General features: G+C 65.7%; 54 protein-coding genes (1 of these 54 running past the window's edge). 29 read left to right on the top strand and 25 right to left on the bottom strand.

Annotated elements, in window-relative coordinates:
- On the bottom strand, nt 1-840 hold the 5' portion of the coding sequence (gene fliG / locus AVME950_RS24000; RefSeq protein ID WP_272565391.1) for a flagellar motor switch protein FliG. Its footprint begins 156 nt before the window's first position; the window shows 840 of its 996 coding nt (coding positions 1-840); the start codon lies at nt 838-840; its stop codon lies beyond the left edge, outside the window.
- Nucleotides 841-891: 51 nt separating this feature from the next.
- Nucleotides 892-2,574, bottom strand: a complete 1,683-nt coding sequence (gene fliF / locus AVME950_RS23995) for a flagellar basal-body MS-ring/collar protein FliF (RefSeq protein ID WP_284402654.1) — start codon at nt 2,572-2,574, stop codon at nt 892-894.
- Nucleotides 2,575-2,745: 171 nt separating this feature from the next.
- Here fliF and fliE point away from each other — a divergent pair, with 171 nt between their 5' ends.
- Nucleotides 2,746-3,054 carry a flagellar hook-basal body complex protein FliE gene (gene fliE / locus AVME950_RS23990; RefSeq protein ID WP_272565395.1) on the top strand — a complete coding sequence of 103 codons (309 nt, stop codon included), beginning with the start codon at nt 2,746-2,748 and terminating at the stop codon, nt 3,052-3,054.
- A 318-nt stretch (nt 3,055-3,372) separates the two neighbouring features.
- Here fliE and AVME950_RS23985 read toward each other — a convergent pair whose 3' ends face one another.
- The 4 genes from AVME950_RS23985 to AVME950_RS23970 all read right to left on the bottom strand — a co-directional run bounded on the left by AVME950_RS23985 (nt 3,373) and on the right by AVME950_RS23970 (nt 7,064).
- Nucleotides 3,373-3,672 (bottom strand): flagellar protein FliT, encoded by a 300-nt coding sequence (locus AVME950_RS23985; RefSeq protein WP_092745692.1) that lies wholly within the window; start codon nt 3,670-3,672, stop codon nt 3,373-3,375.
- Between the two features lie 2 nt (nt 3,673-3,674).
- Entirely contained in the window at nt 3,675-4,100 is a 426-nt protein-coding gene (gene fliS / locus AVME950_RS23980) for a flagellar export chaperone FliS (RefSeq protein ID WP_284431706.1), read from the bottom strand.
- Between the two features lie 159 nt (nt 4,101-4,259).
- Nucleotides 4,260-5,684: a flagellar filament capping protein FliD gene (fliD, locus tag AVME950_RS23975; RefSeq protein WP_284407482.1), complete on the bottom strand. Its 1,425-nt coding sequence runs from the start codon at nt 5,682-5,684 to the stop codon at nt 4,260-4,262.
- Nucleotides 5,685-5,840: 156 nt separating this feature from the next.
- Nucleotides 5,841-7,064: a flagellin gene (locus tag AVME950_RS23970; RefSeq protein WP_284431705.1), complete on the bottom strand. Its 1,224-nt coding sequence runs from the start codon at nt 7,062-7,064 to the stop codon at nt 5,841-5,843.
- Nucleotides 7,065-7,449: 385 nt separating this feature from the next.
- Between AVME950_RS23970 and AVME950_RS23965 the strand changes: the two genes are divergently transcribed.
- From AVME950_RS23965 to AVME950_RS23935, 7 genes are all read left to right on the top strand, one after another.
- Entirely contained in the window at nt 7,450-8,679 is a 1,230-nt protein-coding gene (locus tag AVME950_RS23965) for a flagellin (protein ID WP_284431704.1), read from the top strand.
- 82 nt (nt 8,680-8,761) lie between these two features.
- Nucleotides 8,762-8,992 (top strand): acyl carrier protein, encoded by a 231-nt coding sequence (locus AVME950_RS23960; RefSeq protein WP_284431703.1) that lies wholly within the window; start codon nt 8,762-8,764, stop codon nt 8,990-8,992.
- Nucleotides 8,993-8,998: 6 nt separating this feature from the next.
- A complete protein-coding gene (locus AVME950_RS23955) occupies nt 8,999-10,036 on the top strand; it encodes a ketoacyl-ACP synthase III (RefSeq protein ID WP_284431702.1) in 1,038 nt (345 codons plus the stop codon).
- Nucleotides 10,037-10,040: 4 nt separating this feature from the next.
- Nucleotides 10,041-10,808 carry an SDR family NAD(P)-dependent oxidoreductase gene (locus AVME950_RS23950; RefSeq protein WP_284431701.1) on the top strand — a complete coding sequence of 256 codons (768 nt, stop codon included), beginning with the start codon at nt 10,041-10,043 and terminating at the stop codon, nt 10,806-10,808.
- A 9-nt stretch (nt 10,809-10,817) separates the two neighbouring features.
- On the top strand, nt 10,818-11,483 hold the full coding sequence (locus AVME950_RS23945) for a NeuD/PglB/VioB family sugar acetyltransferase (protein ID WP_284431700.1): 666 nt from the start codon (nt 10,818-10,820) through the stop codon (nt 11,481-11,483).
- A gap of 52 nt (nt 11,484-11,535) precedes the next feature.
- On the top strand, nt 11,536-12,765 hold the full coding sequence (locus tag AVME950_RS23940) for an FkbM family methyltransferase (protein ID WP_284431699.1): 1,230 nt from the start codon (nt 11,536-11,538) through the stop codon (nt 12,763-12,765).
- 48 nt (nt 12,766-12,813) lie between these two features.
- Nucleotides 12,814-14,061 (top strand): WavE lipopolysaccharide synthesis family protein, encoded by a 1,248-nt coding sequence (locus tag AVME950_RS23935; protein ID WP_284431698.1) that lies wholly within the window; start codon nt 12,814-12,816, stop codon nt 14,059-14,061.
- 16 nt (nt 14,062-14,077) lie between these two features.
- Here AVME950_RS23935 and AVME950_RS23930 read toward each other — a convergent pair whose 3' ends face one another.
- The 10 genes from AVME950_RS23930 to AVME950_RS23885 all read right to left on the bottom strand — a co-directional run bounded on the left by AVME950_RS23930 (nt 14,078) and on the right by AVME950_RS23885 (nt 24,750).
- Nucleotides 14,078-15,124, bottom strand: a complete 1,047-nt coding sequence (locus AVME950_RS23930; RefSeq protein ID WP_284431697.1) for an oxidoreductase — start codon at nt 15,122-15,124, stop codon at nt 14,078-14,080.
- Entirely contained in the window at nt 15,121-16,062 is a 942-nt protein-coding gene (locus AVME950_RS23925; RefSeq protein WP_284431696.1) for an SDR family oxidoreductase, read from the bottom strand. Before AVME950_RS23925 ends, AVME950_RS23930 begins: the two co-directional genes overlap by 4 nt.
- The gene (locus AVME950_RS23920; RefSeq protein ID WP_284431695.1) at nt 16,040-16,930 is read right to left on the bottom strand and encodes an NAD-dependent epimerase/dehydratase family protein; all 891 of its coding nucleotides are present in this window, start codon (nt 16,928-16,930) and stop codon (nt 16,040-16,042) included. Before AVME950_RS23920 ends, AVME950_RS23925 begins: the two co-directional genes overlap by 23 nt.
- On the bottom strand, nt 16,920-17,486 hold the full coding sequence (locus tag AVME950_RS23915) for a dTDP-4-dehydrorhamnose 3,5-epimerase family protein (protein ID WP_284431694.1): 567 nt from the start codon (nt 17,484-17,486) through the stop codon (nt 16,920-16,922). The genes AVME950_RS23920 and AVME950_RS23915 overlap by 11 nt, the downstream gene beginning before the upstream one ends.
- Nucleotides 17,487-17,494: 8 nt before the next feature.
- Complete coding sequence (gene rfbH, locus AVME950_RS23910) at nt 17,495-18,811, bottom strand: lipopolysaccharide biosynthesis protein RfbH (RefSeq protein WP_284431693.1); 1,317 nt, start codon at nt 18,809-18,811, stop codon at nt 17,495-17,497.
- A gap of 6 nt (nt 18,812-18,817) precedes the next feature.
- Nucleotides 18,818-19,906, bottom strand: a complete 1,089-nt coding sequence (gene rfbG / locus AVME950_RS23905) for a CDP-glucose 4,6-dehydratase (RefSeq protein WP_284431692.1) — start codon at nt 19,904-19,906, stop codon at nt 18,818-18,820.
- Complete coding sequence (gene rfbF, locus AVME950_RS23900) at nt 19,900-20,670, bottom strand: glucose-1-phosphate cytidylyltransferase (protein ID WP_284407495.1); 771 nt, start codon at nt 20,668-20,670, stop codon at nt 19,900-19,902. Before rfbF ends, rfbG begins: the two co-directional genes overlap by 7 nt.
- A complete protein-coding gene (locus tag AVME950_RS23895) occupies nt 20,667-21,797 on the bottom strand; it encodes an aromatic ring-hydroxylating oxygenase subunit alpha (RefSeq protein ID WP_284431691.1) in 1,131 nt (376 codons plus the stop codon). The genes rfbF and AVME950_RS23895 overlap by 4 nt, the downstream gene beginning before the upstream one ends.
- 128 nt (nt 21,798-21,925) lie before the next feature.
- Nucleotides 21,926-23,077 carry a DegT/DnrJ/EryC1/StrS family aminotransferase gene (locus tag AVME950_RS23890; RefSeq protein WP_284431690.1) on the bottom strand — a complete coding sequence of 384 codons (1,152 nt, stop codon included), beginning with the start codon at nt 23,075-23,077 and terminating at the stop codon, nt 21,926-21,928.
- Nucleotides 23,074-24,750 (bottom strand): O-linked N-acetylglucosamine transferase, SPINDLY family protein, encoded by a 1,677-nt coding sequence (locus AVME950_RS23885; protein WP_284431689.1) that lies wholly within the window; start codon nt 24,748-24,750, stop codon nt 23,074-23,076. Before AVME950_RS23885 ends, AVME950_RS23890 begins: the two co-directional genes overlap by 4 nt.
- A gap of 249 nt (nt 24,751-24,999) precedes the next feature.
- On the opposite strand from AVME950_RS23885, the gene motA reads away from it, so the two are divergent.
- The 9 genes from motA to AVME950_RS23840 all read left to right on the top strand — a co-directional run bounded on the left by motA (nt 25,000) and on the right by AVME950_RS23840 (nt 34,429).
- Nucleotides 25,000-25,860: a flagellar motor stator protein MotA gene (gene motA / locus AVME950_RS23880; protein ID WP_284431688.1), complete on the top strand. Its 861-nt coding sequence runs from the start codon at nt 25,000-25,002 to the stop codon at nt 25,858-25,860.
- Between the two features lie 15 nt (nt 25,861-25,875).
- Nucleotides 25,876-26,814: a flagellar motor protein MotB gene (motB, locus tag AVME950_RS23875; RefSeq protein ID WP_272565427.1), complete on the top strand. Its 939-nt coding sequence runs from the start codon at nt 25,876-25,878 to the stop codon at nt 26,812-26,814.
- A gap of 66 nt (nt 26,815-26,880) precedes the next feature.
- A complete protein-coding gene (gene cheY / locus AVME950_RS23870; RefSeq protein ID WP_092745669.1) occupies nt 26,881-27,267 on the top strand; it encodes a chemotaxis response regulator CheY in 387 nt (128 codons plus the stop codon).
- A gap of 2 nt (nt 27,268-27,269) precedes the next feature.
- Nucleotides 27,270-27,899, top strand: a complete 630-nt coding sequence (locus AVME950_RS23865) for a protein phosphatase CheZ (protein ID WP_272565428.1) — start codon at nt 27,270-27,272, stop codon at nt 27,897-27,899.
- Nucleotides 27,900-28,162: 263 nt separating this feature from the next.
- A complete protein-coding gene (locus AVME950_RS23860) occupies nt 28,163-29,317 on the top strand; it encodes an EscU/YscU/HrcU family type III secretion system export apparatus switch protein (protein WP_272569821.1) in 1,155 nt (384 codons plus the stop codon).
- Entirely contained in the window at nt 29,314-31,395 is a 2,082-nt protein-coding gene (flhA, locus tag AVME950_RS23855) for a flagellar biosynthesis protein FlhA (protein ID WP_284402628.1), read from the top strand. Before AVME950_RS23860 ends, flhA begins: the two co-directional genes overlap by 4 nt.
- On the top strand, nt 31,392-32,918 hold the full coding sequence (gene flhF / locus AVME950_RS23850; protein WP_284431687.1) for a flagellar biosynthesis GTPase FlhF: 1,527 nt from the start codon (nt 31,392-31,394) through the stop codon (nt 32,916-32,918). The genes flhA and flhF overlap by 4 nt, the downstream gene beginning before the upstream one ends.
- The gene (locus AVME950_RS23845; RefSeq protein WP_284402626.1) at nt 32,911-33,708 is read left to right on the top strand and encodes a hypothetical protein; all 798 of its coding nucleotides are present in this window, start codon (nt 32,911-32,913) and stop codon (nt 33,706-33,708) included. Before flhF ends, AVME950_RS23845 begins: the two co-directional genes overlap by 8 nt.
- Before the next feature lie 4 nt (nt 33,709-33,712).
- On the top strand, nt 33,713-34,429 hold the full coding sequence (locus AVME950_RS23840; protein ID WP_284402625.1) for an RNA polymerase sigma factor FliA: 717 nt from the start codon (nt 33,713-33,715) through the stop codon (nt 34,427-34,429).
- Between the two features lie 120 nt (nt 34,430-34,549).
- On the opposite strand, the gene AVME950_RS23835 is transcribed toward AVME950_RS23840, so the two are convergent.
- From AVME950_RS23835 to flgA, 3 genes are all read right to left on the bottom strand, one after another.
- Nucleotides 34,550-34,912, bottom strand: coding sequence for a hypothetical protein (locus tag AVME950_RS23835; RefSeq protein WP_284402624.1), 363 nt, complete (start codon nt 34,910-34,912; stop codon nt 34,550-34,552).
- 42 nt (nt 34,913-34,954) lie between these two features.
- Nucleotides 34,955-35,290, bottom strand: coding sequence for a flagellar biosynthesis anti-sigma factor FlgM (gene flgM / locus AVME950_RS23830; RefSeq protein ID WP_284402623.1), 336 nt, complete (start codon nt 35,288-35,290; stop codon nt 34,955-34,957).
- 91 nt (nt 35,291-35,381) lie between these two features.
- Complete coding sequence (flgA, locus tag AVME950_RS23825) at nt 35,382-36,140, bottom strand: flagellar basal body P-ring formation chaperone FlgA (protein ID WP_502869451.1); 759 nt, start codon at nt 36,138-36,140, stop codon at nt 35,382-35,384.
- Nucleotides 36,141-36,353: 213 nt separating this feature from the next.
- On the opposite strand from flgA, the gene flgB reads away from it, so the two are divergent.
- The 12 genes from flgB (at nt 36,354) to AVME950_RS23765 (ending at nt 48,545) form a co-directional block, all read left to right on the top strand.
- Nucleotides 36,354-36,812: a flagellar basal body rod protein FlgB gene (gene flgB, locus AVME950_RS23820; protein ID WP_272565438.1), complete on the top strand. Its 459-nt coding sequence runs from the start codon at nt 36,354-36,356 to the stop codon at nt 36,810-36,812.
- A 39-nt stretch (nt 36,813-36,851) separates the two neighbouring features.
- Entirely contained in the window at nt 36,852-37,256 is a 405-nt protein-coding gene (flgC, locus tag AVME950_RS23815) for a flagellar basal body rod protein FlgC (protein ID WP_272565439.1), read from the top strand.
- A gap of 21 nt (nt 37,257-37,277) precedes the next feature.
- Nucleotides 37,278-37,928, top strand: coding sequence for a flagellar hook assembly protein FlgD (locus AVME950_RS23810; RefSeq protein WP_272565440.1), 651 nt, complete (start codon nt 37,278-37,280; stop codon nt 37,926-37,928).
- A 57-nt stretch (nt 37,929-37,985) separates the two neighbouring features.
- Nucleotides 37,986-39,263: a flagellar hook protein FlgE gene (gene flgE, locus AVME950_RS23805; protein WP_284407501.1), complete on the top strand. Its 1,278-nt coding sequence runs from the start codon at nt 37,986-37,988 to the stop codon at nt 39,261-39,263.
- A gap of 53 nt (nt 39,264-39,316) precedes the next feature.
- Nucleotides 39,317-40,057 carry a flagellar basal-body rod protein FlgF gene (flgF, locus tag AVME950_RS23800; RefSeq protein WP_272565443.1) on the top strand — a complete coding sequence of 247 codons (741 nt, stop codon included), beginning with the start codon at nt 39,317-39,319 and terminating at the stop codon, nt 40,055-40,057.
- Between the two features lie 45 nt (nt 40,058-40,102).
- Nucleotides 40,103-40,885, top strand: coding sequence for a flagellar basal-body rod protein FlgG (gene flgG, locus AVME950_RS23795; protein WP_284427267.1), 783 nt, complete (start codon nt 40,103-40,105; stop codon nt 40,883-40,885).
- 65 nt (nt 40,886-40,950) lie between these two features.
- On the top strand, nt 40,951-41,670 hold the full coding sequence (locus AVME950_RS23790) for a flagellar basal body L-ring protein FlgH (RefSeq protein ID WP_284431686.1): 720 nt from the start codon (nt 40,951-40,953) through the stop codon (nt 41,668-41,670).
- Between the two features lie 204 nt (nt 41,671-41,874).
- Nucleotides 41,875-43,020, top strand: coding sequence for a flagellar basal body P-ring protein FlgI (locus AVME950_RS23785; RefSeq protein ID WP_272565446.1), 1,146 nt, complete (start codon nt 41,875-41,877; stop codon nt 43,018-43,020).
- A 69-nt stretch (nt 43,021-43,089) separates the two neighbouring features.
- Complete coding sequence (gene flgJ, locus AVME950_RS23780) at nt 43,090-44,007, top strand: flagellar assembly peptidoglycan hydrolase FlgJ (RefSeq protein ID WP_284431685.1); 918 nt, start codon at nt 43,090-43,092, stop codon at nt 44,005-44,007.
- Between the two features lie 13 nt (nt 44,008-44,020).
- On the top strand, nt 44,021-45,952 hold the full coding sequence (gene flgK, locus AVME950_RS23775; RefSeq protein ID WP_284402618.1) for a flagellar hook-associated protein FlgK: 1,932 nt from the start codon (nt 44,021-44,023) through the stop codon (nt 45,950-45,952).
- Nucleotides 45,953-45,970: 18 nt separating this feature from the next.
- Nucleotides 45,971-47,257, top strand: a complete 1,287-nt coding sequence (gene flgL / locus AVME950_RS23770; protein WP_284431684.1) for a flagellar hook-associated protein FlgL — start codon at nt 45,971-45,973, stop codon at nt 47,255-47,257.
- Between the two features lie 31 nt (nt 47,258-47,288).
- Nucleotides 47,289-48,545, top strand: a complete 1,257-nt coding sequence (locus AVME950_RS23765; protein WP_284431683.1) for an HDOD domain-containing protein — start codon at nt 47,289-47,291, stop codon at nt 48,543-48,545.
- 337 nt (nt 48,546-48,882) lie between these two features.
- On the opposite strand, the gene AVME950_RS23760 is transcribed toward AVME950_RS23765, so the two are convergent.
- From AVME950_RS23760 to AVME950_RS23735, 6 genes are all read right to left on the bottom strand, one after another.
- Nucleotides 48,883-49,299 carry a hypothetical protein gene (locus tag AVME950_RS23760; protein WP_284431682.1) on the bottom strand — a complete coding sequence of 139 codons (417 nt, stop codon included), beginning with the start codon at nt 49,297-49,299 and terminating at the stop codon, nt 48,883-48,885.
- Between the two features lie 88 nt (nt 49,300-49,387).
- Nucleotides 49,388-49,714, bottom strand: a complete 327-nt coding sequence (locus tag AVME950_RS23755) for a hypothetical protein (RefSeq protein WP_284431681.1) — start codon at nt 49,712-49,714, stop codon at nt 49,388-49,390.
- Nucleotides 49,715-49,919: 205 nt separating this feature from the next.
- Nucleotides 49,920-50,423, bottom strand: coding sequence for a hypothetical protein (locus tag AVME950_RS23750; RefSeq protein WP_284431680.1), 504 nt, complete (start codon nt 50,421-50,423; stop codon nt 49,920-49,922).
- Entirely contained in the window at nt 50,420-55,369 is a 4,950-nt protein-coding gene (locus AVME950_RS23745) for an RHS repeat-associated core domain-containing protein (protein WP_284431679.1), read from the bottom strand. The genes AVME950_RS23750 and AVME950_RS23745 overlap by 4 nt, the downstream gene beginning before the upstream one ends.
- Nucleotides 55,370-55,459: 90 nt before the next feature.
- Nucleotides 55,460-55,927, bottom strand: a complete 468-nt coding sequence (locus tag AVME950_RS23740; RefSeq protein ID WP_284403008.1) for a DcrB-related protein — start codon at nt 55,925-55,927, stop codon at nt 55,460-55,462.
- Between the two features lie 38 nt (nt 55,928-55,965).
- Nucleotides 55,966-56,954, bottom strand: a 989-nt coding sequence (locus AVME950_RS23735) for a DUF2345 domain-containing protein (protein ID WP_284431678.1), incomplete at its 5' end; no start/stop codon positions are given.

Raw genomic sequence — 56,954 nt, 5'->3', positions numbered from 1 at the left:
GCGCGATGACATGTTGGCCAGGAATTTCTCGCGCAGCTCGGGCACGGCGCCCTTGAGCGCCACGATGAGCGTTTCGGACGCCACTTCCTTGAGCACGGTCTGAATCGCACGGTCGTCGAGCTTGGCCACGTCGTCGAAGACGAACATCTTGTCCATGATCTTCTGGGCCAGGTCGGGGTCGTAGCCCCGGATCGACTCCAGCACCACGCTGTCCATGTTGGAGCCCAGCAAGTTGATGATCTCGGCCGCTGCCTTGACGCCGCCCAGCGAACTCTTGCGGATCTTGTCGCCACCCGCCAGCACCTTGAACAGCACCTCGTTGAGGTCCTTGAGCGCAGTGGGCTGGATGCCCTCCAGTGTGGCCACGCGCAGCAGCACCTCGCTGCGCTGGCGGTCGGTGAGCTGCATCAGCACGGCAGCGGCCTGCTCGGAATCCAGGTGCACCAGGATGGCAGCGACGATCTGCGGGTGCTCGTTGCGCAGCAGTTCGGCCACCGACAGCGGGTCCATCCACTTCAGGCTTTCGATGCCGGAAACGTCGCCGCCCTGGAGAATCCGGTCGATCAGCAACGCGGCCTTGTCGTCGCCCAGCGCGCGCTTGAGCACCGAGCGCACGTAGTTGCTGGTGTCGGACACCAGCAGGCTCTGCGCCGCGGCATCGCCGGAGAAGCGGTTGATGACCGAATCGACCTTCTCGCGCGAAACCGAGCGCATGCGGGCGATGGTCTCGCCCAGTTTCTGCACTTCCTTCGGCGACAGATGCTTGAAGACCTCGGCGGCTTCCTCTTCGCCGAGGGACATCAGCAAAATCGCAGCATCGTTCAGGCCTTGGTCATCCATGGAAAGCTCGTGGTTTCATGCGTCGGTGGGAAATCATCGCACGGCGCCGCGTCACGACTCGCCGTTGACCCACGTCTTGAGGATATTCGCCACGGCCATCGGGTTCTCCTTGGCCAGCACACGGGCCTCCTCCAGGCGCAGCTGCTCGGGCGTCTGGGCGACCTCCTCGGGCTTGGACGGCGCGGCCAGCGCCGGGCGCTGCGGCTCTTCCGCCTCGATGGCGTCGAGTTGGCCGCCCTGGGCCACCGGAATCGCCCGGGGCTTGCCCATGCCCTTGATGGCGGGGCGCACCAGGCCGAGCAGTACCATGGCCGCGAACAGGGACATGCCCACGGGCCAGCCCAGGCTCTTGGCCAGCTCGATCATCTCGGGCTGCTTCCACAGCGGCAGGTCCACCACGGGCGTGGAATCGACCAGGAACGGCGTGTTCATGAGGTTCACCGAGTCGCCACGCTCCTTGTTGAAGCCGATGGTTTCGCGCACCAGTGCCGTCATCTGCTCCAGTTGCTCGGGCGACAGGGCCTTGTTGGTGGGCGCCTTGCCCGCGGCTTCCGCCACGGCCTGGTAATTCACCACCACCGCCGCGCTCACACGCTTGAGGGCGCCGCTGCCGCCGCGCGTCACGCGGACGGTCTTGTCCACTTCGTAGTTGGTGATGGATTCGCGCTTGCTGCCCGTGCCCTGCGCGCCCTGCTGACCGGCGGCCGTCGGTGCGGGGTTGGCGCCGTTGATGGGCGCGGTCGAAGGCTGGGGCGGCTGGTTGCTGGTGGCGCCGGGCACGCCGCTGGGCGGCTGGGCGCCCTGGGTGCCGGCGCTTTCCACGACCTGCTGGCTGCGCACGGCGCTGGCGTCGGGCGTCTGGTTGGGGCGGTGCTGCTCGGAGGTGGATTCGGTCTGGCTGAAATCGACCTCAGCCGTGACCTGCGCCTTGACGTTGTTCTTGCCCACCACCGGCTCCAGGATGTCCAGGATGCGGCGCGTGTACTGCTGCTCGATCTGCTGCACGTAGCTCAGCTGCTGTGCGTCCACGCCCGAACCGGCGGCCGTGTCGGGGGACTGCGACAGCAGCTTGCCGGTGTCGTCCAGCACGCTCACGGCGGAGGGCGACAGCTCCGGCACGCTGGAGGCCACCAGATGCACGATCCCGGCCAGTTGCGTGCGGTCCAGGAAACGGCCGGGGAACAGGCTCAGCAGCACCGACGCGGAAGGCTTTTGCTGCTCGCGGAAGAACCCGTTCTGGTTGGGCAGTGCCAGATGCACGCGTGCACTTTGCACCGAAGACAGCGCCTGGATCGAGCGGGTCAGCTCGCCCTCCAGGCCGCGCTGGAAGTTCAGCCGCTCCTGGAACTGGGTGACGCCGAACCGGTTCGTCTCCATCAGCTCGAAGCCCGTCACCGAGCCCTTGGGCAAGCCCTGGGTGGCCAGGCGCAGGCGCACGTCGTGCACGCGCTCGGCCGGAATCAGGATGGCGCCGCCGCCCTCGGCATATTTGTAGGGCACGTTCATCGTGGACAGCTGGGCCACGATGGCACCGCCATCCTTGTCGCTCAGGTTGGCGAACAGCACCCGGTAGTCCGGCTGGCGGCTGAAGACCACCGCGGCGACCACGGCAGCGATCAGCAAGACCATGCCTGCACCCAGGCGCATCCGCTGGCCCCGTTCGAGCGCGGAAAACCGCTGCATCCACGAGGGGTTGGCGGGACTGATGACAGGGACTTCAGCAACTGCGGACATGGTGCTTTCCAAAAGGTCCGACCCGGCAGAGGGTTGGCGTGGGGCGATTATTGGACGAGCCCCTTGCCGACGTAGCCGAGATAAGGCCGTCGTTTCACCATCTATTCCCCAGGATGGCGCGGCGCCGGCCCCCTAGGATTGCACCATCCCGCCATTCCTTCGGACACAGCCATGGACCTCCGCATATCAAGCCCCACCACGCCACTTGCAGGCGCCGGCCTTGCGCGCCGTGCCGCGGCACCGCAGGACTCGCAGGAAGTGGGGTTTTCCTCGGCGCTCAAGGGCGCGCTGCAGTCGGTCAGCGCCTCCCAGAACCGGGCGGCCGACCTGCAAAAGGAAGTGCAGATGGAAAATCCGGCCGTCAGCCTGGAAGAAACCATGGTGGCGATCCAGAAGGCCCAGATCGGCTTTCAGGCCACGCTGCACGTGCGCAACCGCATGGTTCAGGCCTACACCGACATCATGAACATGCAGGTTTGACGCCAGCCCGCAACATCCAACCCATCATTTGCTATTATTTTTATAGCTTAATGCCCTAGTGTTTATTGCACTGGAAGGCCATTTGACTGGTAATACCTTGCACCGCTGCGGCTGATACATCCGCGCCGCATGGGCTTTCGATTCCCTGCACCGCCCACATCAAACCCTCTCGGCGGCGGCGATCCTGAAAACAACACGGCCGAAGGCGCACTGCGCGTCAGGCATGCCGGCTTGCCGTTCGTTGCGCTGCGCTGCGCGGTGGCGCCGGGAGGCACTGGCCGGGCAGACAGCCCGGCGAAGCGCGGGCCCCACCCCTCCTCAATGCATCATCTGCGGCTGGCGCTCCAGCAAATGCTCGAACTGCGACAGCCAGGGTTCCGCCAGGCAGCGGATCTGGGCATCGTTGCTCAGGATGCGCTGCATGATGCGCGTCTTTTCCCGGCGGTGCTCCGGCAACAGATCGTGCTCCTGGGCCTTGAATCGCAGTTGCTCGATGAGCACCGCGCAGGCGCCTTCATAGCGAACCACGCCGTCCCAATCCTTGAGCTTGGCAGCCTCCAACATCTTGGCACTGCTGTCTTCGATGGCTTTGTAGTAATCGATGAGCATTTCAGACATTCTTAGTTTCTCCCACCGGAGGCCGAAGGACGGCCGCCGGCACCGATCTCGCCCCAACCCTGCGCCACCGGCACGATCAGGTTGACCACTTCTTCCACCAGGGTGACGTCGTTGCGCAGGTTGGCCATGGTGAGCCGGCCCACGCAGTAGTCATACAGCGCACGGAGATTCGCAGCCAGCTCACCACCCTGCACAGGGTTGAGGCCGCCCTTGAGGCCTTCTTCGATGATGCGCACGGCCTTGCCCAGGTGGCGGCCCTTTTCTTCCACGTCGCCGCGCTGCATGGAGCCACGGGCGGCGTTGAGCGATTGCACCAGGCCATCGAACAACATCTGGATCAATTGATGGGGCGAGGCGCCATCCACACTGGATTGCACACCGACCTGCCGATAGACCGAGGCGGCGCGGGAACTGACTGGCGTGTACATCGAGAACTCCTTCATGCTACTTACATTCAATATCGGCAGATCAAGAAGGAACTCAAGGACATTTACGAGGTGTTTTGGCGTTCTGACAGAGTGGCGCAGCGGTGATTTATCCAGGGTTCAGGCCAGCCCGCGCGGGGGCGGGTGGCCGGGACGCCGGGCTTACTTGTTCCACTGGGCGACCTGCTGCGTGATGTAGCTGTTGAGGGCCGAAAGATTGCCCATCTGGGTATCCAGCGCCGTGTACTGTGCCCGCATGCGCTTTTCCAATACGGCCGCGCGATTGTTCACCTTGTCCTGGTCGGAGGTGTTGCGCTTGACTTCCAGGTCCAGGGCATCGGCCTTGTTATTCATGAGGCCGTCGAGCGACAGCAGTCCGGAGGTGAACGACTTCATGCGAACCGCGGCGCCGGTGCCCGTACCGCCCGAGGCTGGGTCGGATGCGAACAGCTGCTTGAGCGTGTCGGGCGTTTTCAGCGCGTTGTCCAGCTTGGTGTTGTCCACCGTCAGCTTGCCGCCACGCTGAACTTCCAGGCCGATGTCGGACAGCGTCTGCAGGGCAGCGGTGCCGCCCGCAGCGGCACCGATGGCCGCCCGCAGCGAGTTCTGCAGCCCGACCGCCGTGCTGTCGCCCTGCAGAACGCCCTTGGTCTTGCTCTCGCTGTCGTACTTGGTCGAGGAACCCAGCAGGTCATTGACGGCGTTGTAGGCATCCACGAAATCCTGGATGTTCTTCTTCATCGTCGCGGTATCGGCCTTCACTCCCATTTCCACGTCGGTCGTGGTCACTTGCGACACCGTCAGGGTCAGTCCGGGAATGGCTTCGGTGAACGTGTTGTCCTTGGACGTCACGCTGATGCCGTTGATCTTGGCCTGCGTGTTCTGTGCGTACTGGATGGTATTGGCCGCCAGGCCCACGCCTGGGGAGTTCTGCGGATCAAAGGCGAGCTTGGAGAGGCCCGGCGCCGCCGGGTCCTCCGCCACCTGCACGCGAAACCCTGACGCTTCCCCGGTGGTCTTGGAGCGCAGCAGGAGCCGCTCGCCGGAGGCATCGCGCAACACGGTGGCCGTGACGCCGGCATCGCCTTCGTTGATCTTGGCGGCGATGTTCGTGATCGTGTCGGTCGCGCTGACCGAGACATTGATCGGCTTCGTGGATCCCACGCCGAAGGTCGGTGGATTCGCGGTGGAGTCCCAGGTCCCCAGCTGGATGGTCATGGTGCCTGCGCCAATCACGGAGTCCTTGGCCACGGCGGTGGACGCATTCGATTGCGCGCGGGCCAGTTGCTGCACACTCACGCCGAACGACGATGCGCTGGCAATCCCCGACACGGTGGCCGTGACAGCCGCACTGTTGGAAGAACTGACCGCCATGCCGTTCCACGCGCTGTCCCGGGTCAGCTTGGCCGCAGCATCCGACAAGGTCGAGAGCAACGACTTCACCTGGGAGAACGTGGAAATCTTGGTCTGGATGGTGTCCGCTTTGGCCTGCAGCTGAACGAGGGGCTGCTTTTCCAGCGCCACCGTCTTGGTGACGATGGTTTCGACGTCGAGCCCGCTGCCAATGCCTATCGAGGTAATACCCATTTTGGTCTCCCAGGCAGCCGGGGCCGCCATCAACAATCAATACACGATTGTGGCGAGAATCGCTTCGATCTAAAAGCAGGAAAAGCGGCGACAGGAGTGGCCCTGTCGCCGCTTAAAAGGGTTCGGACCGTTCCGATCCCCTTTATAAGCCACCGATTAACGCAGCAGGGACAGCACGCCCTGGGGCAGCTGGTTGGCCTGGGCCACCATCGCAGTGCCCGCTTGTTGCAGGATCTGCGTGCGCGACAGGTTCGCCGTTTCCTTGGCGAAGTCGGCGTCCACGATCCGGCCACGCGATGCCGACAGATTTTCGGCCTGGATGTCGATGTTGCCCACCGAGTTTTCGAAGCGGCTTTGCAGAGCGCCGAGGTCGGCACGTGCGGAGTTCACCTGGTCGATCGCGCTGTCGATCTTCTTCAGGGAAACCCATGCGTCCTTTTGCGTCGCGACGGTCACGGTGTCGATACCCTTCTTGTCGGTACCGGTGGCGGCCGCCAGCGTCGGGGCGGCGAAGCCCGTGTTCGCCACGGAGAAGCCGGTCGTGCCGCCGAAGGTGATGGTTTCCGGCACAGGAGGCGTTGCGCTGGTCAGCTTGGACGAAGCAAATTCCAGGTCGTACGTGCCGTCGTCCTTCTTGGTCAGGAAGGCGGTCACACCGGTGTCGGCGGACTTGTTATTGATGGCGGACACCACTTGGCCCAGGCGTTCCACACCAGAGCCAGCGGCCTTGATTTCGCCAAGATCGATGGCGGATGCCGAGCCCACCTGGATGGTCAGGCCACCGGCGGCGATCTTGGTGCCGAAGCCCGTGACCGTCGTGTCGGAAGCATTCAGGGCGGTCACGCTGCCCGTGGAGTATTCGATGTTCGACAGGCCGGAAGCCGAGGAATTGGTCAGAGCGCCGACGGTGATGTTTTCACCGGAGTTGGCACCGACCTGGAACAGGGCGCCCGCAAAGCTGCCGTCCAGGATCTTCTGGCCGTTGAAGCTGGTTTGCTTGGCCACACGGTCGATTTCGTCGGTGAGCTGCTTGACTTCGGACTGCAGTGCAGCGCGGTCCTTGGTGCTGTTGGTGGCATTGCTGGCCTGCACCGACAGTTCACGCATCCGTTGCAGCATGTCGCCGACCTTGCCCAGGGCGCCTTCTGCCGTCTGGGCCAGCGAGATGCCGTCGTTGGCGTTGCGGGCTGCCACGGTCAGACCCTTGATCTGGGTGTTCATGCGCTCGGCGATCGACAGGCCGGCGGCATCGTCCTTGGCGCTGTTGACGCGCAGGCCGGAAGACAGGCGCTGCATCGAGGTGGTGAGAGAGTTCGCAGACATGCCCAGATTGCGCTGTGCGTTGAGCGAAGCAATATTGGTGTTGATGGTAGAGGCCATTGAAATGCTCCTTGGTAACTTAAATTCCGGCTAGACCGCCGATCACAACGCTGACCCCCATGGCCAGCTGCCAAGACCGGGGCGGCAGTCACGTGAACCCATCCATCGCTTGCCGGTCAACAAATTCGCTTGAACCTGTTGGTTAGGTTATCGGGCAGCCCCTGGAGAACTTGAGCGTCTCCATGCAAAAAAATCGGCTTTCCCCGGCACCGCCCGGGTCAGCCAGCTCCCACAAGGGTGGATATGGATGGTTTTCCGCCCTTTTTTCCCCACGCCAGGAAAACCCCACCTGAGGAGAATTCTCCCAACGCTAGGGTTGCCCGCTGATGGTGGTGTCCTTGGCCACGGCAGCTGTGCCTTGTCCCTTTTGCGAAGGAGTTCCGTAATGGCCTCGACGATCAACACCAACATCGCCTCACTCAACGCCCAGCGCAATCTGGGAATGTCGGCAGCTTCGCTGACGACCACCATGCAGAGGCTGTCTTCCGGCCTGCGCGTCAACAGTGCCAAGGACGATGCGGCCGGCCTGGCCATCGCCGAGCGCATGAACACCCAGGTCAAGGGCCTGGCCGTGGCCTCCCGCAACGCCAACGACGGCATCTCGCTGGCCCAGACGGCAGAAGGCGCGCTGGGTAAGGTCGGCGACATGCTGCAGCGGATGCGCGAGTTGGCCGTTCAGGCCAGCAATGCCACGAACAGCAAGGCCGACCGGGCCGCGCTGCAGTCCGAAGTCAAGCAACTCACCGACGAAATCGACCGCGTCTCCAAGCAGACCAGCTTCAACGGCCAGAAGATCCTGGACGGCAGCTTTGCGGGCGCCCTGTTCCAGGTGGGCGCCAATTCCGGCGACAACGTCACGCTCGGCGCCCTGGCAGACACCCGCGCCTCGGGCCTGTCCAGCATCATGTACTCGAGCACGAGCACCGCGATCGCCGTGGATGCGTCGGACACGTCGATCTCCGCCTTCGGCAGCGCGATTCCCGCGGGCGGACTGACGATCCAGGTCGGTTCGGGTTCCGCCATCGACCTGGGAAGCATCAAGGCCGCTGGCTCCGGCGTGGAACGTCTCGGCCAGGTGATCTCGGCGATCAACAACAAGACGGCCGATACGGGCGTGACCGCCTTCCTGACCAAGAACGATGACGGCAGCTACGGACTCGAGTTCGCCTCTTCGAAGCTGACGAATGCCGTTCCCCCCGTGCCGGAGACCATCACGTTCGGCGGCACCACCGGGTTCACCGTGGCCAACACGGGCTTTACCCCGCCCACGCTGACGAATGCCACCGGCACCGGTCAGAAAGGCATCGACAGCGTCGATGTCGGAACGCAGAGCCAGGCCTGGGTGGCCCTCAAGAAGATCGACAGCGCGATCGATCAGGTCAATTCGGCGCGCGCCGACCTCGGGGCCCTGCAAAGCCGCTTCGAAAACGCCATTGCCAATATCGACATCCAGGGCGAGAACATGGCGGCAGCCCGTGGCCGTATCGTGGATGCCGACTTTGCCAAGGAAACGGCGAACCTGTCGCGTACGCAGATCCTGCAGCAGGCAGGAACCGCGATGGTGGCCCAGGCGAACCAGTTGCCCCAGCAGGTGCTGAAACTCCTGCAGGGCTGAAGAAGAAGGCATCCGGGGCTAATACACTGCCGGTGGAGGCCGAAATCTTCGGTCTCAGCGATATTTTTATTCTGGAGTACGCATGCCTTCGCCTTCCATCGAGCAATTCATCGAAAGCTTTCTGACCGCTGTTGACTTCCAGGATCCGGTGGAAGTCACCCCGGATACCGAACTGCGTGCTCTGCCGGAGTGGGACTCCCTCGCCGCCCTGGGCGTCATCGTGATGTTCGACGTGGAATACGGTAAAACCATCGTGGGCGACGACCTGAAGAACTGCACCACGGTCACGGACCTCTACAAGCTGCTGGGGTAAAACACCATGGGCCTGTCCACCCTGCACAACGTGCGCTTTGCGGGCATGGCGAGCTGCGTGCCCAAGCGCGTGGTTTCCAACCTTGAGGATTGCCCTCCAAAAATCCGCTCGGAGCGGGAAAGGCTGGTTCGCAACATCGGCATCCAGCAGCGCCGCCTGTGCGCGTCGTGGCAATGCTTTTCCGACCTGGCGCAGGACGCCACCGAAAAGCTGCTGGAGGAACTGCAGTGGGCCCGCGAAGAAGTGGACGCGCTGATCGTCGTGACGCAGTCGCCCGACTATCCCATTCCTTCCACCGCCATCATCTTGCAGGACAAGCTCGGGCTGTCGCAGTCCACGATCGCTTTCGACGTGAATCTCGGCTGCTCTGGCTACCCGTTCGGGTTGCACCTGCTGGGCAGCATGATCGCGTCCGGCACGGTGAAAAAGGGCCTGCTGCTGGTGGGAGACCGCTCCGCAAGCGAAAAGGACCCGCTGTTCTCCGACGCCGGCACGGCGACCGCACTGGAATTCGATCCTTCGGCCGCGCCCATGTATTTCGACCTCAACAGCGACGGCAGTGGCTACAAGGCCATCATCAAGCCAGTGGGTGGGCATCGAGAGCCCTATGCCTTTCATCACAGCATCCCCACGCGCGACGAGGATGGGGAGCTGCAATGGCCAGACCGCCTCCTCCTCGATGGACCGGCCGTGCTCAGCTTCTCCACCCAGAAAATCCCTCCGGCCGTGGAGCGCACGCTGCAATATGCAGGGGTGTCCAAGGACGATGTGGACTACTTCGTCTTCCATCAGGCCAACCGGATGATCAACGAAACCATCCGCAAGAAGCTGGCACTCCCCCCTGAGAAAGTCCCATCGACGCTGGCCGACTATGGCAACACCAGTGGGGCGACACTGCCGGTCACCATGACCGCGCGCCTGAACGAAACGCTGGCCAGCGGCACGCACAAACTGCTGCTGAGCGGCTTCGGCATCGGCCTGTCCTGGGGCACATGCATCCTGGACATTGCAGGGGCTCGCTTCCCGGCCATGCTGGAGTCCTGACCCGATGGACGCAACGCCCACGCCTTTTCACCTGCAGGGACAGCGCATCCTCGTCACGGGGGCCACTTCGGGCCTGGGCCACGCCACCGCCCTCGCCTGCGCACGCATGGGAGCCCAGGTCATTGGTGTGGGCCGCGACGAGCAGCGGCTCGCTCGCACGCTGCAGGCACTGCAATCCGCCGCACCGGCCGCCGGCCACCTCGTGGTGCGAGCGGATCTGACCCAGTCTGCCGATCGCTCCGAGTTGGTGGAGCAGATCGCTTCCGAGCCGTTGAACGGCATCGTTCACAGCGCAGGCATCTCGCGCCTGTCTCCCGTGCGGATGATCACCGAACAGCATCTGCGCGAAGTCCAGAGCATCAACGTGGACGCCCCGATGCTGCTGACGCAGGCACTTCTCAAGCGCAATCTGATCGCGCCGGGAGGATCGATGGTGTTCATCGCATCGATCGCCGCACACATCGGCGTGCCGGGAGTGGCCGCCTATTCCGGCACCAAGGCCGCACTGATTGCGATGATGCGCTGCCTCGCGATGGAAGTCGTCAAGCGGGGCATCCGGGCCAATTGCCTCTCGCCCGCCCTGGTTGAAACGCCATTGCTCGATGCCACCGCCACGCTCGTGGGTTCGATGGAAAAAGAGCGGGGCAACTACCCGCTCGGTTTCGGCCAACCGGAAGACGTGGCCAATGCCGCCGTGTTCCTGCTGTCCCAGGCCAGCCGATGGATCACCGGCACGACGCTGGTGATGGACGGCGGCCTCACCATCAGTTGATCCACCACCATGGCTGCACCCTGCACGGATACGTCCTCCCCGCATCGGAACCTGCTCATCGTGGGCGCCGGCGGCTTCGGCCGCGAAGTATTGACGTACATCGAAGACGACAACCCGCTGTTCCGACCCAAGGGCTTTCTGGATTCGCGCACGTCGGCCCTGAACGGCATGCAGCGCTCGATCGGGATCGTGGGTGATCCCCTGACCTACGTTCCGGAAGATGGCGACGTCTTCATGGCGGCACTGGGCGATCCGATGGCGCGGCACAAATACACCGAAGTGCTGCGGTCGGTCCACGACGTCGACTTCGCCACGGTCGTGCATCCGCAGGCCCATGTGACACGGCATGCCCGGCTGGGCCGCGGCTGCATCATCGGTCCCCGTGTCGGCATTTCGGTGGATGTCCAGCTGGGCGATTTCGTCTGCGTGCAGGAATACACGGTCATCGGGCACGACGTTCGCATCGGGGATTGGTGCCAGATCAACAGCCATTGCTCCATCGGTGGTGGCGCGAAGATCGGCAACTTCGTGTCGATCCATCCCAATTGCGTCATCACCAGCGGCACCGTCATTGGCGACCACGTCAAGGTCGGTGCCGGCAGCGTGGTGTATGGCCGCATCCCGCCCAACATCACCATCATGGGCAATCCGGCCCGGCGCTTTTCCTGGAGCTGAACGTCTCCCCAGGCTCCGCATGCCCGACCGCGAGCAACCCACCATGGCCTCCATGCCCCCTTCCTTCCTGCCCGACGCCTTGGTCAGCCGCATCAACCTGGATCGCTTCCAGCTGGATGAAGCGCTGCTCGCCATGCTGGACCTCTACCGCCGCGATCCGCACTTCTGCATACCTGAGCAGGCGCGCGAGATCTTCGCCCGGCGCGGGGACCGGACACGCTTCATCCTGCTGGGAACGAAGACCTTCGCGGAAGTCTTCATCCGTGCGACCCGTGACCAAGGCTGGGCACTGGCCGTGGTCGACGATTTCAAATACGCCAGCGGCGAGGACTACTACGGCGTGGACATCATTTCCACCGACCGTTTCCTTGCGATGCTGCGCGAGGACCCGGACATCATCGCCATCAACTGCTGCCGAACGGACTATTCACGGCGGTTCTTCGACCGGCTTTGTACCCGCCACGGCATCGCCCATTTGAACCATGAGCAGGTCACCCGGCTCTTCGGCATGAATGACCGGGTGGACTACCGCACGGCCGACTGGGCCCCCGCCATCAGCAGCAGATTCGATGAATTCCTGGCGCTGGAGCGGCGGCTTGCGGATGCGCACTCCGTGAACACGTTGCGCAGCGTGCTTCTGTTCCACCTGAGCTGCAATCCCGAGTGGTATCTCACTGTGGCCAGGCCCTACTCGACCCTGTACTTCCGCTCGGGCCTGCTGACGTTCTCGGACCACGAGAGGTTCGTCGATTGCGGCGCCTCCATCGGCGAATCCACGACCGGGCTGCTGGGCCTCACGGGCGATCGCATCGAACACTCCTGGATGATCGAGCCAGACCGGCTGAACATCGAGGTGCTGCGCAAGCTGCAGCAGGGCTACGCAGGCACCCCGCTCGAATCCCGGATTTCGCTGCATCCCTTCGCCGTCGGGGAGAACGACGCGGAAGCCCCTTTCCACCATCTGGGGGGGCATGGGGGCAGCATCGCCGTCGATCCGAGCGCGCCCTTGGAGACCGTGCGCATCCGGCGCATCGACGATCTCATCGATGCGCCTCCGACCTTCATCAAGATGGACATCGAAGGCTTCGAGATTCCGGCGCTGCGGGGCGCCCAGGCGGCCATCCGCGCCGGCCTGCCCAAGATGGCGATCTCCGCCTATCACCGCGCGACCGACCTGCTGGACATCCCGGCGCTGGTGGATGCCGTAGCCCCCGGCTACTCGATCGGGCTGCAGCACCACACCGAAGATCGCTGGGATACCTGCCTGTATTTCCATCGCTGAAGCGCGTCTGCAGAGGCATTCACTCCACTATCCAGAGGACACCGCAGGATGGCCAAGATTCGGGGCGGCCTCGACCGCGTTCTACTGAAATATCCGGAAATCGACCCGGCCAAGGTCCGGCTGATCGGCTGGGGCGCTGGACAGGCGTTCACGGACTACTATCCGCTGCTGGGCCTGCCGGTGGAATACACCGTGTGCCCGTTCACCGCTCACCAGGACAGGCAGATCCATGGTGTTCCCGTCCGCAGCCCCGAAGCGCTCATGAAGGAACCGCACGAGGATGTGCTTCTGGTGATCTTCGCAGCGCATTCGGCGGAAATCATGAACCAGATCCGCAACCTGTGGGGCGACTACCGCTGCGTGCCGGCGCTCACCCACAGCGGCCGGCATGGAGACATCGACCAGCTCCAGGCGTTCTCCAGGGTGTTCGAAGGCCTGTCCCTGCAGCGCAAGCCGCCCGTGCGAACGCCTTCACTTGGCATCTTCGTGCAGGGCCCGGTGTTTCCCTATACCCCCATGGCACTGGCCTGGCAGCGAATGGCGTGTCCCGAGGCGCATCTGTGCTTCGTCACCTGGGATCACCAGTCCGCCGCCAGCCTCGATGCCTGCCGGCCATGGGTGGACGCCGTGATCACGCTTCCCCAGCCCCAGAACATGGTGGACAGCCGCAATGCCATCATCCGCTCGGCCAAGGCGGGCGCCCGGCATCTGGCCGAAGTGGGCGTGCCGTACTCCGTGCGCATGCGAAGCGATACGGTCGTCACCGGATCGCTCTACAGGGCGGTGGAAGAACTGTTCGACGATGGCAGCAGGAACGAGGGGAAATTCGGCTTCCTGGCGCATTCGTCCTGGAAGCAGATTCCCTTCCATTTCTCCGAGCGTTTTCTCGTGAGCCGCACCCAGGACATGTGCGAGCTGTGGGCGCTGCCGGAAGACCTGCGCGGTGCGTCCGAGATCCAGCACCGGACCGACGAGCCCTACCAGCAGATCCAGAAGGCGGCCGTCGAATGCCTGCTGTGGCAGAGCCTGGCACGCAAGTGGGGTGAGCCGGCCCGGGACCTCGCCGATGGCTACCGGTTCGCCGCGAACCATCTTCTGCCGATGGACGAGTACGCCGATGTCCTGTCGCTCAAGAGCGTCCCGCTCTTCAATCTGACCCTCAACAAGGGCTTCGTCGGCACGCCCGCCTGGTGGCGGGAGGTCTATGCCGATCTGCCCTCGGCCATGCGGCAGGCGCACGAGGAAAGCGCTCAGGACTTCACGATCGCCGAATTCTTCAGTGGCCGGGTCGGCTGACTGCCCCTCCATCTGATCAGTAGAGCACGGCGCGCCGCTCGGACGTCATGGGCTCGAGGGCTTCTCCACGCTCCAGCCTTCGCACGAAGTCCGGGTTCGCAAGGAGCGCTCGGCCCCAGGTGACCATGTCCAGATGCCTCTCCTGGATTTCGCGCTCGGCCTCCGCAGCGGATAGCGACGCGCCACCCATCAGGAAGTGGGGCCAGAGGGGACGCACGCGGCGCACGATCCTGCCGGAAGTTTCGGCATAGGGCGCATCCGCGCAGCTGATGTCCAGCTGCCGCAGCCCCAGGCGATCCAGCCGGGGGATGAGATGGTGCAGCATGTCGTCGAGGTCCGGCCACTCGTACAGTCCGCCCATCATCCGTGCGGGCGAGAGGCGGATCATCAGGCGCTGGGGGCCGCAAATGGGCAACAGGCGCTCCACCAGTTCCAGCACGATGCGGCAGCGGTTTTCGACCGATCCGCCATAGGCATCGGTCCGGTCATTGATGCGTGCATCCAGGAACTGGTCAATCAGGTATCCATGTCCCATATGGACCTGCACGCCGTCGAAGCCCGCATTCAGGGCCCGCTGCGCGGCCTCCTCGAAAAGACGGTAGATGCCCGGCATCTCCGACGCATGCAGTGCACGGGGCTGCCCGTAGGGCTGGCCGTTCTGGCGGTTGATGCCCGCCGCTGGCCGGTCCGTGGAACTGACCGGCGCCAACCCGCCAGTGAAGTCCGGGTGCGAGATCCGCCCGCAATGCCACAGTTGCGCCACGATGCGCCCGCCGGCCTCCTGCACCTGCCGGACGGCCGGGATCCAGCTGTCAGCCTGCTCGTCGTTCTGCAGGTGGGGCACGTTCCGGTAACCATCCGCCGAAGGATGGACCACGATGCCTTCCGTCAGGATGAGCGATACGCCGGCAGCGGCACGCCGCGCGTAGTAGGCAGCGATTTCGGCCGTGCAGCGGTGCTGCGCATCGGCAAAACCACGCGTCATGGCCGCCATGGCCACACGGTTGCGCATCGGACCGAACATGTCGTGGTGAACGAAGGGGCTCAGCAGTTGCAGGCTCATGGGGCGAACATTCCAGTGAAATAAGGGTGGTCGAGATAGGCGGCCAGGCTGTCCTGCCATGTGCGCTGACGATCCAGCCCGCGGGCCTGCAGCGCGGCGTTGCGCATCACCACCGCATCGGGGCGCACGGCTTTTTCCTTGCGGGCCATGGTTTCTGCGGGAACACGCGCGATCTCGATGCGGCGATCCAGACCCAATCGGAGCACGATCTCCCGCGCCAGTTCGAAGAAAGAGGCTTGCCCATGGGAGGCCATGCAGAAACGGCCCGTCTCGCCGCGCGCCAGCAGCAGCAGGCTGTTGTAGGCCAGATCGTCCGTGAGCGTGGGCTGCCAGATGCGGTCACCGATCTCCATGCGGTCCACGCCGGAGCGCAGCAGTCCCGCGAGGTGCGGAATCAGCTTGCCGACGAAATTCTTGTCGCGCGCATGCTCTCCGAAAAACCCGCCCATGCGCACAGTGAGCGCCTGCGGCGACGCCTCCAGCACGATGTGCTCCGCCTCCAGCTTGAGGCGTCCGTACACGCTCAAAGGACGGGGGGGCGTGGCCTCGTCCACCGGCTGGCTTCCGTCGTAGATCAGGAAAGTCTGCGGGTAAAAAAACCGGGCTCCGCATTCGCGGGCCAGCTCGACCACGTGGCGGGTTCCTTCGATCTGCACCTGCGCCGCCGCGTCCGCATGGTCCTCGCACCAGTTGACGTCGGAACACACGGCGCAATGGATCACGATATCGGGCCGCCAGGCGCGCAAGTCCTGGGCCTGCTCGCGCTGGCGCACATCGAGCGCGTGGCGGTCGAGGGCCGCGACCAAGGCAGTGGGTACCTGCTCAGCCAAGCGGCGAGCGAAAGCCTGCCCGAGCATTCCGCCCGCACCCGTGATCAGGATGCGCGAGCCCTCCAGGGCGGCCAGTTCGTTCAATTCAAGCAAATCGTTGCCCCTCATGCTCAGATCCAGACAGGAACAGATCGGCCTCCATCTCGGGGACGCAGCGCATCACCTCGTTGGGCCGGTACGGCAGGGCGCCGACGAGCAGCCGGCCCGACGCCTTCCAGACAGACCACCAGTGCTGCGCGAAATCCTGCATCGATACCGGCCTGCCCGATCCCACATTGCGCACCCAGGGCCTGCCCGTCTCGACATCGCGGCGCTCAGCCGCATGCCGGAATGCCCGGGCGACCGTTTCCACGGGGACGTAGTCGCGCACCTGCGCACCCGGGGTCATCGAAAAATCAAGTCCCTGCGACGCGGCCAGACGCAACGCGGGCCAGAAGTTCCCGGCGTACTGGCCTTCGCCGAAGACCGAGAAGATCCGCAGGTAGCACAGTTCCATGGCGTGTTCGATCGCGTGTGCATGCGCAGCCTGAAAACCTGCGGCCTTGGATGCCGCGTAGCCATACGCGGGTGCCAGCGGTGCGCTGGCCGGAATGAAGTCGAAGGCATCCGCGCTGCGACCGTATTCCGCGAAAGTGCCCGCCAAGACCGACCGCTTCACGCCAGCGGCACGCGCCGTATCGAGCAGTTGCAGCAAAACGGTGACGTTCCAGTAGAACAGGGTCTGCCAGTCGGCCTGCTGCGGCGGGACGCCGGGCGACGCCAGGTGCATCAGCACGTCCGCCCCGGCCAGATCGGCGGGTGCCAACTGGTCCATGGCGCGGCTGAGCCACACAAGGCGAGGGTGCACCAACGCAGGCGCGTCGGCCGGATGCCTCAGGACGGTGACGCGATGGCCCGCCTCCAGCAGAGACGCCAGCACGTGCCGGCCGATGAACCCCGTCCCTCCCGTCAGGAACACATGCCGTTCAGTGGTCATTCGGCGGTCCTTCCAGCATCTCGAAGGGGCTGGCGAAATCCTCCATCCGCGGGTGCTCGCGGTCGCGCACCGACAGCACAGGAGGCTCATCGGGCCAGGGAATGCCGGCAGAGTCCCAGCGGATGCCGGCATCATGCCGAGGCGCGTGGGCCGAGGTGACGTGATAGACGATGGTCGCGCCTTCGGTCAGTGCATAGCAGCCGTGGGCACACCCCGCCGGAATGTAGACCTGGTTGCCAAGCTCGGCGTCCAGCTCGAAGGTGGCAAAGCGGCCCTGTGTCGGCGAGCCGCGGCGCAGATCGACCACCGCGTCGAAGAGGCGGCCGTGGCTGCAATGCACCAGCTTGGCATGGTGGTGCGGCGGCAACTGAAAGTGCAATCCGCGCAGCACGCCACGCCGCGATACGCTGTAGAAACTCTCCACCCAGTCGCAGTCTAGTCCCCGGGCAAGGAACGCCTCGCGGCTGAAGGTCTTCACGAATCGCCCGCGCTCATCGGGCCGCACTTCGGGCTGGATCAGGTAGCAGCCCGGCAACGGGCTTTCTTCGAAGCGCATGGTGGGTGCTAGAAGTTGACGCCGAAATAGGTTTCGATGCGATCGGCCACAAAGTCGATCATGGCCTCGCTCAATCCGGGGTAGATGCCCAGCCAGAACGTGTGCTCCATGACCGTGTCCGTGTTCGCCAGGCTGCTGGCCACCCGGTACGTCTGTCCCTGCATCGAAGGCTGCCGGGTCAGGTTGCCGGCGAACAGCAGCCGCGTGCCGATGCGGCTCTGCTCCAGGTACTCCAGCAGATCGACGCGGCGGGTACCGGCCGCTTCGCGCAGCGTGAGCGGGAACCCGAACCAAGAAGGCTGCGAATTTTCCGTGGCCCGGGGAAGCACCAGGAACTCCTCGCAGCTTTTCAGCCGGCCGGAGAGGTGATCGAAATTGCGCTGCCGCGCCGCGATGAAGCCGGGCAAACGGTCCATCTGCGCCAGGGCACAGGCCGCCTGCATGTCGGTGATCTTGAGGTTGTAGCCGACGTGCGAATACGTGTACTTGTGGTCATAGCCTGGCGGCAGATCGCCCAGTTGCCAGCCATACCGCTTTCCACAGGTGTTGTCCTTGCCGGGCCCGCAATAGCAGTCCCGTCCCCAGTCGCGGAATGACGTGACGATGCGTGCCAACTCATCGTCGTTGGTGAAGACCGCGCCGCCTTCGCCCATGGTGATGTGGTGGGCCGGATAGAAACTCAGGGTCCCGATATCGCCGAAGGTGCCTACCAGCCGTCCGCCGTAGGTGGACCCCAGGGCGTCGCAGCAATCCTCGACGAGCCACAGTCCATGCCTGCGGCACAGCGCTTGCACCGCCTCCAGGTTGTAGGGATTGCCGAGGGTGTGGGCCAGCATGATGGCCTTGGTGCGCGACGAGATCGCAGCTTCGATCAGCGCGACATCAATGTTGTACGTGCCGAGCTCCACATCCACGAAAACCGGCACCGCGCCATTCTGCAGGATGGGATTGACGGTGGTGGGGAACCCCGCCGCCACACCGATCACCTCGTCGCCCGGGCGGATGGCCCTCTGGCCCAATGCGGGAGACGTGAGCGCCGAGAAGGCGAGCAGATTCGCGGACGAGCCGCTGTTCGTCGTGAGCGCGTGGCGCACCCCGAGGTATTCGCGCAGGCGCTTTTCGAACGCATCGTTGAAGCGTCCCGTGGTCAGCCATCCGTCGAGCGATGCGGCCACCATGTTCTGCAGTTCGGCCTCCCCGATCACCTTGCCGGAGGGTGGAATGGCCGTGGCGCCCGGCAGGAATGGCTGGGCGCGATACGCGTGGGCCGCGTATTCGCCAACGAGCGCGGCGATCTGCTCGCGGATGTGGTGCAACTTGTCCATAGAACTTCAGCGCTCAGCGGCGCAATACGATTCGATCTGATGCTCGGTCACCTGGCGCATGTCTTCGCCGCGAGCGTGTGCGGAATGCCATTGGGCGATGCGCTCCACGGCCTGCGCCAGCGACCACCGAGGCCCCCAGCCCAGCGCAGAGCAGGCCTTGCTGCTGTCGAGCCGGAGCATCTGCGCCTCGTGCACGCCCTCGGGCCCGGTTGCAAAGCGGTAGTCGACAGGGCTTGGCCACGCGGCAGCCAGTTGCCGGATGACGTCGCCGACGCTTCGCACGTCCTGCTCGGCGGGCCCGAAATTCCAGGCGCCCGATACCGCCGGCCCCTTCTCGAAGAGTCGCTGCGCCAATTGGAGGTAACCCGCCAGGGGCTCCAGCACATGTTGCCATGGCCGTACGGCAGCGGGATTGCGCACCTCCAGCGGATCGCCGCCGCAGGAGGCTCGCAGGAAGTCCGGAATCAGCCGGTCGCTGGACCAGTCACCGCCACCGATCACATTGCCCGCCCGCGCCGTGGCCAGCGCCACACCGTGCTCCGCGTGCCTTGCCGGGGCGAAGAACGAGTCACGGTAGCAGGCGGCCACCAGCTCGGTGCATGCCTTGCTGTTGCTGTAGGGGTCGAACCCGCCCAGCGCGTCGTCCTCGCGATAGGCCCAGAGCCACTCCCGGTTCTCATAGCATTTGTCGCTCGTCACCACCACCACGGCGCGCACCGACGGCACGCGACGGACGGCGTCCAGAAGGTGCACGGTACCCATGACGTTGGTCGAATAGGTGCTGACCGGATCGGCGTAGGACTTGCGCACCAGGGGCTGTGCGGCCATGTGGATCACGACCTCCGGCGCCGCTGCTTCCAGCGCGCCCGCAAGCAACGCCGCATCCCGCACATCGCCGATGACCGAATGCATGCCTTGCGCGGCCCGGGTCAGCGCGAACATCGCGGGCATGGAATCCGCCTCCAGCGCATACCCCGTCACCTGCGCGCCCAAACGCTGCAGCCAAAGCGACAGCCAGGTGCCTTTGAAACCAGTGTGGCCCGTGACGAACACCTTGCGTCCGGACCAAAAACCGCTGTCGGGACCGCTCACCATGATTTCCAGGGCGCATGCCCCCCCTGCCAAAGCTGTTCGAGATAATTCTTGTCGCGCAGCGTATCCATGGGTTGCCAGAAACCTTCGTGCCGATAGGCCCGCAATTGACCGGAACGCGCCAACGCCTCGAGCGGAGGGCCTTCCCACACCGTCTCGTCGGAATCGATCAGATCGAACACGGCAGGAGACAGCACGAAGAACCCGCCGTTGACCATGCCACCGCCGCCATCGGGCTTTTCGCGGAACGACATCACGCGGTCGCCCTCCATGTCCAGCGCGCCGAAGCGGCCGGGCTGCCGGGTGGAGGTGAGTGTGGCCGGCTGTCCATGCGCCCTGTGGAACCGGATGAGCGCGGTGATGTCGATATCGCCCACCCCGTCGCCATAGGTGAAGCAGAAGGCCTCGTCCTCGCTCACGTAGCGCCGCACACGGCGCAGGCGGCCACCCGTCTGGGTGGCATCGCCGGTGTCCACCAGGGTCACCCGCCAGGGTTCGGCATACCGCTCGTGAACGTCCATGCGGTTGTTCACCAGATCGAACGTCACGTCGGACATGTGCAGGAAATAGTTCGCGAAGTACTCCTTGATCACGTAGCCCTTGTAGCCGCAGCACACCACGAAGTCATGGATGCCATGGTGCGAATACATCTTCATGATGTGCCAGAGAATCGGGCGGCCACCGATCTCCACCATGGGTTTGGGCTTTTGCTGCGTCTCCTCGCTCAGGCGGGAACCCAGCCCCCCCGCCAGGATGATGGCCTTCATGCTTTTCCGCCCATCGGTGTTTCGGAGCCCTGAAGCGCCCGGGCATAGGCCGCCTGGAAATGCGCCACCCGGTCCTCGATCCCTGCGCCCACGAGCGCCGGGCGCTGCGCCTGATCGACGCCCGCCTGGACCTTGGTGCAAATACCGCCGTCCTCCGCGAACACCTTGCGCGTGAAGGCATGGCCATCGGCATGGATGTGTTCCATCATCTTGGCACCCGCGGGCGTGGTCCCGGTGAACTCCACGCCAACGGTCCTCGAGTGGACGGTGGTCTGGCGGGACGCGGTCGGCTCGAACGACTGGACATGGAAGCTGTATCCCATGAACGACGTGACGGTCAGGTTCGGGAAGATATGGTGGTGGGTGTAATGCGCGAAGCGCCAGGGCCACTGCCCGATCTTGCTCTCCATGCGGGCGAACCGCGCTACCCACTGCGCATCGGCGGCATGCTCCAGATGGCTGTGCCGGCGATCTTCGAGGAAGAAGCGGGGTGCCGTTTCGGCCCGGTCCATGCCGTCGACCTGCATGAAGGTTCGCGAATGCACGGCAGGGACGTGATACCCCTCGAGGGCATTCTCGATCACGATTTTCCAGTTGGCGCCCACCGGCTCCCGGAACTCGTCCAGCAAGCCTTGCATTCCCTCGCTGGCACGCTCGAGAAAGGCGTATTGCTCGCCCAGATACTCGCGCAGTGCCGGGCCGCTTTCGGAAATACGCACGAATACGAACTGCCCTACCGCCTCGCAGTTGAATTCCTGCAGGCGAAAGCGGGCAGGTTCGGCCACCACCTCGGGAAAGCAGTGTTTCGCCGGAATGCCGACGGGAACGCCCTCCCGGTCGTACACCCAGCCATGGTAGGGGCAGCGCGCAGGCCCGCGGTGCGTGCCCGATTCGCACAACTGGGCATGCCGGTGGGAGCAGACATTGAGGAAAGCACGCGGCAGCCCCTGGCTGTCGCACTGGAGCAACAACGACACCCCGCCCACCTGCACACCACGGTGCACGAGACCGCCGAGTTCGAAGCGCATGCAGACGAAAACCCAGCTTTCGCGGAACAGCCCCTCCAGTTCGCGGGCGTGGTGATCGGGATCTCGATAAAAGTGGGGGGAAAGGACACTGGTCGGCATGGATCGACTCTTCTGGATGGATGTTGCAAGGACCGCGGCCCCGTGTTCGGTACCGGTCTGGGGCCTGCCGAGCCAGCGGCGGCTCGTGCAGCCCATTGTCTCTACAGTGATCTGAAATGGACCCCTTCCTAGCTGCGCATTGCCTGCTCCATCACACGGGTGAGCCGCTGCATCTGCGCAGGATCCATCTTCGGAAAGAACGGCAGGCCGATCAGGGTCTCGGCGAGCGCATCCGCCTGGGGCGTGGGCAATAGCGTACAGAAGGGCAACAGCGCTTCCATGCGGTGCATGAGGGGCTGGTACCAGCGACGCGTCGCGATGCCCTGCGCGGCACACAGTGCCTCGAGCCGACTCCGGCAGGCAGTGTCGGGCATCCGTGCACACAACAGCGTCGGTGCCGCGATGGCGCCGGCCGGGCCGGCCATCTGCCATGCGATCCGGCCGTCCGCCGCGCGCGCAAGGGCGTCCTGCATTTCCCGCTGCAGGGCGCGCCGGGCCTGCGCGCCCTGCTCCCAGCAAGCGAGCGATGCCAGCGCCACGGCAGCGTGCAACTCGCTCATCTTGGCATTGGTGCCCACTGCCGCCAGGGCGCCGACCGGCAGGTGGCTGGACGGGTCGAGGTTGATGCCGAAATTGGCCGACTGGCGCACTCGCGCCGCCAACCCGGGGCGCGATGAGACCACGAAACCGCCCTCTCCCGCCGGCAGCGACTTGGTGGCATGGAGGCTGAACACGAGCGTGCCCGAAGCGCCTGCCAGCCACTGGCTGCCAAAGCCGGCGGCGGCGTCGATCATCACCGGGAGGCCCGTTTCGTCCTCGAAGCGCTGCCATGCCGCCATGTCGTGCGGCATGCCGAGGGCCGCCACGGGCAGGACGGCATCCACGGCACCGGTGGCACGGGCCGCGCGCGCGATGTCGGGCGTCAGCAGCCAGCTGTCGGCATCCACATCGCAAAGTACCGGCACGTGGCCGGCGCGCAGCACGGCCGTCGCCGTGGCAGCGAACGTGAAGGTGGGCATGAGCACCCGGGCGCCGGCGCGCAGCCCCAGCGATTGCAGCACCAGCTCCAGGCCCAGCGTCGCACTTGCCACGGTCGTGACCTGCTCTGCGCCCAGGCCGAAGCGCTCGGCAAAGCGGTCCTCCAGTTCGCGCACCAGTGGGCCGCCGTTGGAGTAGTAGCGCGCGGCATGCATGCGCTGCAGATAGGGCAGGAGGGACACCGGGTCCGGCACATCCGGCACCAGCAGAGGAATGGGATCGGTGGGAGCGCCGGCGGTCATACGGAGGGCGTGCTGTGCGCACGCTTCTCACCGCCGCCCAGGCGTGCCAGGACCGGCTCCGGATCGGCGAACACATCCAGGAAACGGTCGCGGCCTTCCAGGTAATTGAGCCACATGAGCCGGAACGCCTTTTCCAGCTCGGCCGTGCGGGCGGCATAGTCCATGAGTGCGCAGGCGGACAAGCGTTGCCGTGTTTCGTGGCGCAGGCGGGCCAGGGTTTCCGGATCGGCCATGAACGCCAGAGCCCGCTCGACGTATTGGTCGTCGCTGCGCGCCACCCAATCGGGATAGCCCACGCCCTGCAGCGTGCGCGCGGTGCTCGCGTCCACACCGCGCTCGGCGTCCAGCGACACGATCGGCAGCCCCATCCAAAGGGCATGCAGCGTCGTGGTGCCACCGGAGATCGGGGCCGTGTCGAGTGCCACGTCGGCAATATGTCCCAGTTCCATGAACTGGTTGAGCGGTTGCTGGTGCATCACGAACACGCGGTCCAGCGGCAGGCCCTGAGCCTCGACCCGCATCTGCATGTTGGCCTGGGCGGCCTCGGCAGACCGCTCCTTCACCATGATGACGAGGCGCGCATCGGTGCGCGCCTTCAGGATGCGCCCCCAGACACCCAGCATGCGGTCCGTGACCTTGGCGGAATTGTTCAGCGAGATGAGCGTGGGGTAGCCGTTGCGCAGCATTGGCGGCTCTTCGCACAGCGGCGCATAGGTGGGCGGTGCGTAGCTCGCCATGCAGGCCAGGCGAAAGAGCCGCTCGCTGTAGAAGACTTCATGGCCTGGCGGGGTGATGGCCGCATCGGTCAGGCGGTAATCCATGGCCTTCATGCCCAGCGGGCTCATGAATCCGAGCCACGTCACCTGCACGGGCGCCGCGCGGCGCGCGAAGACCAGCAGGCGGTTGCCGGCGGTGTGGCCCGACAGGTCCACCAGCACGTCGATGCCGTGCGAGCGGATGAGCGTGTAAAGGTCATCGTCGGACAGGTGGATCATCTCGTGCCAATGGGGCACGCACTGCTGCAGGGCATCGGTGATACCGTCGCGCCGCCCGCCCGAGTACACATGCACCTCGACCTCCTGCGGGTCATGGTGGCGCAGCACGGGCAGCATGAAGAACGCGATGGAGTGCTCCCGGAAATCGGCCGTGACATAGCCCACCTTGAGGCGTTTCTTCGAGCGGCGATCGGTCACGACGAGGGGAGCGGCCTTGCGCGTCAGCGGATCGGCGTAGCGCCGGCCCCAGTCCCTGTAGACCTCCAGCGTCTTGACGGGACTGCCCTCGATCTGGTCATGCAGGAAGGCGCGCATGACCCACATGGCCGGGTTGTTGCCGCGGCGACACACATCGTCGATCATTTGCAACGCTTCGGCGTGCCGGCCCAGGTTGAACAATGCGAACGACAGGCCATGCTGCGCATCCGGCATGCCGGGCTGCAGGTTCAGGGCGGTCTCCAGCGCCGGAATGGCCTGCGCCCAGTTTTCCATCTTGAGGTAGGTGCGCCCCACATGCATCCAGACGTCCGCACGCTGTGGATCGAAAGCCAGGGCGGTGGCGAATTTCGTCAGGGCACCCACCAGATCCTGCTGCGCCAGGCACTGCTCGGCCTGAAAGAGCGCGATCAGCAGGTCGGCATGCTCTTGCACGTCAGCATCGTCGGTGGAGGTGGGCATGGAGCACATCGGCGGCAGGCAATGGAAAAGGGTGGGATCGGGGCAGTGGACCGAAACGGCCGGGGTCCATCTTAGGGGCTCGCGGACACTGCGGTGGCCCCAATAAACCATGGTTTGCCCGCCTGTTTTGGCGGCGGGCGGCCGGTTTCACCAACAGGGCAACGGGACTTGTCAAGGGGAACGAATTGGGGTGTATCCCGCCTGCATTTCCGTTTTTGCGCTTCAAAAAGACTCTGCCAGAATGGCCCCATGTTTGTAATCATCGGTTACCTGGTCTGCCTCGGGTGCATTTTCGGCGTGTACGTGGTACACGGCGGGAATGTGAGCGTGATCATCAAAGCGCTCCCTTTCGAGATGATCACGATCTTCGGCGGCGCGCTGGGCGCGTTCGTGGTGAATAACCAACCGAAGGTGCTCAAGTCCACGCTGAAGGCGCTGCCCATGGCGCTCAAGGGGTCCAAGTACACCAAGGCACGGTACATGGAACTGATGGCGATGCTCTACGACATTCTGCAGAAAGCCCGCAAGGAAGGGCTGATGGCCATCGAAAAGGATGTCGAGACGCCCCACGAATCCGAAATCTTCAAGAAATACCCCACGGTCGGCAGCGACCACCATGTGATCGAGTTCATGACCGATTACCTGCGCATGATGGTCTCGGGCAACCTGAACGCGCACGAGATCGAGGCGCTGATGGACAGCGAGATCGAAACCCACCACCAGGAAGCACACGCCCCCGTGGCGGCACTGGCCCGCCTGGCTGGCGCGCTGCCGGCCTTCGGCATCATCGCCGCCGTGCTGGGCGTGGTGAACACCATGGGCTCGGTGGGCCAGCCTCCCTCCGTGCTCGGCGGCATGATCGGCTCGGCGCTGGTCGGCACCTTCCTCGGGATCTTGCTGGCCTATGGCGTGGTGGAACCCCTCGGTGGCCTGGTCGAGCAGAAGCTGGAAGATGCCGCCAAGGAACTGCAATGCATCAAGACCACGCTGCTGGCCAGCATGCAGGGCTACAACCCCGCCACCGCGATCGAATTCGGCCGCAAGGTCCTGTTCTCCACCGACCGTCCGAGCTTTTCCGAACTGGAAAGCCACGTGAAGGGCAAGAAGTAGGCTGAAGACGCCCCCATGGCCGACAAGAAACTCCAGCCGATCATCATCAAGCGCGTCAAGAAGGGCGGCCATGCCGTGCATGGCGGCGCCTGGAAGATCGCCTATGCCGACTTCGTGACGGCCATGATGGCGTTCTTCCTGCTGATGTGGCTGCTGGGCTCCACCGCCAAGGGCGAACTGCAGGGCATCGCCGCCTACTTCAATTCGCCGCTGAAGGTGTCCATGCAGGGGGGAGACGGTGCGGGCAACAGCTCGAGCGTGATTCCCGGCGGCGGCAACGATCTGTCCAAGGTGCATGGCCAGGTGCGGCGCTCCGACTCGGAGACATCGACGAACCGCCGCGCCAACCTCGAAGCCGCACGCGCCGAGCGCGCCCGCCAGGACGAGATGCGCATCAAGGCGCTGCAGGCCAAAATCGACGCGCTGATCACCGAAACGCCCAAACTGAATGAATATCGCTCGCAGATCCGCATGGATGTGACGCCCGATGGCCTGCAGATCCAGATCGTGGACGACCAGAACCGGCCCATGTTCGACAGCGGCAGTGCGTTGGTAAAACCCTACATGCGCGACATTCTTCGAGAAATCGGAACCGCGCTCGGCGGCGTGCAAAACCGCATCAGCCTGGCAGGCCACACCGACGCGACGCCCTACGGCAACGGCGACCGCGGCTACAGCAACTGGGAACTGTCGGCCGACCGGGCCAACGCCTCGCGCCGCGAACTCGTGGCCGCCGGCATGCCGGATGCCAAGCTGGGCCGCGTTGTCGGGCTGGCGGCCAGCGATTTGCTGGAACCCAAGGAGCCGCGCGCGCCCGCCAACCGGCGCATCACGATCACGGTTTTGACCCAGGAAGCCGAGGAACGGCTGCTCGGAAAGAAATCTGCCACCATCACTTCCACGGAGTTCACCGCCGAAAAGCGCGAGAATCCGGCATCCGCCCCTCGGCCGTAACGTCTTGTCACCAAACCTGCGGCCCATGACAATACACACTGCAATTTCCGACCGAAAGGGTCCCACGTGACCACTGCACTCCGCTTTTTGATCGTTGACGACTTCTCCACCATGCGACGCATCGTGCGCAACCTGCTCAAGGAAAGCGGCTTTGCCGATGCCGACGAGGCGGAAGACGGCGTGGTGGCGCTGAACAAACTGCGCAACAGCAAGTTCGATTTCGTCGTCACCGACATCAACATGCCCAACATGAACGGATTCCAGCTGCTGGCTGAAATCAAGAAGGACGACAAGCTCAAGCACCTGCCCGTGCTGATGGTGACGGCGGAAGCCCGCAAGGAAGACATCGTGGCAGCCGCCCAGAACGGGGCAGCCGGCTACATCGTCAAGCCGTTCACCAAGGCCACGCTGGAAGAGAAAGTCACCCTGATCCTCAAGAAAATGGGCCTGTGATCATGGATACCTCGGACAACAACCTTCCGGAAGCCGGCGCCGTTCACAACAAGATCGGCCAGCTGACCCGCCAGCTGCACGACTCGCTGAACGAACTCGGCTACGCCGACAAGCTGCGCGGCACGATGGGCGAGTTGCCCGATGCCCAAAGCCGACTTTCCTACATCGCGCGCCTCACGGGCGAAGCGGCAGAGAAGGTATTGAGCCGGGTGGAGCAGGCCAAGGCCCAGCACGACTTCATCGCCGAGGAAACCCGCCGTGTCGTCTCCTCGCTGGTCAAGGACCCCGTGGCGGCCGTCGCCAAGGGCGAGATCATGAACTTCCTGCACGACGTGGAACGCGTCACCAAGGAAGCCGACGGCCACCTGACCGAAATCATGATGGCGCAGGACTTCCACGACCTCACCGGCCAGGTGATCGCCCGTGTGGTCAACCTGGCGGCCACGATCGAAGAGCAGCTGGTGCAGTTGCTCATCCAGACCGCCCCACCGGCTGCGCAGGCGCAGGTCGCCCCGGTGGTGGAAGCGCGCCGCGAACACCTGGCCGGCCCGGTGGTCGATCCCGAAGGCACGCCCGATGTGGTCACCGACCAGTCCCAGGTGGACGATCTGCTGGCCAGCCTGGGCTTCTGATGCCGGGCGGGCGCTGGCGCTCCTGAAAAAGGAGCGTCCACCGTATATCCACATGGGATTTCATGGCCTTTTGGCATGCAATGGCAATAAGTACTAGGGCATATTGCTATCATTTTTGATGTACCGGGGTGCGTGACGCCCCGCCCCTGCCGGCCCACACCACCGGCCGCCACCCTGAATAGCCGCCCGACAAGCCGTCTATTCGCGCTTTAGGTTTCCGGGGCGCTCACGACAATGGCATGACCACCAGCCGTCATGCCACCATGGACTCCAGCCAAGACAAAGACCTCCCCGCGACAGAGCACAAGCTCCAGAAAGCGCGCAAGGACGGCCAGGCTGCGCGCTCGCGGGACCTGTCCCACATCGCCGTCCTCGGCATGGGCGCCTGCAGCGTCCTCGTGCTGGCGCCCATGCTGACCGAACACCTGCAGCTGGCCGTGCGCGAACAGCTGGTGTTCAACGCCGCCACGGTGCAGGCCACGGGCAGCATGGTCACCCGGTTGCACCAGATGGCGCTGATCGGCGTGGTCGCCAGCCTCGTCTTCGCCGTTCTCACCAGCGCCGCCGCCGTGGTCAGCGCCATCGGCGCCGGCGGCTGGGTGTTCAGCTTCCAGCCCATCACGCCCCAGTTCAGCCGGCTGAACCCGATCTCGGGGTTCACCAACTTGGTGTCCAAACAGCAGCTGGTCAACGTGGGCAAGATGGTGCTCATGACCGGCGTGATCACCGCCGTGGCCTGGAACTTCCTGGGCAACAGCATCCAGAAGCTGTCCATGCTGGTGCTGCAGCCCTCGCCGGTGGCTCTGCGCTGGGTGGGCGAATGGATGACCTCGGGCGTGAGCCTCATGCTGCTGGTGGTGTTTCTCGCGGCGGTCGTCGACGTGCCGCTGCAGGCGTTCTTCTTCAAGTCGCGCCAGAAGATGTCGCACGAGGAAATCAAGCAGGAGCACAAGGAATCCGAGGGCAGCCCCGAGACCAAGAGCCGCCAGCGCCAGCGCGCCCGCGAGATCGCCGACCGCGCCAGCATCGCCGCCGTGCCCAAGGCCGACTTCGTGGTGATGAACCCGACCCACTATGCCGTGGCCCTCAAGTACGAAGAAGGCACGATGAGCGCCCCGCAGGTGATCTCCAAGGGCACCGACCTGCTCGCCTTCAAGATCCGCGAAATGGCCACGCAGCATTCGGTACCGGTGCTGCAGTCGCCCATGCTGGCCCGCGCGCTCTACGCGCATGCCGAGCTGGACCAGGCCATCCCCGCCACGCTGTACGCCGCCGTGGCGCAGGTGCTGGCCTACGTTTACCGACTCAAGGCCGCGATGCGCGGCGAAGGCCGCATGCCCGAGGCCCAGCCCGACCCGTTCGTGCCGCCCGAACTTGATCCGCTGAACCGCACCACCGACGCAGGGACCGCCCCATGACGCCCTCCATCAAATCCGTCCGGCAGTGGGCCGGCACCAACGCCTCGGCCGTGCAGGGCATGTCCGCCCCGCTGCTGGTGGTGGCCATCCTGGCGCTGATGGTGCTGCCCATCCCCGCCTGGCTGCTGGACACCTTCTTCACCCTGAACATCGCCGTCGCGCTGATGGTGATGATGGTGGCGGCCTACATGCTGCGGCCGCTGGACTTCGCGGCGTTTCCCTCGGTGCTGCTGCTGACCACGCTGATGCGGCTGTCGCTCAACGTGGCCTCCACCCGCGTGGTGCTGCTGGAAGGCCACACCGGCCCGGGCGCGGCGGGTGCGGTGATCGAGGCCTTCGGCCACTTCCTGATCGGCGGCAACTTCGCCGTCGGCCTGATCGTGTTCGCCATCCTGGTGGTGATCAACTTCGTGGTGGTGACCAAGGGCGCCGAGCGGATCGCCGAAGTGTCGGCCCGCTTCACCCTGGACGCCATGCCCGGCAAGCAGATGGCGGTGGACGCCGACCTGAACGCCGGCCTCATCGACGAGAAGGAAGCCAAGCGCCGGCGCCTGGAAGTGGCGGAAGAAGCCAACTTCTTCGGCTCGATGGACGGCGCCTCGAAGTTCGTGCGCGGCGATGCGGTCGCCGGCATCCTGATCCTGCTGATCAACATCGTCGGCGGCTTCGCCATCGGCATGCTGCAGCACGACCTGTCGGCCGGCCAGGCGGCCAACAGCTACATCCTGCTGGCCGTCGGCGACGCGCTGGTGGCGCAGATCCCGGGCCTGCTGATCTCGGTGGCCGCGGCCATGGTGATCTCGCGCGTGGGCAAGGAAGAGGACATGGGGCACCAGATCGTGCAACAGCTCTTCATGTCGCCCCGCGTGCTGGGCGTGACGGCCGGCATCCTGATCCTGCTGGGCCTGATCCCGGGCATGCCGCACGCCGTGTTCCTCATCATGGGCTCAGGCTTGGGCTACGCCGCCTGGACGCTGATGAAGCGCGCCAACGCTCCGCAGCCGGTGGTGGAAGCGCCCCCGCCCGCGCACGACGGCGAAGCCAGCTGGGACGACCTGCAGCCCGTGGACCTGCTGGGCCTGGAGCTGGGCTACCGGCTCATCACCCTGGTGGACAAGAACCGCCAGGGCGACCTGCTCACCCGTATCAAGGGCGTGCGCCGCAAGTTCGCGCAGGAAGTGGGCTTCCTGCCGCCGGCCGTGCACGTGCGCGACAACCTGGAACTCAAGCCCAGCGCCTACCGCATCACCCTGCGCGGCGTGGTGGTGGGCGAAGGCGAGGCCTTCCCCGGCATGCACCTGGCGATCAACCCCGGCGGCATCACCACCCCCCTGATCGGCACGCCCACGACCGACCCCGCATTCGGCCTGCCCGCCCACTGGATCGACGAACACCAGAAGGAAGCGGCACAAATGGCGGGTTTTACGGTCGTTGATTCAGAAACCGTGATGGCGACGCATTTGTCACACTTGATGCAAGTTCAAGCCGCCAAGCTCCTGAGTCGCACCGAAACCCAGCAACTCGTGGAACACGTGGCAAAACTGGCCCCCAAGCTCATCGAGGAAGTGGTTCCCAAAATGGTGTCGATCGCAACGTTCCAGAAAGTCCTCCAGCTGCTGCTGGAAGAGTCTGTGCACATCCGCGACATCCGCACCATCATCGAGACGCTGGCCGAACATGCCGGCGCCACCACCGACCCGGTGGAACTGGCCCGCCGCGTGCGCATCGCGCTGTCGCCCGCCATCGTGCAGCAGATCTACGGCCCGACGCGCGAACTGAACGTGATCGCCATCGAACCCGGCCTGGAGCGCCTGCTGGTGCAGGCCCTGAGCAACAACGCCGGCCCATCGCTCGACCCGGGCGTGGCCGACATCCTCACGCAGAAGGCCGCCGAAGTCGCCATGAAGCAGGAAGAACTGGGCATGCCCGCCTGCCTGCTGGTGCCCGACGCCATCCGCAACGCCATTTCCCGCCTGGTGCGCCGCGTCGCGCCCCGGCTGCAGGTGCTCGCCCACAGCGAGATCCCTGAAACCCACACCATCCGCATTGGCCCGATCCTCAAAGGTGCATCCGCATGAACATCAAACGCTTCACCGCCCCCACCTCGCGTGAGGCCCTGGCCAAGGCGCGCATGGCCTTCGGGGACGGCACCCTCATCCTGTCCAACCGCCCCACCGCCAATGGCGTGGAAGTCATGGCCACGGCGGAAGACACGCTGTCCAGCCTGGAAAACGCGCCTGAACAGGCCCCGCCGAGCCGCCTGCAGGAGCGCGCCTCCGACATGGCCGCCAGCCCCGCGCGCACCCTGGCCCGCCCCGCGGCCGCCGCGGCCCGGGCCGAGCCCCAGCGCAACGCGGTGGCGCAGGACACCGAGCAGCTGGCCATGAGCACGCTGTCGTTCCAGGACTACGTGCGCGAGCGCATGCTGCGCCGCCGCCACGAAGCCCTGACCGGCGCGGCCGAGGCCCCTTCGATCAACGAGCGCAGCCGCGAACGCGCGCCGGACCGCGAGCGCGAACGCATGCCCGCACCGGCCGCCGCGCCCGTGGTGCGCCACAACCCGCTGCGCTCCATTCCGATGGACGTCGCCCCCGAGCCCGTGGCCCCGCGCCGCGTGCAGGTGCCCGTGCCCTCGCTGGCTCCCGCCGCCGGCCAGCAGAACCTGATGAGCGAGCTGCAGTCCATGAAGGACCTCATCGAGGACCGCTTCAACACCCTGGCCTGGCTCGGACAGGCCCGGCAGAACCCGATCCAGTCGAACCTGATGCTCAAGCTCATCCGCGCCGGCTACTCGCCGTCGCTGGCCCGCGCCGTGCTGGAGCGCCTGCCCGAGGAACTGGGCGCAGGCGATGCGGTGCGCTGGCTCATGGAAGTGCTGGAGCGCAACCTGAAGACCGACGCGCACGCCCGCCCCCTGTACGAAGAAGGCGGCATCTACGCCATGGTGGGCTCCACCGGCGTGGGCAAGACCACCACCACGGCCAAGCTCGCCGCCCTGTGCGCCCGCATCCACGGCCCGGGCAGCGTCGGCCTCATCACCCTGGACACGTACCGGGTCGGCGCCCACGAACAGCTGCGCACCTATGGCCGCATGCTGGGCGTCGTGGCCCACCTGGCGCACGACCGCGCCGCGCTGCAGGACCTGCTCGGCCTGCTGGGCGGCAAGAAGATGGTGCTCATCGACACCACCGGCGTCGCACCGCGCGACCCGCGCAAGCGCGACATGCTGGATGTGCTGGACCTGCCCAACGTCAACCGCCTGCTGGTGCTGAACGCCGGCTGCCACGGCGACACGCTGGACGACGTGCTCAGCGCCTTCAAGACCGCCGGCTCGCAGCAGGCCATCCTGTCCAAGGTGGACGAAGCCGTGAAGCTCGGCCCTTCGATCGACGCCCTGATCCGCCACCAGATGGTGCTGCGCGGCGTGACCAACGGCCAGCGCGTGCCCGAGGACTGGGAGGCCGCCGATGCGCACAAGCTCATCAGCACCTCGATGCGCTCGCCCGCCAAGTCGGCCTTCGACCCCAAGGCGTCGGACCTGAACTTCTTCTTCTCGCACTCGCCCGAGCTGGCCTCGGAAAGGGGACTGGTCGATGCTTGATACCGGATTCCACCAGGCCACGAGCCTGCACAGCATCACGCCGCAGTCGGACCTGCGGGTCGTGTCCGTCGTGGCGCAGCCCGACGCCGCCTACGGACTGGAAACCCTGTGGCAGGTGTGTTCCAGCCTGCAGCGGCTGGGGTATCCCGTCGCCGTGCTGGACGGCACCGCCCGCGAAACCGACGACGCGCCGGGCCTGGCCCACCTGCTGGCCGAGCCCTCCTGGCAGAACGGCGCCCCGCTCGAAACCGGCCCGGCGGCCTCGTCGCTGGCGGTGATTCCGGCCGGCTACGGCATGCAGCGCCTCGCCCGCCAGACCGCCGACGGCCCGGCCGCGATGCAGGCGCTGCAACCCTTCTTTCGCACCTATGCGCTGCTGGTGCTCTACGCCAGCGCCGAGGTGCTGGCACCATTGGTGCGCGCGACCTCGGCCATCCCCCTGGTGATCGCCGAAGGCGGCCCCGACAGCGTGGTGCAAAGCTACCGGCAACTGAAACACATGGCGATGCACGCCGGCGTGCACTGCTCGGTGGCCTCCATCCTGCCGCCCGGCGGGCCGGCCCAGGCCGACCCGACGCATGCGGCGTTGAACACGCTGCAGCGCTGCGCCGAGCGGCACCTGGGCAGCGGCATCCTGACCAGCACGGTGCGCGCCAACCACGCCCAGGACGTGCAGCGCCTGGCCTTGCAACTGCTGGAAAACGCGTGCACCATTGGCGCCGCAACGCCGACCCCCACCCCGCCCTTCGGCATGACGGAGACGGCAGCGCATTTCGCCCGGAGACATTGACCCGATGTACACCGCCAAAGGACAGCTCGACCGCGATGCGCTGATCCGCCAGCACGTGCCGCTGGTTCGCCGGATTGCGCACCACATGATCGCCAAGCTCCCGCCCAACGTGGAGCTGGACGACCTCATCCAGGTGGGCATGATGGGCTTGAGCGAGGCCCTGTCGCGCTACGAGGTGGCGCAGGGCGTGCAGTTCGAGACCTTCGCCACCCAGCGCATCCGCGGCGCCATGCTCGACGAATTGCGCGAGGGCGACTGGATGTCCCGCAGTTCGCGCAAGAGCCAGAAGGAAATCGAACACGCCGTCCACCGGCTGGAGCAGAAACTCGGGCGCAGCCCGCTGGAATCCGAGATCGCCGCCGAGCTGGACCTGAGCCTGGGCGAATACCAGACGCTGCTGGGCAAGGTGCGCGGCACGCAGTTGGTCTACCTGGAAGACATGACGCGGGGCGACGACGGCGACGACGGGTTTCTCGACCGGCACGTGGCCGACGGCGAAGCCGACCCGATGGCCATGCTGCGCGACCAGCGGCTCAAGGCCTCGCTGGTGGCCGCCATCAAGAGCCTGCCGGAGCGCGAGCAGCACATCATGGGCATGTACTACGAGCACGACATGAACCTGAAGGAGATCGCGGCCGTGCTGGGCGTGACCGAATCGCGCATTTGCCAGTTGCACAGCCAGTCCATCGCCCGGCTGCGGGCCAAGATGCGCAGCCACTAGCGGAGCGCCGCCGTCCCACCGGACGCGCCCCTGGCGCTAACGAAAAGGCCGCATGCAGATGCGGCCTTTTTGCTTTGGGAGGCTGGCTTTTGCCAGGAGCGAAGGGGAAGCCGGGCGGGATCAGCCCTGCGACCGGTAGATCCGTGCGGCGCCGCCCGAGCGTGCCGGAGCACCGTTTCCGTAGGTCGCAGCCTCCTGGGGCGGCAGCAGGGTCGCCACCTGGCGCTCGGTCAACGCGGACAGGCGCGCCAATTGTTCCCGCTGCTGGGACAACTGGCTGCGCAGGGCCTGGATGCGGCGCTGGATGTCGGCCGGCAATTCGGTGGGGCGGGGGATTTTCTGGAGCGCCTGGGACAGATCGAGAGCGGCCTGGCGCAACAGGGGGGCGGTGCGTTCTACCGCGAGCGCGTCGGTTTCCAGCAGGGCGGCACCGACGTCTTTCAACCGGGATTCGACTTCAGACAGCGTGGTTTCGAGTTGCATGGGTGGATCCTGTGCCGATCAACCCCTGCAGGAAACCCGGGGTCAGTGGCTGTTGCTGGTGTGGGAGATGATTTCCTGAGCATTGGACAGCAGCTTGTCCGCGATCGCATCGGCGTCCACCGAGAAGGTGCCCTTTTCGATGGCGGCGCGCACGGCCTTCACCTTGTTGGCATCGAAATCGGTGCCGGCGCGGCCGTTGGCTTCGAGTCCGCGGGCGGCGCTGGAAAACGTGACAGGCACGCCAGCGGCCGCAGCGGCAGCGGGCGCGGCGCTCTTGGCAGCCGTTTCGGCGGCAGCCGCAGGGGCCTTGGCCTGCTTGGCAGCCGTGGCGGCTTGCGACACTGCATTGGCTATTTCGGGGTTTTGACCTATCTTCATCGCTCTCTCCCACCCCGCTCGATGTGGGGCACAGTAGCAATGTTTTCGACCACTTCGACAGGGACTTTAGGCTTTTCTTGCGCCCCATCGCTTACAAAGTGATCTCTACTGTTCCATTTTCGGACACAACACCGGCGACGACACGGCCATTCTCCATACGGATGCGCACAGTCTCGCCAACGGCGCCTGCGGTGATCGCCTGGCCTGCGGATGTTACCGAATAACCCCGCCCCTGCGCCACCACCCGCACCGCCGCCCCCGCCTTGAACAGGGTCGGCGCCTTCACCATGTGCTGGCGCACGGCCTGGCCGGCCATGAGCTGGCGCGAGGCCACCATCCCGACCCAGCTGTCGGGATTGGCCACGATCGCGGTGGTTTCCGCCGCCCAGTCCACTTCGGCCTCGGTCGCATCGGCGGCCGTGAGCACGGCCCCGGACGCGACATTGCCCGTGAGCACCCACGCCGGGCCATACGCCTTGACGGTGACGGGCAGGAACACGTTCCACGCGGTGGCACCGTCCACGCAGCGCAGCCCGAGGCGGGTGCGGCCCCACAACCGCGAGCCGGCAGGCAGGTAGGGCTCGACGCGGGCGCATGGTGCCAGGCGCAGGCGGGGGTCCAGGGCCCCCACGCTCACTTCCATGCGCAGCGGCATGCTGGCCGTGCCCGACTGGCCGCGCTGCAGCGCATCGTCCAGCCAGCGCTGGGTGATTCCGCCCAGGTCCGCCGCCGGTTCGGCCACGGCCTGGGCCCGCAGCGCCGCGGCGGGCAGGGCAAAGGCCGCCGCCAGAGCGGCCATCCGGGCCAGGCGCAGGGTGGGAAGGAGTCGGGGAGCGGTGGTATGTGACATGGGAAAGCCTCCTGTGGCGGGGAATGCGCCGCCCAACAGGGAAGGCCATTCGACCCCTGGCACTTTAGGGCCGGCCGGCGCGCACGAAGCACCGAACTGCGCGCCAATCGCCGCGTTCTTCGCGCTTTAGAAAAACCGGCCCATTTCCATAATCGAACCCACGCCGGAACCCCTCTTTTCCCCGGCCAGGACCCAACGCTTTGCGAGGCTGACATGCTCAACAAGATGACTGAAAGGCTGGATTTCCACGGCAACGCGCTTTTGCTGCGTGCCGAGCGCCAGCGTGCCATCGCGAGCAACATCGCCAACGCCGACACGCCGGGCTACGTGGCCCGGGACTTCAATTTCGCCGACGCGATGCGCGACGCGACCGGCGGCGGCTCGACCACGCTGAGCACCGGATCGGGGTCGACCATGTCCCTGGCCACCGGCCAGCGCCAGCAAAGCGCCACCGACCCGCGCCACATTCCGCTGCCGGCCGCCACGACAGGCATGGGATCGGGCAGCACGCTGGGCTACTCGGTGCAGACCCAGCCCAACCTGGACAACAACACGGTGGACCTCGATCGCGAGCGGGCCGCCTTCGTGGACAACGCCGTGCGCTACGAAGCCACGCTGCGGTTCATCAACGGCAACGCCAAGACGATGCTGAGCGCCATCCAGGGCCAGTAAGCGCCGTAACGCCACCACCCACGGAAAGCGGAAACCGCCATGTCCATGTTCTCCATCTTCAACGTCTCGGGCAGCGCCATCAGTGCGCAGTCGCAGCGGCTCAACGTGGTGGCCAGCAACCTGGCCAACGTCGAGGCCGTGGCCGGCCCGGACGGCCAGGCCTACAAGGCGCGCCAGGTGGTGTTCCAGACGGCGCCGATGGGCGCCGAGAGCGCCGCCGGCGTGCGGGTGAGCGCCATCAGCGAGAGCAACGCGCCGGGCAAGCGGGTGCACGACCCGAGCCACCCGTCCGCCGATGCGGAGGGCTACGTCACCCATTCCAACGTGAACGCGGTGGAGGAGATGGTCAACATGATCTCTGCCTCGCGTTCCTACCAGAACAACGTCGAGGTCATGAACACGGCCAAGTCGCTGCTCCTCAAGACCCTGCAGATGGGCCAGTAACTTTTCGGGAAGAACCTCGCCATGATCCTCAATCCCATCGGCTCCACCGCCACCGTGAATTCGGGCACCAGCGCCAATTCGGCCACCGACCCCAACGCCGCGCAGGACCGCTTCCTGAAGCTGCTGGTCGCGCAGTTGAACAACCAGGATCCGATGAATCCGATGGACAACGCGCAGATGACCTCGCAGATGGCGCAGATCAACACCGTCACCGGCATCCAGACGCTGAACCTGACCATGCAGACCATGGCCGAGCAGTTTTCCACGATGCAGACGCTGCAGGGCACGGCCATGATCGGCCGCTCGGTGCTCGCGGAAGGCTCCAAGATGACCTACACCGACAGCACGGGCAAGGGCTACTTCGAGCTGGCCGGCGCGGCGACCAGCACCAAGGTCGAGGTCGTCACGCCCGGCGGCGCCGTCGTCGGCACGGTGGACATGGGCGCGCAGGACAAAGGCCGCCACGAGTTCGAGTTCGACGCCAGCAAGTACGCGGGCAACAAGAGCGACCTGCAGTTCCGCGTGGTCGCCTCCACCAAGGACGGCACCGTGCAGTCCACGGCGCTCATGCAGGCGAAGGTGGTGGGCACCGGCTCCAACAGCGGCGCGCTGACGCTGGACCTGGACACCGGCAGCACCGTCAACTACAGCCAGATCAAAGCGGTGCTCTGACCGGCACGCCCTTCCCACCTATCCACGCGCTTTCCTTCTTCCTCTCAGGAGAACACCATGAGCTTTCAGCAAGGCCTGTCCGGCCTCAACGCCGCCAGCAAGAACCTGGACGTGATCGGCCACAACATCGCCAACTCCAACACGGTGGGCTTCAAGGCCTCCCGCGCCGAGTTCGCTGAAATGGTGGCCTCCGCCATCGGCTCCGCGGGGGGAACCAACGCCGGCATCGGCGTGGAGACCGCCGACGTGGCGCAGCAGTTCAACCAGGGCAATCTGTCGATCACTGGTAACAGCCTGGATGTGGCGATCAACGGCGACGGCTTCTTCAAGCTGCAGCAGCCCGACGGCACCAATGCCTATACCCGTGCGGGCAATTTCAAGCTCGACGACCTGGGCAACGTGGTCACCAACAGCGGTGCCAAGGTGATGGGCTACACGGTGGACCCGGCCACGGGCCTGCGCACGGCCAGCAACGCCACGCCGCTGTCGTTCCCCACCTCGCAGCCGATCCCGGCCAAGCAGACCACGTCGATCACCGCTTCTTTCAACCTCGACGCGCGCGCGCCGGACGCCGCGGGCGACTCCACCGCCACGCCGCCCGTGCCCGCCACGCCGCGCGCCACCTACGGCACGTCGATCAACGTCTACGACAGCCAGGGCGTCGCCAAGCCGGTGAGCCTGTACTTCCAGAAGAACGGCGCTAACACCTGGGACGTGTACGACAAGCTGGACGATCCCACGGCGACGCCGCCCGTGGTGGCCGCGCCCGTCGGCCAGATCACCTTCGACAACAACGGCAAGATCACCGCGCCCGCGGCGACCCCGCCCGCCACCGGCTTTCAACTGCCGCTCACGATCTCGCCCACGCCGCCCAATCCGAACAACCTCACGGACTACAGCGTAAACGTGAAGCTGGACGGCGTGACGCAGTTCGGCACCAAGTTCGCCGTGTCCGACCTGTCGCAGGACGGCTACACCGCCGGGGAGCTGACGGGCATCAACATCGAAAACAACGGCATGGTGATGACGCGCTACTCCAACGGCGTGACGCGCGCCGAGGGGCAGCTGGCGCTGGCCAGCTTCCGCAACACGCAGGGCCTGGCCTCCATCGGCAACAACAACTGGGCCGAGACGTTCGAATCCGGCCAGGCCGTGATGGGCGCGCCCACCGACGGCAAGTTCGGTGCCCTGCGCTCCGGCGCATTGGAAGACTCCAACGTGGACCTGACGGCCGAGCTGGTGAACATGATGACGGCGCAGCGGGCCTACCAGGCCAACGCGCAGACCATCAAGACGCAGGACCAGGTGATGTCCACGCTGGTCAACCTGCGCTGATCCTTTTCCTGAACCCCACCCCTACCGACTGAGACGCCTGCGCGAGACCCTCCATGGACCACATCATCTACACCTCGATGACGGGCGCCAGCGCTGCCGCGCAGCGCCAGTCGGTGCTGGCCAACAACCTGGCCAACGCGTCCACGAACGGCTTCCGTGCGGAAATGTCCACCTTCCGCGCCGTGCCGGTGCAGGGCGACGGTGCCAAGACCCGCGTGTTCGCCCTGGAGGCGACCTCGGGCCACTCCGAAGCGTCCGGCCCGGTGCAGCGCACCGGCCGCAACCTGGATGCCATGGCGGTGGGCAATGCCTGGTTCGCCGTGCAGGGGCTCGACGGCACCGAGGCCTACACCCGCAACGGCAGCCTGGAAGTCTCGGCCACGGGCCAGCTGCTCACGAGCAACGGCCTGACCGTGCTCTCGGACGGCGGCGGCCCCATCGACGTGCCGCAGGGCGCGGAGATCGCGCTGGGCTCGGACGGGACCATCACCGCCAAGGTCGGCAGCCAGCGCCCCGCAGCCGTGGGGCGCCTGAAGCTGGCCACGCCCACGCTGGAAGACCCGCTCAAGCGCGGCGACGACGCCCTGTTTCGCACCACCTCGGGCGATCCGCTGCCCAGCGATCCCAATGCCCGCATGCTGTCCGGCGCGCTGGAAGGCTCCAACGTGAATGCCGTGGAGAGCATGGTCGGAATGATCGCCGCCTCCCGCCAGTTCGAGGCGCAGCTGCGCCTGCTGCAGACGGCCGAGACCAACGACAAGTCGGCCAGCCAGCTGCTGAGCCTCAACGGCTGACCCCGACGCCGAGCCCGACGCAACCGCCTCCCCAAAGGAACCGCCATGATCAATTCCCTGTGGATCGCCAAGACCGGCATGTCCGCCCAGCAAACCCAGCTGGATGTCATCTCGCACAACCTGGCCAACGTCTCCACCAACGGCTACAAGCGCAACAACGCGGTCTTCGAAGACCTGATCTACCAGAACCAGCGCCAGGTCGGCGCGCAGACCACCGAGCAGAACCAGTTGCCCACCGGCCTGCACCTGGGCCTGGGCGTGCGCACGGTGGCCACCAGCCGCAACTTCACGCAGGGCAGCCTGCAGCAGTCCAACAACAACCTGGACGTGGCGATCAACGGCAACGGTTTCTTCGAAATCACCCAGCCCGACGGCACCATCGGCTACACCCGAGACGGCTCGTTCCAGCTGGACGCGCAGGGCCGCATGGTCACCTCCAGCGGCCTGCCGGTGGCCAACGGCATCACGGTGCCCGCCAACGCCACGGCCATCAGCATCAGCACCGAGGGCGTGGTCTCCGCCACCGTGCCGGGCAGCACCGCACCCCAGCAGCTGGGCAGCATCGCGATGGCCAGCTTCATCAACCCGGCCGGCCTCGAGCCGATCGGGCAGAACATGTACAAGGAATCGGCCGCGTCCGGCCAGCCCCAGCAGGGCACGCCGGGCACGAACGGCCTGGGCTACATGCGCCAGGGTTTCCTCGAAACCTCGAACGTGAACGTGGTGGAAGAGCTGGTGACCATGATCCAGACCCAGCGCGCCTACGAAATGAATTCCAAGGCCATCCAGACATCGGACCAGATGCTGGCCAAGCTCGCGCAGCTTTGAAGCGCAACGCCGACCGTTCCCACGAAGAACGCCCACGCCCCCACCGCTAGTTGCAGGATTCCGCCATGCGTACCGCCTCCTTCCTCCGCTCGTTCCCCCTGCCGGCGCCGTCCGCGCGCCTGGCCGCCGTCGCCGGCCTCGTGCTGCTGTGCACCGGCTGCGCCACGCTGTCGCCGCCGCCGCCCGTGGACCTGCTGCCCACCACGCCGCCGCCCGTGGCCGCCACGCCGCGGCCCTCCGGCCCCGCGACGGGCAGCCTGTTCCACGCGGCCAGCTACCGGCCGGTGTTCGAGGACCGCCGCGCGCGCCTGGTGGGCGATGTGGTCACCATCCAGATCATCGAGACGGTGTCGGCCAGCCAGAAATCGACCTCCACCGTGGACCGCAAGTCGGGCACGGCGTCGGGCATCACCGCGCTGCCGTTCATCAGTTCGACCAACCTGGGCAAGGCCTCGCTGGGCGCGACCAGCACCAACAACTTCGAAGGCAAGGGCGGCACCGAAAGCACCAACACCTTCACCGGCACCATCACCACCACCGTCATCGACGTGCTGCCCAACGGCCACCTGGTGATCGCCGGCGAAAAGCAGATCGGCGTGAACGACAACGTGGACGTGCTGCGCTTTTCCGGCACGGTGGACCCGCGCGCCCTGCAGCCGGGCAGCGTGATCAGCTCCACGCTGGTGGCCAACGCCCGGGTGCAGTCGCGCGGGCGCGGCGCCCAGAGCGAGGCGCAGGCCATGGGCTGGCTGTCGCGGGCTTTCAATTCGGTCACGCCGTTCTAACCGCGCCACCCATCCCCTGCCCGCAATCTGCCGCCACGGCCTGGCGGCAGATTGCTATTATTTTCATAGCATAATGCCCTAGTGCTGATTGCACTGGCGGCATTTTTCGCTGGTATTCCCCCGGGGCCGGCCGCCCCAATTGACCGGTAATCCGGCATCTTTTTGGCCCATCCCGTGAAGCGGTCCGCTTTCACAATCGAGGCCATGAAAGCCCTGCCCTCTCCCCTGATTTCGCGCGCGTCGCGGCTCGTGTGGCTGCTGGCCGCCCTGGCCACCCTGTGCGCGGCGTTGCCCGCCCATGCCCTGCGCATCAAGGAAGTGGCGGCCGTGCAAGGCGTGCGCAGCAACCAGTTGACGGGCTATGGCCTCGTCGTGGGCCTGGACGGCACGGGCGACCAGACCACGCAGATGCCCTTCACCACGCAGGCGATGACGAACTACCTGCAGCAGATGGGCATCAGCCTGCCGCCCGGCACGGCGGCGCCCCAGCTCAAGAACGTGGCGACGGTGATCGTCACCGCCCAGCTGCCCGCCTTCGCCCAGCCCGGCCAGACCATCGACGTGAGCGTGTCCTCCATGGGCAACGCCAAGTCGCTCAAGGGCGGCACGCTGATCGCCACGCCGCTGCGCGGCGCCGACGGCGAGATCTACGCCATGGCGCAGGGCAACATGGTCGTGGGCGGTGCCGGGGCGTCTGCCGGCGGCAGCAAGGTGCAGATCAACCACCTGAGCGCCGGCCGCATTCCCGATGGCGCACAAGTGGAACGCTCGGTGCCCACCCCGCTGAACGACAGCGACACCATCACCCTGGGCCTGAACGCCTCGGATTTCCAGACCGCCCGCAAGGTGGCCCAGGCCATCAACGGCAAGCTGGGCAACGGCGCCGGCATCGCCACGGCGCTGGACGGCCGCACGGTGCAGGTCCGCGCGCCCCTGGACCCCGGCGCCCGGGTGAACTTCATCGCCGACCTGGAAGAACTGGCGGTGGCCGACTCCGTCCCCTCCGCCAAGGTCGTCATCAACGCCCGCACCGGCTCCATCGTGCTGAACCAGGCCGTGACGCTGGGCCCCTGCGCCATCGCGCACGGCAACCTGTCGATCACCATCAGCTCCACACCCGTCATCAGCCAGCCCAATCCGCTGTCGCAAGGGCAGACCGTGGTGGCGCAAAAGAGCGACATCACCGTCAAGCAGGAGCCGGGCAACATCATCCAGATGCCGCCGTCGCCGCAGCTGGCCGACGTGGTGCGTGCGCTCAACACCCTGGGCGCCACGCCGCAGGACCTGCTGGCCATCCTGCAGGCCATCAAGGCCGCGGGCGCCCTGAACGCCGAGCTGGAGGTCATCTGATGACCCAGGCCGCCACCTTGCCGTCCCTGCGCCCCGCGGGACGGCGCCCGACCTGACGGGAGACCGCACATGGCCATGACCCTGCCCTCTGCCGCGACCGCCACCGCCACCAATGCGCTGGCCGTCGATTCGCGCTCGCTCAACGCGCTCAAGTACGAGGCCGGTCAGAACAGCCCGCAGGCCGCCAAGGAAGCGGCCAAGCAGTTCGAATCGCTCTTCATGCGCGAGATGATCAAGAGCATGCGCGAGGCGACGATGAAGTCCGGCCTCATGGAAGGCGGCCAGGCCGACCTGGGCACCGACATGCTCGACCAGCAGCTGTCCATCCAGATGTCGGGCCGCCAGGGCGGGCTCTCGGAGGCCATCCAGCGCCAGCTGACGCGCCAGATCGGCGGCGGCGATGCCGGCGCCGGCGCCGAGCCCACGTTTTCGGTGCCCTCCACCTTGAGCCTGGGCGCCGCCAGCCAGCGCGCCGCCGCCGTGGCGGCCGACCCGTCCGCCCCCGCGCCCAAGGGCCGCGAGAGCTTCGTGCAGCACCACCGCGATGCGGCCGAGCGCGTGGCCAAGGAAAGCGGCATTCCCGCCAGCTTCATGCTGGGGCAGGCCGGCCACGAGACCGGCTGGGGCAAGAGCGAGATCCGCAGCAAGGACGGCGACAACTCCTTCAACCTGTTCGGCATCAAGGCCGGCAAGGGCTGGACGGGCAAGGTCGCCGAGATCACCACCACCGAGTACATCGGCGGCGTGCCGCGCAAGGTGACGGCGAAGTTCCGCGCCTACGACTCCTACGAAGACTCCTTCAAGGACTACGCCAAGCTCATCAACGACAACCCGCGCTACGAGAAGGCGCGCGAGAAGACGCATTCCGCCGTGGCCTACGCCACCGAGCTGCAGAAGGCGGGCTACGCCACCGACCCCGAATACGCCAGCAAGCTGAGCCGGGCCATCAACAGCACCTTGCGCGTCTCGCCGCGCACGGCGGCGTGACGGAAAGCGCTCCATGAGCCTGCTCAACGTCGGCGCCCGCGCCCTGCTCGCCAACCAGGTGGCCCTGCAGACGGCGGGCCACAACATCGCCAACGTCAACACCGCCGGCTACTCGCGCCAGACGCTGTCGCTGCAGACCGTGCAGGGCCAGTTCACCGGCGGCGGCTACATCGGCCAGGGCGTGGACGTGCAGACCATCCTGCGCAACCACAACGAGCTGCTCACGCGGCAGGCCGCCGCGGCCAACGCCACCCAGGCGGCCGACCAGACGCGCGGCGAGCGCCTGTCGCAGATGCAGGACGTGTTCAGCGGCGGCACGAGCGGCCTGGGCGCCTCGATCACCGACATGCTGAACGCCCTGTCCGATGTGGTGGCGGCCCCGACCGACATCACCGCGCGCACGGTGGTGCTCACGCGCATGGACGAGACCGCCGGGCGCATGCGCTCCGCGGCCGACCGGCTGTCGGAGATCCAGTACACCGTCACCGAACAGCTCAACAGCAACGTCAACGCGATCAACAGCCTGGCCAGCCGCATGGCCGGCGTGAACGAGCAGATCGCGCGCGCCACCGGCAACGGCCAATCGCCTAACGACCTACTGGACCAGCGCGACCAGATCATCCGCGAGATCAACCAGTACGTGCAGACCACGCAGGTGCAGGCCGACGACGGCACCGTGGGCCTGTTCGTCGCGGGCAGCCAGCCCCTGGTGCTGGGCTCCACCGCCACGCAGCTGTCCGTGGGCGAGGCCACGTCCTTTCCCGGCAGCGGGCAGACCAAGCTGTTCTTCAACCGCCCCGGCGTCGCGCCCGTGGAGCTGGACGAGAACATGCTCGGCGGCGGCGAGGTCTCGGGCCTGCTGCGCTTCAACAACACCGATCTCGCCGAGGGCGTGAACCTGCTCGGCCGCATGGCGCAGTCCATCGGCATGACGATGAACGCCCAGCACAAGCTGGGCCTCACGCTCGACGGGCAGGCCGGCAAGGACCTGTTCTCGGTGCCCACCAGCATGCCCGGCTACACCAAGGGCACGGCCGTGGGCACCGTGTCGTTCAGCGACGCGACGAAGTTCGCCGCGTCCGACTACGAAGTGCGCTTCACCACGCCGCCGGCCGGCCAGGTGGTGCGCATGTCCGACGGCAAGGCCACCGCCTTCACCGACCTGACCGACCTGGCCAGCAAGCAGATCGACGGGCTGAACTTCAACATGACGGCCGCAGGCGCCACCGGCGAGCGCGTGCTGTTCAAGCCCTTCAGCACCACGGCCGCGAACATCCAGGCCAAGGTGCTGTCGCCCCGCGACCTGGCCGTGGCCAGCCCGGTCAACGCCGCCATGGGCAAGACCAACGGCGGGTCGATGCAGCTCACCAGCGTGCAGGCGACCTCCACGGGCTTCACCGCCCCTCCCATTCCGGCGGGCGTGAGCCTGAGCTTCGCCGCCGGCCCGCCCACCACCTACACGGTGACGGGCTCCACCACGCCGCCCTCGGGCACCGCGGGCCTGGCCTACACGCCGGGCCAGCCCATCCAGATCGACGGCTGGGAACTGACGCTCAAGGGCACGCCCAACACCGGCGACACCGTCACGGTGGGCAATGCGCTCGATCCGCAATACGGCGACACCTACACCCGCAACGCCGGCAACGCCTCCGCGATGAACGCGCTGCGCGACGTGAAGATGTTCGACGAATCCACCATGAGCGACGGCTACGCCGGCCTCATGGCGCAGGTGGGCACGCGCACGCAGAGCGCGCTGAACTCCGCCCAGCTGTCCACCACCATCGCGGGCAACCTCGAAAAGGACCGCACGGCCGTCTCGGGCGTGAATCTGGACGAAGAGGCCGCCAAGCTGATCCAATACCAGCAGGCCTACCAGGCCTCCGCGAAGGTCCTGCAGATCGCCCAGAGCATTTTCGACAGCCTGATCCAGACGATGGGCCGATAAACCGCGCCGGAGAAAGACATGGCCAACTTCTATCGCACCTCCACCGCCAACATGTACGACAACGCCCTGCGCAACCTGGGCACGCGGCAGACGGCGTTGTCCAACCTGCAGGAAAACCTCACCTCCGGCAAGCGCGTGGTGCGCGCCAGCGACGACCCGGTGGCCGCCGCGCAGGCCGAGCGCGCGATGACCCGGCTGGCGCGCGTGCAGACCGACCAGCGCGCGCTGGAAAACCAGCGCAACTCCATCGCCCAGGCCGAATCGACCATGGGCGAGGCCGTGGACCTGGTGCAGGAGGCCCGCCAGCTCATCGTGAGCGCCGGCAACGGATCGCTCACCCCCAACGACCGCAAGACCATCGCCAACCAGCTGCAGGGCCTGCGCGAGCAGCTGTCGTCCATGGTCAACCGCAAGGACAGCAACGGCATGCCGCTGCTGGGCGCCCTGGGCAGCGCGCTCACGCCGTTTCTCGGGCCGCAGTCCGGCAGCCCCGACTACACCTTCTCCGGCCTGCCCGGCCAGGGCTCGGGCACCGACAGCTCGCTGCCCCTGTCGCTGGACGGCGAATCGGCCTTCATGTTCGTGCCGCAGCGCGACGGCGCCTACAACGCCGCCGTCACCACCAGCTCGACCGACCACCTGCTGACCACCGACGGCATCAAGCCCACCGACACCAGCCTCATCACGGGCAACAACTACCAGATCGTCTTCAGCGGCGTGGGCCCGGGCGCCACGGCAGGCACCACGACGGCCACGTACACCATCACCAACACCACCACCGGCGTGTCGTCCCCGCCCGTGACGGTGCCCGACTTTCCGTCCGACAAGCCGGTGAGCATCGGCGTGACCGGCATCCCCGGCATGAGCTTCAACATCACCGGCACGCCCGTCAAGAAGGTCGATGGCACCTACAGCCTCTCGCCCGCCAATGGCGACAGCATCTCGTTGCAGCCCAGCGCCAGCATCTTCAGCACGCTGGACAGCGCCATCCGCGACATCGGCAGCGCCACCACCAGCGGCGCGGCCTCGCAGGCCGTGGGCCAGGCCCTGAACAACATCGACATCGGCATGGAGCGCATGCACAACATGCGGGGCTACGCGGGCGAGTTGCTCAACCGCGCCGACCGCATCACGGGCGACCAGGACAAGCGCGCCGTGCAGCTCGAAGCCGACCGTTCGCGCGCGGAGGATCTCGATATGATCAAGGGCATTTCCGACTTCCAGAACAACCAGGTCGGGTATGAAGCGGCCCTGAAGTCCTATGCCCAGGTGCAGAAGCTGTCCCTCTTCAACTACATCGGCTGAGCCCGCGCGGTAACGGCCGCCTTCGCATCCCATGGTCCAATCCGTTCTTGGCAGCCTTCTCCTCGGTTACCGCCCACTGTGGAACCAGGCGCGGCGCCTGGCAGCCGTGCAGCTCTATGTGCAAAGCGACGGTGCCGCCGTCGTGGACGCGCCCCACCTGCTGCGCACCTTGCAGGAACTGTGGAGTGCCAGCTCGCCCCCCCTGCTGCTGTCCCCGCAAACCCCGCAACTGCTCACCGACCTGCTGAGCCAGGCGCCGCGTGGCGCGCCCTGGATCGAAGTGCGCAACGATTGGCTGGGCGATCCGGCCTTGCTCACCCAGGTACAGGCCGCCCACCAGCGCGGCCTGAAACTCGTCTGGCGCGGCGAACTGCACCACCTGCCCGAACCCGCCGTGGCCGGCTGCTTCGACAACAGCCTGCTCACCCTCAGCGCCGCCGACGCCATGGCCGCGCTCAAGGCCACCGCCGCCGTGCCCCGCGCCGGAGCGGGCGCCCCCCACGCCGCCGCAGGCCAGCAGCCACAGCAGCCCAGCCCCGTGCTGGCCGGACAGATGTACGAGAACGTGGCCAGCCGCGCCCTCATGGAACACTGCCTGGACCGGCACAAGGCCCTGGCCCTGGCCGGCTGGCCCGCGGAAGACGTGCTGTACGAACTGCGCCACCAGCCGCCCCAGCCCGGGCACGACACCGTGCTCAAGCTGATGAAGGCCATCGACGCCGAGCAGTCGCTGGAGGCCTTCGAGCAGATCCTGGGCGAAGACCCGCTGCTCGCCTACCGCTTCATGGTCTACACCAACTCGGCCGCGCTCGGCCTGCGCACCGGCGTGGATTCGCTGCGGCGCGGCCTGGTGATGATGGGCTACGGCTCGCTCAAGCGCTGGCTGTCGGACCAGCTGCCGCACGCCAGCACCGACCCCAACCTGCAGCCCATCCGCGAATCCATGGTGCTGCGCGCCCGCCTGACCGAGCGCCTGCTGGACGCCGGCGTGGAAAACGACCTGCGGCGCGAAATCTACCTGTGCGGCCTGCTCTCGCAGATGGACGACCTGCTGGGCGAACCCCTGGGCGCCATCCTGCGCCGACTGCCCCTGTCCGAACGGATCTACGACGCCACCGTGCTGCACACCGGACCGTACGCGGCCAGCCTGGAGATGGCCTGCGCGCTGGAGACGGACAACGGCGCGGCGATCCGCCAGCTGTGCGAGACGCACGAGATGGATCTGGAAGAGGTGAATCGGGGGTTGCTGCGGGTGCTGGCGGATCTGGATGTGAAGCGCGGGGGTTGAGGCGCCAATCGCTGCAGATCGCGGTCGGGGCATGGCGTTGGGCCCCGTGGTTTGTAGCAGCGGTGGCGGGCGATCACTGTTCCGCTGGCAGACGCGACGGAGCCTCGCGAAGTGCCTTCCGGTCGCTCCTGTTCGGCTTGGACTCGTGCGCAGCGACGCGGAGGCTTTTCTGACGCCTTGATTGAAGTCCGCATGGCCCGGGCTCCTGCGCCGACTCACTGTTTTGCTGTTCTCTGAACAGCTCTGGGGGGTCTGCCGATGTTTCGCTATCCGCCAGTAAAACCATCTGTGTGATTCGATAGCCAGATCGCGCCGATGGCGGAAGAATCAGATGCATTCAGGCTCTAAAAACTGACAAATTCTCGAATACATGTTCGAGAGATAGAAAGTCAGTGATTTTTTCAAAATCATCAAAGCTGGGCGGCAAGGGCAACCCAATTCCTTGAATCCCATCAACGACGACACATCCGCCAAATGCAATCTGCTTTTTGCTTTTAGCGAGGACGTCGGAAACAGTCATCCCGGCCCACAATATTCCTTTGTAGTTGCCAGGGAATCGAGTACCGCACATCACAGAGTGAACAATACCTGATGATGACGCATAGCCAATCAAAATCAAACCACCGTCGAAAAGCGCAACCTCCTCCAATATTTCTATTTCGTAATTTTCCGAAAATCTCTCAAAAACAGAGTCAATTGCTTCACCGATGGAAATTCCCCCCAAAGATACACCGGGAATGATCTCTGAGTTCAACAACATATTTTCCAGCCTCTCGAAAAGCTCGATTTTTATTAAGAAAATTTTCAAGACAATGCCAAAGCACTCTCCTCCCTTGAAAATCTTAATTCATTATTCTAAACATTTTCTCCAAACTGATGCACTCTTCGTCATCAGATATTTCATAAGCTAGCGCACTCAATGCTACTTGAAAGACCTTATAAATCAAAAAACTCCACCCAACTAAAACGACATGAATTCTCTGAGCATCTTCCTCCTTCATAGAAACATCGTAGTTCCAAGAACTTACTACAGAAGGGTCTTTAATTAAAAGTTCTCCGCCAGAATTATAAAAAAACAATAGATCAATTGCTTTCAACGCGTCTTTCGTTCGCTGCATGAACTGAGCCGAGTCCAGTTTTTCGATTTTTATCGTGTATTCATAACCCATATATTACCCAAAATCCACCTAAGCAAATGGATTAGATGTATACCTATGCAGATTCAGCCCACCCGCCAACCCAATCGGATCAGGCGTCGTGAATACATCTAGGTCAGGACCGTATAACGGAACGTATTGTAATGCACCCCCTTTTCCCGGCCTAGGTATTGCCCTGCAATCGAATAACTGAGGCTAGTTTCTATAGATTCCCGCCTCATACTATTTCAGCAAAAAGTGCTTCAAATATATTTGCAGGCAAACCATCCATCTGCGTTAAATAGCCGACAGCTTCTCGGTCGTAAAATTCATAAAGTACCTCCTGGTAGCCGCTTTCGATAAGAAAATATTTTATTCTGAAAATTAGGTTCTGGGTTTTTTCTGGCAGAAGATCAATTGAAATGGGATGACTTTTCCCGAAAGCATTTTTTATCCTTCCCTTTTTGTCATTTATATACACGAAGAATAGATCCGCCTTCGATGAAATGTAAAATCTTATCTCGAAAATATATTCTGTTTTTGACGGATGGTCTATCTGACCGTTTAAATAAATTTCCAAGTATTGCGCCGGGCAGTAATCCATGCTTTCACAGTGAGTTACTCCTAGATGAGTTAATTCTCTGATGCTTTGCGCAAGTGCCGATATTTTTCGAGAGAAGGACTTTGAATAATCCGGCTCATTTGCTATGGACTTCAGTATGAAATCGGGAATATTTTTCATTTCGGGAATTGTGTCACAACGTCACCTGGGTTATATGTACCAGGATTTACAGAAGGATTCGCCTCAACAATTACTCTGCCGCCTTGTACAGTGCCACCCGCTTGATTTGTCCCCACGGGCCTCCCTAGATCATCTACTTCATATCTCCAACGTCCACTTCCTTGCTGCTGGGCTCGAACATCAGGGTGGTTGTAAATCTCATCTGAAAATTTACTACCTCCTTCTCCTACATTGAATTTACTTTTACCGACTTGCGATGAACCGTATGCATGCCCGCCAGCCTGGGGGTTCGGGTGATAACCGGCCTCGTGCAAATAGGATTCATGAGTGAAATTGGGTTTCGGTGGTGACTTCGCGAACCGACCTTGTGCGTCGATCCATTGGCCATTGCTATTTTTCTTAGTTGCTGGCCCACAAGCTAATCCCCAAGGATCAATCCAGCTAACAGGATTCGGTGCATAACTGTGCAGATTGCGCCCTCCCGCCAACCCAATCGGATCAGGCGTGGTGAACGCCCCCAGGTCTGGGTCGTAATACCGGAACGTGTTGTAGTGCAACCCCGTTTCCCGATCCAGGTACTGCCCTTGCATCCTCAGGTTCTGCGGCGCCGCCGCCGTTTGCTGACTCGCCCGCGCCCAGCTTTCGGCAACCGGCGCTCCGACCGGGCGGCCCACGGCATCGAACGCCTGCCACTCTTCCGCGACCGCGCTGCCCCAGGCCCGGTATTGCGCACGCCAGACCAGATTGCCGTTTCGGTCCGACATCTCTTCCGGCAAGCCATTGCCCTGGGTATGGAAGTAATAAATCCGGGCGCCCGGTGCCGCTGATCGCTCGTTGACGTTCATTGCTCCTGCCAGCGATGGCGTTGGCGGGCTGTTCTCCATCACCGCTGGTTGCGGTTGCGCGGCCTGGGCCTTGTCCAGCGCCGCCAGCATGCGTGCCAACCCACCCACCGGCCCGGCGACCGCGTGGTGCGCATCCGCCCACTCGCCATTGGTGGTCGGCACGGAGTTTTCCTTGCCCCGCGCGGTGTCCACGTCGCCCAGGGCCAGCGCGGACGCGGGGTGTTCCGGCTCCAGCACGCCATGCCCGTCGATGCGCGCCAGGGGCGTGTAGCTGCCCGGCTCGTAGATGTAGCTGCTGCATTGCCCGCCCCGGCGCTCCTGCAGCAGGCGCAGGCCTTCCCACGTGAAGGTGGTCTCGCCGAAGGCGTCGGCCTTGGCGATGCGCCGGCCCAGCGCGTCGTAGCGGTAGCGAAAGACCTGGCTCACCGGCTCGCCGTTTTGGCCCGCGCGCACCACGGCCGCCTGGGTCATGCGGTGCTGCGCGTCGTAGCGAAAGTGCTGCTCGGTGTGCGCGCCGATGCGCTTTCTCACCAGCCGGCCGAAGCCGTCGTAGTCGAAGCGCTTGTCCTGCAGCACCTTCACCCGGTTGTTGCGCACCCAGCCCCGGCCGGCGCCGTCCATCGCCTGGGCCCGGTCGGCGACGCGGTTGCCGGCCGGGTCGTAGTGGAAGACTTCGTTCAGCGCGGCGGCGGCGCCTTCGCCCGCCGCGCCCTGGCCAGAAGGCGCCAGGGCGGACGGCAGGCCGGCGTGCACCGCCGAGAGCAGCCGGCCGACCGGGTCGTAGCGGTATTCGGTCTCGCCATGGCGGCTGTGCCGCGCCCGCGCCAGTTCGCCCGCGCTGTCGTACTCCCACTGCTTGAGCAGGCTGTCGGTGGCGGCGGGGCGCTGCAGGCGCTGGGCCCAGGCGGCGCTTTGGCCGGCGGTGCGGCCAGGGGCCCACGCGCCGGTCACCCGCAGGGCGGCGGACTGGGTCCACTGCGCACTGCGCCGCCCCAGGGCGTCGTAGGCGAAGCGGCTGGCCAGGCGGCCCTGGGTGCGCAGCACTTCCCGGTGCAGGTCGTCGCGCTCGATGTCGGCCACGACCACGCCGTCCAGATGGATCTGGTGCAGATGCCCGCTGCCGTAGTACAGGTGGTGCAGCGTGCGCCCATCGGGCAGGCCCGTCTCGGTGCGGTTGCCCAGGGCATCGTGGGCATGGCGCAGTTCGGTGCGCTCGCCGGTGGCGGCGTCGGTGGCGGACTCCTTCACCACATCGCCGAGGGCGTTGTAGGCGTACTCCAGAGTGTGGACCGGGGCCTGCGTCTCAGCGTCCAGCATCTGCGCGCGCACCAGCCGGTGCAGCGGGTCGTAGGCAAAGCGCTGCAGCAGGGCGCCGCCCGGCGCGCCCTCGCCGGAGGGAAGGATCTGCTTTTCCTGCAGGCGCCCGAGCGCATCGCGCCGGTAGAGCGTGCGGATGGGCGAGGCCGGCACGTGCCCGGCAATGCCCTGCAGGCGCACGTCGTCCTCGCCCGGGTGTTCCACCAAGGCCACCACACGGCCGGCGGGGTCGTAGTCGAGGGCGTGGCGGCTGCCATCGGGTCGGCGCTCTTCCAGCAGGCGGTCGGCGGTGTCGTAGGCGAACTCGTAGCTGGCGTGGTTCTCGTTGACCAGCGTGGCCAGGCGGTGCGCCGCGTCGTAGCCCAGGTGGATGGCGCGGCCGTTCGGGGCCTGCAGGGTCAGCAGCTGGCCGTGCAGGTTGTATTGGTAGCGGGTCGCACGCTGGCTCGAATCGCTGGTGGAGGCCAGCCGGCCGGCCGCGTCGTAGCCGTAGTTCTGCACGCTGCCATCGGGGTGCTGCACGCTCAGCAGGCGGCCCAGCGGGTCGTGGATGTACTGGGTGGACTGGCCCAGGGCATCGGTGCGCACCCGCAGGTGGCCGTTGGCGTCGTATTCGAAGCGGGTGGTCTTGCCCGAGCAGTCGGTGTGGCTGGCCAGCAGGGCCTGCGGCGTCCAGCGCCATTGCTGGCGGCCCCCGTTGGCATCGGTGGTGAGCACGGGCAGGCCGCGCGCGTCGTACACGGTGGCCTCCCGGTAGCGGGCGTCGGCCGGGGTGCCCGAAGGGTTTGCATCCGGCGCAAGGGACGCGTCCGGCGCATCCTGCGCCAGGGGCGGGCCCAGCACTTCGGTGCAGTTGCCGCGTTCGTCGTATTCGTAGTGCCAGCGCGAGCCGTCCACGGCCGTCGTGGCGCGCACGCGCTGCAGGCGTTCGTGCCAGTCGATGCGCGCACTCTGGCCCAGCGGGTCGGTGGCGTGCACGAGGTTGCCCAGGCGGTCGTAGTCGAAGGTGAAGCGGCTGCCATCCGCCCGCGTCCACGCCAGCAATTGCCACTGGCCGTTCCATTCCATGCGCTGGATGTGGCCCAGGGGGTCTTCGTAGCGGGTGACGTTCTGGTCCGCGTCGTGGTCGAAGAGCTGCACGCGCCCCAGGTGGTCGGTAACGCGCGTGCGGCGGTCGCCGTCGGCTTCGCCGGGCAGGTCGTATTCGAAGGTCCAGCTGGTTGCCGGCAGGCCGCCGCCCGCATCGTCGAGCCAGTGGCGCAGCACGCGGCCTTGCGGGCCCGGCCGGTCCCACTGGTAGTGGGCGACCAAGCCGCTTTCGAAGGTCTGGGCCACCATGGCGTGCTCCGCCCACGCGAAGCGGCGCACCGTGCGGCCGGTGCGGTCGGTCACCTGGACCAGGTCGCCTTCGGTGCTGTAGCGGTATTCGACCAGGGTGCCGGGCGGCCCGCCCGCGGTGAGGTCGATGCGCAACAGGCGCGGCCCACTGCCGGCCACCGCGTCCGGGGTGTAGTGCAGCGCCAGCCGGTGGCCGCTGGTGTCGGTGATGTGGCGCACCAGGCCCTGGGCGTCGCGGTGGTAATCGATGGCGTTGTGGTTCAGGTCGGCCCATTGCAGCAGGGACAGGCGCTCGCCTTCGGCCTGGCTCCGGCGCGCGCCGAAGGTGTAGACCCAGCCCACCGAGGGCATGCCGATGTAGTAGACCCCGCCTTCGCTGCGGCTCAGCTGCAGGCCTTCGGGCACGCTGAACATCTGCCCGCCCGGCGGCAGGTCGTCAAAGGGAATGCCGCGCCCCTGCTCGTCGATGTAATGGGCCTTGCCATCCTGGAACACCAGCTCCACGCTGAATGGCAGGCTCCAGCCCGTTCCCAGCACGCCGGTGCGCGCGTCGGTGGAGGCATAGGTGCGCTGCCACACGATGGGCAGCGCGCCGCTCAACGCGAAGTCGGTGTCGTCGTCGCCCAGCAGCACCTTGGCCCCGGTGACGGCGTGCACGGGCTTGCCCTGCAGCAGGTTGCCCAGGGCGGTGCCGGCGCTGTTGCCCGCGCCCTTCGCCGCGCCCTGCCCGCCATCGAAGGAGGGCATGACCTCGCCCAGCACCTTGGCGCCGACCACGCCCATGCCCACGGCAATGCCGAAGCACTTGATGCCGGCTTTCAGGGCACCGGCGGCCCCGCCCAGGATGCCGGCCCAGAACCGGGCCTTGGCCGCCAGCTCGCGGTCGGAGTCCGGGATTTCCTGCGCCCGGAAATTGGCCACGGGCACCGACTCGCCGCCGAAGTTGACGTCCTCCGAGCCCTTGCTGATCTTGGCCTCGCAGTCCACGTAGTCGCCCTCGCGGCCGGCGCGGAAGGTGTCGATGAAGATGTTCTCGCTGCCGAAGTTGACGAGGCTGGGCGGCATGCTGTGCTTGTCGCACATGGCCACGTCCAGCCCGGCGCGGATGGCGGGCAGCTTGTTGATGAAGACCGTCGCCGACCCCGTCGCGGTGAGCTCGCCGCAATCGGAGCTGAAACTTCGCCCCAGCGCCTCCCCGAACGACTGGAAGAAGTCGCCCACCAGGCTGAACATGTGGCTCACCACCAGCGTGCCCACGAACACGGCCGCGCCGATCAGAAAGCCCGCCAGGGTGCCGAGCCCCGGGCAGGCGATGGTGCCCACGGCCGCGCCGATCGCCACCGCCGCCCCGAACTCGATCGCCACCGCCGTGGCCGCCCCCGCCGCATGGCCCTCGCGGGCGTAGGTGTGGGCGATGGGATCGTGCAGGCGGGCGGCTTTGGGCATGGAGCGCGGAAGGAAGGTACGCCGGTGGGCGGGTTTGTAAAAGGCCGTGCGGTCTGTCGCGAGGGCGGCGTGGAGCCTTGGGGGCGTGCCTTACTGCGGCCGCACGCGCACGCTTTGCAGGATGGACGCCCACTGCGCTTCGTGGTGCGGCTTCCAGGGCGCCGCATGGGTGCCGGTGAGCACCAGCGCCTTGCGCTCGGGCAGCTCGATCAGCACGATGCGCTGGTACAGCGTGTGACCTTGCTTGCTGTACGAGACCGAGGCACCCACGGCGTTGGGGGCAGCGGTTTCGTTGGCCGGTGGCTCACCGGCGGGGCCGTGCAGCGGCAGGCGCGCCCGGCTCATGTCGAGCTGCTTGTAGCTCTTGCCCACGGTGGACAGCGCACGCAGCTGCTCCTGCAGCAGCGCCTCGATCCCGCTGCCTTCGTCGAAGTAGTCGCGGGTGACGACCACGTTGAACGGCAGCGCCGGGTCTCCGAAGATGAGCACGTTCACGCTGCGGTCGATGAAGCCGTCGGAGGGCAGCTCGAAGGCCGCCTCCTGGATGTGGTATTGCATGGATGGGTTCCTAGGCTGCTGCCGGCGATGCCGGTGGGTCAGCAGTTCATGTTGATGGGCTTGCCGAACTCGTCGAGGCTTTCCGTGAAGCGCAGCAGGCCCTTGCGCACGCCGACGATCTCGATGTCCCCGTCCTTGGTGAGCTTGATGTAGGCCTTGCCCTTGCCGCACACCAGGGTGATGCTGTCGGCCGCCTCCAGGCGGATGTGCTGTCCGGCATCGACCAGGACCGAATCCTGCGTGGCCTTGATGTTGACGTTCTCGTGGCCCAGCACGCTCGCATCGAGCGTCTTGGATGCCATGGTGATGTTCTGGTTGGCCGTGAGGTTCATGTGGCCGGCCTGCGCCTCGGAGGCCACGTCGCCCTGGGTCACCGTGTTGCGCTGCCCGCCCTGGGAGACGTGGGTGAGCATGCCGCCCTTGGCCAGCTGGGTGAGCTGCGCGCCGCTCGATACCGTGATGTGCTGCGTGGCGTGCATCGATGCGCTCTGCCCGGAGCTGATCACGATGGGCTTGGGGCTGATCATCGAATGCCCCTCGGGGCTGACGATGGACACGATGGGTTTCGTGATGTCCTTGGACAGCTCGCGCAGCGCCTGCGACTGCGGCATGGCCGGGTCGGTGTTGGTCGGCATGCTGACCTCGGGCCCGCCCCCTCCACCGCCGTCCCCGCCGGCATCGGCAAAGGCGGCGACGGCCGCGGCGGCCTTCGCCAGGGACGACGCCCCGGCCTGGCCGCCGACCATGGAGGCCACGCCCGCGCCCAGGGCCATCATGTGCGAGGTCTTGAGGCCATTGATGGCGCCGATGGCCGAGTCCATGGCCTTCACGGCGCTTCCGGCCTCTTTCATCAGCGCCGCGGTGCCGGCCAGCCCGCTGCCCAGCTGATCGAACCCATCGGGGTTGTTGCTCGCCACCTTGGAGGTGAAGTCCTGCGGGTACGTGGTGATCAGCAGCCCCTTGTCCGCCCGGATCGACCCCCACAGGTCCGTGCGCAGCTCGAACCCGTACCCGCGCTGCGAGCCGC

Source organism: Acidovorax sp. SUPP950, assembly GCF_030158935.1.
Taxonomy (GTDB): Bacteria; Pseudomonadota; Gammaproteobacteria; order Burkholderiales; family Burkholderiaceae_C; genus Paracidovorax.
The sequence above is the reverse complement of the archived record's forward strand: the minus strand, read 5'-3'. Positions and strand labels throughout refer to the sequence as shown.

Coding starts and splice junctions, on each gene's coding strand:
- rfbH (WP_284431693.1), bottom strand. CDS start 18,811: ATGGACAAGTTGCACCACATCCGCGAGCAGATCGCCGCGCTCGTTGGC.
- AVME950_RS23845 (WP_284402626.1), top strand. CDS start 32,911: ATGCTTGATACCGGATTCCACCAGGCCACGAGCCTGCACAGCATCACG.
- AVME950_RS23740 (WP_284403008.1), bottom strand. CDS start 55,927: ATGCAATACCACATCCAGGAGGCGGCCTTCGAGCTGCCCTCCGACGGC.
- AVME950_RS23840 (WP_284402625.1), top strand. CDS start 33,713: ATGTACACCGCCAAAGGACAGCTCGACCGCGATGCGCTGATCCGCCAG.
- flhA (WP_284402628.1), top strand. CDS start 29,314: ATGACGCCCTCCATCAAATCCGTCCGGCAGTGGGCCGGCACCAACGCC.
- AVME950_RS23755 (WP_284431681.1), bottom strand. CDS start 49,714: ATGGGTTATGAATACACGATAAAAATCGAAAAACTGGACTCGGCTCAG.
- rfbF (WP_284407495.1), bottom strand. CDS start 20,670: ATGAAGGCCATCATCCTGGCGGGGGGGCTGGGTTCCCGCCTGAGCGAG.
- AVME950_RS23895 (WP_284431691.1), bottom strand. CDS start 21,797: ATGCCGACCAGTGTCCTTTCCCCCCACTTTTATCGAGATCCCGATCAC.
- AVME950_RS23810 (WP_272565440.1), top strand. CDS start 37,278: ATGATCCTCAATCCCATCGGCTCCACCGCCACCGTGAATTCGGGCACC.
- fliD (WP_284407482.1), bottom strand. CDS start 5,684: ATGGGTATTACCTCGATAGGCATTGGCAGCGGGCTCGACGTCGAAACC.
- AVME950_RS23920 (WP_284431695.1), bottom strand. CDS start 16,930: ATGACCACTGAACGGCATGTGTTCCTGACGGGAGGGACGGGGTTCATC.
- AVME950_RS23885 (WP_284431689.1), bottom strand. CDS start 24,750: ATGCCCACCTCCACCGACGATGCTGACGTGCAAGAGCATGCCGACCTG.
- AVME950_RS23925 (WP_284431696.1), bottom strand. CDS start 16,062: ATGAGGGGCAACGATTTGCTTGAATTGAACGAACTGGCCGCCCTGGAG.
- motB (WP_272565427.1), top strand. CDS start 25,876: ATGGCCGACAAGAAACTCCAGCCGATCATCATCAAGCGCGTCAAGAAG.
- flgC (WP_272565439.1), top strand. CDS start 36,852: ATGTCCATGTTCTCCATCTTCAACGTCTCGGGCAGCGCCATCAGTGCG.
- AVME950_RS23950 (WP_284431701.1), top strand. CDS start 10,041: ATGGACGCAACGCCCACGCCTTTTCACCTGCAGGGACAGCGCATCCTC.
- flhF (WP_284431687.1), top strand. CDS start 31,392: ATGAACATCAAACGCTTCACCGCCCCCACCTCGCGTGAGGCCCTGGCC.
- flgK (WP_284402618.1), top strand. CDS start 44,021: ATGAGCCTGCTCAACGTCGGCGCCCGCGCCCTGCTCGCCAACCAGGTG.
- AVME950_RS23935 (WP_284431698.1), top strand. CDS start 12,814: ATGGCCAAGATTCGGGGCGGCCTCGACCGCGTTCTACTGAAATATCCG.
- flgJ (WP_284431685.1), top strand. CDS start 43,090: ATGGCCATGACCCTGCCCTCTGCCGCGACCGCCACCGCCACCAATGCG.
- AVME950_RS23940 (WP_284431699.1), top strand. CDS start 11,536: ATGCCCCCTTCCTTCCTGCCCGACGCCTTGGTCAGCCGCATCAACCTG.
- flgB (WP_272565438.1), top strand. CDS start 36,354: ATGCTCAACAAGATGACTGAAAGGCTGGATTTCCACGGCAACGCGCTT.
- AVME950_RS23750 (WP_284431680.1), bottom strand. CDS start 50,423: ATGAAAAATATTCCCGATTTCATACTGAAGTCCATAGCAAATGAGCCG.
- flgL (WP_284431684.1), top strand. CDS start 45,971: ATGGCCAACTTCTATCGCACCTCCACCGCCAACATGTACGACAACGCC.
- AVME950_RS23835 (WP_284402624.1), bottom strand. CDS start 34,912: ATGCAACTCGAAACCACGCTGTCTGAAGTCGAATCCCGGTTGAAAGAC.
- AVME950_RS23970 (WP_284431705.1), bottom strand. CDS start 7,064: ATGGCCTCTACCATCAACACCAATATTGCTTCGCTCAACGCACAGCGC.
- fliE (WP_272565395.1), top strand. CDS start 2,746: ATGGACCTCCGCATATCAAGCCCCACCACGCCACTTGCAGGCGCCGGC.
- AVME950_RS23790 (WP_284431686.1), top strand. CDS start 40,951: ATGCGTACCGCCTCCTTCCTCCGCTCGTTCCCCCTGCCGGCGCCGTCC.
- motA (WP_284431688.1), top strand. CDS start 25,000: ATGTTTGTAATCATCGGTTACCTGGTCTGCCTCGGGTGCATTTTCGGC.
- AVME950_RS23985 (WP_092745692.1), bottom strand. CDS start 3,672: ATGTCTGAAATGCTCATCGATTACTACAAAGCCATCGAAGACAGCAGT.
- flgG (WP_284427267.1), top strand. CDS start 40,103: ATGATCAATTCCCTGTGGATCGCCAAGACCGGCATGTCCGCCCAGCAA.
- AVME950_RS23965 (WP_284431704.1), top strand. CDS start 7,450: ATGGCCTCGACGATCAACACCAACATCGCCTCACTCAACGCCCAGCGC.
- rfbG (WP_284431692.1), bottom strand. CDS start 19,906: ATGGTGAGCGGTCCCGACAGCGGTTTTTGGTCCGGACGCAAGGTGTTC.
- flgE (WP_284407501.1), top strand. CDS start 37,986: ATGAGCTTTCAGCAAGGCCTGTCCGGCCTCAACGCCGCCAGCAAGAAC.
- AVME950_RS23915 (WP_284431694.1), bottom strand. CDS start 17,486: ATGCGCTTCGAAGAAAGCCCGTTGCCGGGCTGCTACCTGATCCAGCCC.
- AVME950_RS23945 (WP_284431700.1), top strand. CDS start 10,818: ATGGCTGCACCCTGCACGGATACGTCCTCCCCGCATCGGAACCTGCTC.
- AVME950_RS23785 (WP_272565446.1), top strand. CDS start 41,875: ATGAAAGCCCTGCCCTCTCCCCTGATTTCGCGCGCGTCGCGGCTCGTG.
- AVME950_RS23890 (WP_284431690.1), bottom strand. CDS start 23,077: ATGACCGCCGGCGCTCCCACCGATCCCATTCCTCTGCTGGTGCCGGAT.
- fliF (WP_284402654.1), bottom strand. CDS start 2,574: ATGTCCGCAGTTGCTGAAGTCCCTGTCATCAGTCCCGCCAACCCCTCG.
- flgF (WP_272565443.1), top strand. CDS start 39,317: ATGGACCACATCATCTACACCTCGATGACGGGCGCCAGCGCTGCCGCG.
- AVME950_RS23865 (WP_272565428.1), top strand. CDS start 27,270: ATGGATACCTCGGACAACAACCTTCCGGAAGCCGGCGCCGTTCACAAC.
- AVME950_RS23960 (WP_284431703.1), top strand. CDS start 8,762: ATGCCTTCGCCTTCCATCGAGCAATTCATCGAAAGCTTTCTGACCGCT.
- flgM (WP_284402623.1), bottom strand. CDS start 35,290: ATGAAGATAGGTCAAAACCCCGAAATAGCCAATGCAGTGTCGCAAGCC.
- AVME950_RS23745 (WP_284431679.1), bottom strand. CDS start 55,369: ATGCCCAAAGCCGCCCGCCTGCACGATCCCATCGCCCACACCTACGCC.
- AVME950_RS23860 (WP_272569821.1), top strand. CDS start 28,163: ATGGACTCCAGCCAAGACAAAGACCTCCCCGCGACAGAGCACAAGCTC.
- AVME950_RS23765 (WP_284431683.1), top strand. CDS start 47,289: ATGGTCCAATCCGTTCTTGGCAGCCTTCTCCTCGGTTACCGCCCACTG.
- fliS (WP_284431706.1), bottom strand. CDS start 4,100: ATGTACACGCCAGTCAGTTCCCGCGCCGCCTCGGTCTATCGGCAGGTC.
- flgA (WP_502869451.1), bottom strand. CDS start 36,140: ATGTCACATACCACCGCTCCCCGACTCCTTCCCACCCTGCGCCTGGCC.
- AVME950_RS23955 (WP_284431702.1), top strand. CDS start 8,999: ATGGGCCTGTCCACCCTGCACAACGTGCGCTTTGCGGGCATGGCGAGC.
- AVME950_RS23930 (WP_284431697.1), bottom strand. CDS start 15,124: ATGAGCCTGCAACTGCTGAGCCCCTTCGTTCACCACGACATGTTCGGT.